At 56.8% G+C, this 56008-nt stretch carries 64 protein-coding genes and 2 pseudogenes (2 of these 66 only partly in view); 49 read left to right on the top strand and 17 right to left on the bottom strand.

Annotated features, from left to right (window positions below; all coding sequences use genetic code 11):
- The 21 genes and pseudogenes from KJS47_RS20015 to yunB all read left to right on the top strand — a co-directional run.
- Positions 1-1273: pseudogene (locus KJS47_RS20015) on the top strand (ATP-dependent helicase); it begins 1096 nt to the left of the window's first position.
- A gap of 209 nt (positions 1274-1482) precedes the next feature.
- A complete protein-coding gene (locus KJS47_RS20010; RefSeq protein ID WP_213527036.1) occupies positions 1483-3372 on the top strand; it encodes a beta-N-acetylhexosaminidase in 1890 nt (629 codons plus the stop codon).
- Positions 3373-3697: 325 nt separating this feature from the next.
- On the top strand, positions 3698-4009 hold the full coding sequence (locus KJS47_RS20005; RefSeq protein WP_213527034.1) for a rhodanese-like domain-containing protein: 312 nt from the start codon (positions 3698-3700) through the stop codon (positions 4007-4009).
- A 92-nt stretch (positions 4010-4101) separates the two neighbouring features.
- The gene (locus KJS47_RS20000) at positions 4102-4506 is read left to right on the top strand and encodes a DsrE/DsrF/DrsH-like family protein (RefSeq protein ID WP_213527032.1); all 405 of its coding nucleotides are present in this window, start codon (positions 4102-4104) and stop codon (positions 4504-4506) included.
- 121 nt (positions 4507-4627) lie between these two features.
- Positions 4628-4852, top strand: coding sequence for a sulfurtransferase TusA family protein (locus KJS47_RS19995; RefSeq protein ID WP_213527180.1), 225 nt, complete (start codon positions 4628-4630; stop codon positions 4850-4852).
- Positions 4853-5093: 241 nt separating this feature from the next.
- Positions 5094-5483, top strand: coding sequence for a rhodanese-like domain-containing protein (locus tag KJS47_RS19990; protein WP_213527030.1), 390 nt, complete (start codon positions 5094-5096; stop codon positions 5481-5483).
- A 57-nt stretch (positions 5484-5540) separates the two neighbouring features.
- Positions 5541-5846, top strand: coding sequence for a metal-sensitive transcriptional regulator (locus KJS47_RS19985; RefSeq protein ID WP_213527028.1), 306 nt, complete (start codon positions 5541-5543; stop codon positions 5844-5846).
- A 48-nt stretch (positions 5847-5894) separates the two neighbouring features.
- Complete coding sequence (locus tag KJS47_RS19980) at positions 5895-6272, top strand: rhodanese-like domain-containing protein (RefSeq protein ID WP_306433038.1); 378 nt, start codon at positions 5895-5897, stop codon at positions 6270-6272.
- Between the two features lie 286 nt (positions 6273-6558).
- Positions 6559-7251 (top strand): response regulator transcription factor, encoded by a 693-nt coding sequence (locus tag KJS47_RS19975; protein WP_213527024.1) that lies wholly within the window; start codon positions 6559-6561, stop codon positions 7249-7251.
- 194 nt (positions 7252-7445) lie between these two features.
- Complete coding sequence (locus KJS47_RS19970) at positions 7446-8129, top strand: hypothetical protein (protein WP_213527022.1); 684 nt, start codon at positions 7446-7448, stop codon at positions 8127-8129.
- Between the two features lie 50 nt (positions 8130-8179).
- The gene (locus tag KJS47_RS19965; protein ID WP_213527020.1) at positions 8180-8893 is read left to right on the top strand and encodes a cytochrome c biogenesis CcdA family protein; all 714 of its coding nucleotides are present in this window, start codon (positions 8180-8182) and stop codon (positions 8891-8893) included.
- A gap of 19 nt (positions 8894-8912) precedes the next feature.
- Positions 8913-9491: a redoxin domain-containing protein gene (locus KJS47_RS19960; RefSeq protein ID WP_249716575.1), complete on the top strand. Its 579-nt coding sequence runs from the start codon at positions 8913-8915 to the stop codon at positions 9489-9491.
- A gap of 175 nt (positions 9492-9666) precedes the next feature.
- Entirely contained in the window at positions 9667-10416 is a 750-nt protein-coding gene (locus KJS47_RS19955) for an SDR family NAD(P)-dependent oxidoreductase (protein WP_213527018.1), read from the top strand.
- 21 nt (positions 10417-10437) lie between these two features.
- A complete protein-coding gene (locus KJS47_RS19950) occupies positions 10438-11748 on the top strand; it encodes a M20/M25/M40 family metallo-hydrolase (protein WP_213527016.1) in 1311 nt (436 codons plus the stop codon).
- A gap of 4 nt (positions 11749-11752) precedes the next feature.
- Positions 11753-12691: a carbohydrate ABC transporter permease gene (locus KJS47_RS19945; RefSeq protein WP_249716573.1), complete on the top strand. Its 939-nt coding sequence runs from the start codon at positions 11753-11755 to the stop codon at positions 12689-12691.
- Between the two features lie 3 nt (positions 12692-12694).
- The gene (locus tag KJS47_RS19940; protein ID WP_213527014.1) at positions 12695-13528 is read left to right on the top strand and encodes a carbohydrate ABC transporter permease; all 834 of its coding nucleotides are present in this window, start codon (positions 12695-12697) and stop codon (positions 13526-13528) included.
- A gap of 82 nt (positions 13529-13610) precedes the next feature.
- A complete protein-coding gene (locus KJS47_RS19935) occupies positions 13611-14900 on the top strand; it encodes an extracellular solute-binding protein (RefSeq protein ID WP_213527012.1) in 1290 nt (429 codons plus the stop codon).
- A gap of 89 nt (positions 14901-14989) precedes the next feature.
- Positions 14990-16210 (top strand): ROK family transcriptional regulator, encoded by a 1221-nt coding sequence (locus KJS47_RS19930; protein ID WP_213527010.1) that lies wholly within the window; start codon positions 14990-14992, stop codon positions 16208-16210.
- 32 nt (positions 16211-16242) lie between these two features.
- Complete coding sequence (locus tag KJS47_RS19925; protein WP_249716571.1) at positions 16243-17265, top strand: zinc-dependent alcohol dehydrogenase; 1023 nt, start codon at positions 16243-16245, stop codon at positions 17263-17265.
- A 109-nt stretch (positions 17266-17374) separates the two neighbouring features.
- Complete coding sequence (locus KJS47_RS19920; protein WP_213527008.1) at positions 17375-17527, top strand: hypothetical protein; 153 nt, start codon at positions 17375-17377, stop codon at positions 17525-17527.
- A gap of 189 nt (positions 17528-17716) precedes the next feature.
- On the top strand, positions 17717-18541 hold the full coding sequence (gene yunB, locus KJS47_RS19915) for a sporulation protein YunB (protein ID WP_249716569.1): 825 nt from the start codon (positions 17717-17719) through the stop codon (positions 18539-18541).
- 196 nt (positions 18542-18737) lie between these two features.
- Here the strand turns inward: yunB and KJS47_RS19910 are convergent, their stop codons facing one another.
- From KJS47_RS19910 to KJS47_RS19895, 4 genes are all read right to left on the bottom strand, one after another.
- Positions 18738-19457 carry an anti-sigma factor gene (locus KJS47_RS19910; RefSeq protein ID WP_213527005.1) on the bottom strand — a complete coding sequence of 240 codons (720 nt, stop codon included), beginning with the start codon at positions 19455-19457 and terminating at the stop codon, positions 18738-18740.
- Between the two features lie 3 nt (positions 19458-19460).
- Complete coding sequence (locus tag KJS47_RS19905; RefSeq protein WP_213527004.1) at positions 19461-20027, bottom strand: sigma-70 family RNA polymerase sigma factor; 567 nt, start codon at positions 20025-20027, stop codon at positions 19461-19463.
- Between the two features lie 163 nt (positions 20028-20190).
- The gene (locus KJS47_RS19900) at positions 20191-22140 is read right to left on the bottom strand and encodes a plastocyanin/azurin family copper-binding protein (protein WP_213527002.1); all 1950 of its coding nucleotides are present in this window, start codon (positions 22138-22140) and stop codon (positions 20191-20193) included.
- A gap of 20 nt (positions 22141-22160) precedes the next feature.
- On the bottom strand, positions 22161-22754 hold the full coding sequence (locus KJS47_RS19895; protein WP_213526999.1) for a c-type cytochrome: 594 nt from the start codon (positions 22752-22754) through the stop codon (positions 22161-22163).
- Between the two features lie 264 nt (positions 22755-23018).
- Between KJS47_RS19895 and KJS47_RS24150 the strand changes: the two are divergent.
- A pseudogene (locus tag KJS47_RS24150) lies at positions 23019-23240 on the top strand (aminotransferase class I/II-fold pyridoxal phosphate-dependent enzyme); the annotation flags it as partial.
- A 39-nt stretch (positions 23241-23279) separates the two neighbouring features.
- Here the strand turns inward: KJS47_RS24150 and KJS47_RS19890 are convergent.
- Complete coding sequence (locus tag KJS47_RS19890) at positions 23280-24332, bottom strand: M23 family metallopeptidase (protein WP_283772098.1); 1053 nt, start codon at positions 24330-24332, stop codon at positions 23280-23282.
- Positions 24333-24566: 234 nt separating this feature from the next.
- Between KJS47_RS19890 and larC2 the strand changes: the two genes are divergently transcribed.
- Positions 24567-25091: a nickel pincer cofactor biosynthesis protein LarC2 gene (gene larC2 / locus KJS47_RS19885; protein WP_213526995.1), complete on the top strand. Its 525-nt coding sequence runs from the start codon at positions 24567-24569 to the stop codon at positions 25089-25091.
- Here larC2 and KJS47_RS24295 read toward each other — a convergent pair.
- From KJS47_RS24295 to larE, 4 genes are all read right to left on the bottom strand, one after another.
- Positions 25072-25194 (bottom strand): hypothetical protein, encoded by a 123-nt coding sequence (locus tag KJS47_RS24295; protein WP_283772097.1) that lies wholly within the window; start codon positions 25192-25194, stop codon positions 25072-25074. The genes larC2 and KJS47_RS24295 overlap by 20 nt on opposite strands.
- Positions 25195-25363: 169 nt before the next feature.
- Positions 25364-26443 carry a nickel pincer cofactor biosynthesis protein LarC gene (gene larC / locus KJS47_RS19880; RefSeq protein WP_213526993.1) on the bottom strand — a complete coding sequence of 360 codons (1080 nt, stop codon included), beginning with the start codon at positions 26441-26443 and terminating at the stop codon, positions 25364-25366.
- Entirely contained in the window at positions 26440-27219 is a 780-nt protein-coding gene (larB, locus tag KJS47_RS19875) for a nickel pincer cofactor biosynthesis protein LarB (RefSeq protein ID WP_213526991.1), read from the bottom strand. The genes larC and larB overlap by 4 nt, the downstream gene beginning before the upstream one ends.
- A complete protein-coding gene (gene larE / locus KJS47_RS19870; RefSeq protein WP_213526989.1) occupies positions 27216-28064 on the bottom strand; it encodes an ATP-dependent sacrificial sulfur transferase LarE in 849 nt (282 codons plus the stop codon). The genes larB and larE overlap by 4 nt, the downstream gene beginning before the upstream one ends.
- 244 nt (positions 28065-28308) lie before the next feature.
- Between larE and lipA the strand changes: the two genes are divergently transcribed.
- Positions 28309-29190 (top strand): lipoyl synthase, encoded by an 882-nt coding sequence (gene lipA / locus KJS47_RS19865; RefSeq protein ID WP_213526987.1) that lies wholly within the window; start codon positions 28309-28311, stop codon positions 29188-29190.
- 169 nt (positions 29191-29359) lie between these two features.
- Positions 29360-30256: a YutD family protein gene (locus tag KJS47_RS24290; RefSeq protein WP_283772096.1), complete on the top strand. Its 897-nt coding sequence runs from the start codon at positions 29360-29362 to the stop codon at positions 30254-30256.
- A gap of 112 nt (positions 30257-30368) precedes the next feature.
- Here the strand turns inward: KJS47_RS24290 and KJS47_RS19855 are convergent, their stop codons facing one another.
- Both KJS47_RS19855 and ylbJ read right to left on the bottom strand, forming a co-directional pair.
- On the bottom strand, positions 30369-31184 hold the full coding sequence (locus tag KJS47_RS19855) for an NAD kinase (RefSeq protein ID WP_213526985.1): 816 nt from the start codon (positions 31182-31184) through the stop codon (positions 30369-30371).
- A 248-nt stretch (positions 31185-31432) separates the two neighbouring features.
- A complete protein-coding gene (ylbJ, locus tag KJS47_RS19850) occupies positions 31433-32662 on the bottom strand; it encodes a sporulation integral membrane protein YlbJ (RefSeq protein WP_213526983.1) in 1230 nt (409 codons plus the stop codon).
- 454 nt (positions 32663-33116) lie between these two features.
- On the opposite strand from ylbJ, the gene KJS47_RS19845 reads away from it, so the two are divergent.
- Both KJS47_RS19845 and KJS47_RS19840 read left to right on the top strand, forming a co-directional pair.
- Positions 33117-33497 carry a globin domain-containing protein gene (locus KJS47_RS19845; protein ID WP_213526981.1) on the top strand — a complete coding sequence of 127 codons (381 nt, stop codon included), beginning with the start codon at positions 33117-33119 and terminating at the stop codon, positions 33495-33497.
- A 33-nt stretch (positions 33498-33530) separates the two neighbouring features.
- Positions 33531-34214 (top strand): DUF2225 domain-containing protein, encoded by a 684-nt coding sequence (locus KJS47_RS19840; RefSeq protein ID WP_213526979.1) that lies wholly within the window; start codon positions 33531-33533, stop codon positions 34212-34214.
- A gap of 156 nt (positions 34215-34370) precedes the next feature.
- Here the strand turns inward: KJS47_RS19840 and KJS47_RS19835 are convergent, their stop codons facing one another.
- The 3 genes from KJS47_RS19835 to KJS47_RS19825 form a co-directional block, all read right to left on the bottom strand.
- A complete protein-coding gene (locus tag KJS47_RS19835; RefSeq protein WP_213526977.1) occupies positions 34371-35489 on the bottom strand; it encodes a GGDEF domain-containing protein in 1119 nt (372 codons plus the stop codon).
- Between the two features lie 118 nt (positions 35490-35607).
- The gene (locus KJS47_RS19830) at positions 35608-35862 is read right to left on the bottom strand and encodes a hypothetical protein (RefSeq protein WP_213526975.1); all 255 of its coding nucleotides are present in this window, start codon (positions 35860-35862) and stop codon (positions 35608-35610) included.
- Positions 35859-36080, bottom strand: coding sequence for a YycC family protein (locus KJS47_RS19825; protein ID WP_213526973.1), 222 nt, complete (start codon positions 36078-36080; stop codon positions 35859-35861). Before KJS47_RS19825 ends, KJS47_RS19830 begins: the two co-directional genes overlap by 4 nt.
- Before the next feature lie 202 nt (positions 36081-36282).
- On the opposite strand from KJS47_RS19825, the gene KJS47_RS19820 reads away from it, so the two are divergent.
- The 3 genes from KJS47_RS19820 (at position 36283) to KJS47_RS19810 (ending at position 39092) form a co-directional block, all read left to right on the top strand.
- Positions 36283-38076 (top strand): M3 family oligoendopeptidase, encoded by a 1794-nt coding sequence (locus KJS47_RS19820; RefSeq protein ID WP_213526971.1) that lies wholly within the window; start codon positions 36283-36285, stop codon positions 38074-38076.
- Positions 38077-38192: 116 nt separating this feature from the next.
- Positions 38193-38585 carry a VOC family protein gene (locus KJS47_RS19815; RefSeq protein WP_213526969.1) on the top strand — a complete coding sequence of 131 codons (393 nt, stop codon included), beginning with the start codon at positions 38193-38195 and terminating at the stop codon, positions 38583-38585.
- 153 nt (positions 38586-38738) lie between these two features.
- Positions 38739-39092: an O-methyltransferase gene (locus tag KJS47_RS19810; RefSeq protein WP_213526967.1), complete on the top strand. Its 354-nt coding sequence runs from the start codon at positions 38739-38741 to the stop codon at positions 39090-39092.
- 74 nt (positions 39093-39166) lie between these two features.
- Here KJS47_RS19810 and KJS47_RS19805 read toward each other — a convergent pair whose 3' ends face one another.
- Positions 39167-40261: a site-specific integrase gene (locus tag KJS47_RS19805; RefSeq protein ID WP_213526965.1), complete on the bottom strand. Its 1095-nt coding sequence runs from the start codon at positions 40259-40261 to the stop codon at positions 39167-39169.
- Positions 40262-40658: 397 nt separating this feature from the next.
- Positions 40659-41408, bottom strand: a complete 750-nt coding sequence (locus KJS47_RS19800; RefSeq protein ID WP_213526963.1) for a helix-turn-helix domain-containing protein — start codon at positions 41406-41408, stop codon at positions 40659-40661.
- A gap of 185 nt (positions 41409-41593) precedes the next feature.
- Here KJS47_RS19800 and KJS47_RS24425 point away from each other — a divergent pair, with 185 nt between their 5' ends.
- From KJS47_RS24425 to KJS47_RS19730, 14 genes are all read left to right on the top strand, one after another.
- Complete coding sequence (locus tag KJS47_RS24425) at positions 41594-41785, top strand: helix-turn-helix transcriptional regulator (RefSeq protein WP_374707051.1); 192 nt, start codon at positions 41594-41596, stop codon at positions 41783-41785.
- A 21-nt stretch (positions 41786-41806) separates the two neighbouring features.
- Positions 41807-42061 (top strand): hypothetical protein, encoded by a 255-nt coding sequence (locus KJS47_RS19790; RefSeq protein ID WP_213526959.1) that lies wholly within the window; start codon positions 41807-41809, stop codon positions 42059-42061.
- Positions 42062-42125: 64 nt separating this feature from the next.
- Positions 42126-42434, top strand: coding sequence for a helix-turn-helix transcriptional regulator (locus KJS47_RS19785; RefSeq protein ID WP_249716566.1), 309 nt, complete (start codon positions 42126-42128; stop codon positions 42432-42434).
- Complete coding sequence (locus tag KJS47_RS19780) at positions 42431-42727, top strand: hypothetical protein (RefSeq protein ID WP_213526958.1); 297 nt, start codon at positions 42431-42433, stop codon at positions 42725-42727. The genes KJS47_RS19785 and KJS47_RS19780 overlap by 4 nt, the downstream gene beginning before the upstream one ends.
- Before the next feature lie 6 nt (positions 42728-42733).
- Positions 42734-43483, top strand: coding sequence for a hypothetical protein (locus KJS47_RS19775; RefSeq protein ID WP_213526956.1), 750 nt, complete (start codon positions 42734-42736; stop codon positions 43481-43483).
- Positions 43484-43507: 24 nt separating this feature from the next.
- Complete coding sequence (locus tag KJS47_RS19770; RefSeq protein WP_213526954.1) at positions 43508-43807, top strand: hypothetical protein; 300 nt, start codon at positions 43508-43510, stop codon at positions 43805-43807.
- Between the two features lie 5 nt (positions 43808-43812).
- Entirely contained in the window at positions 43813-44109 is a 297-nt protein-coding gene (locus KJS47_RS19765; RefSeq protein WP_213526952.1) for an ArpU family phage packaging/lysis transcriptional regulator, read from the top strand.
- 230 nt (positions 44110-44339) lie between these two features.
- Positions 44340-44522 (top strand): hypothetical protein, encoded by a 183-nt coding sequence (locus KJS47_RS19760; RefSeq protein ID WP_213526950.1) that lies wholly within the window; start codon positions 44340-44342, stop codon positions 44520-44522.
- Between the two features lie 124 nt (positions 44523-44646).
- Positions 44647-45225, top strand: a complete 579-nt coding sequence (locus tag KJS47_RS19755) for an HK97 family phage prohead protease (RefSeq protein WP_213526948.1) — start codon at positions 44647-44649, stop codon at positions 45223-45225.
- 45 nt (positions 45226-45270) lie between these two features.
- Positions 45271-45825, top strand: coding sequence for a hypothetical protein (locus KJS47_RS19750; protein ID WP_213526946.1), 555 nt, complete (start codon positions 45271-45273; stop codon positions 45823-45825).
- The gene (locus KJS47_RS19745) at positions 45822-46565 is read left to right on the top strand and encodes a head maturation protease, ClpP-related (protein WP_249716564.1); all 744 of its coding nucleotides are present in this window, start codon (positions 45822-45824) and stop codon (positions 46563-46565) included. Before KJS47_RS19750 ends, KJS47_RS19745 begins: the two co-directional genes overlap by 4 nt.
- Before the next feature lie 251 nt (positions 46566-46816).
- Entirely contained in the window at positions 46817-47329 is a 513-nt protein-coding gene (locus tag KJS47_RS19740) for a hypothetical protein (RefSeq protein WP_213526944.1), read from the top strand.
- Positions 47326-48015, top strand: a complete 690-nt coding sequence (locus KJS47_RS19735; protein WP_213526942.1) for a hypothetical protein — start codon at positions 47326-47328, stop codon at positions 48013-48015. The genes KJS47_RS19740 and KJS47_RS19735 overlap by 4 nt, the downstream gene beginning before the upstream one ends.
- 11 nt (positions 48016-48026) lie before the next feature.
- Positions 48027-49061 carry a hypothetical protein gene (locus KJS47_RS19730; RefSeq protein ID WP_213526940.1) on the top strand — a complete coding sequence of 345 codons (1035 nt, stop codon included), beginning with the start codon at positions 48027-48029 and terminating at the stop codon, positions 49059-49061.
- Between the two features lie 291 nt (positions 49062-49352).
- On the opposite strand, the gene KJS47_RS19725 is transcribed toward KJS47_RS19730, so the two are convergent.
- On the bottom strand, positions 49353-49583 hold the full coding sequence (locus KJS47_RS19725) for a transcriptional regulator (protein WP_213526938.1): 231 nt from the start codon (positions 49581-49583) through the stop codon (positions 49353-49355).
- A gap of 675 nt (positions 49584-50258) precedes the next feature.
- Between KJS47_RS19725 and KJS47_RS19720 the strand changes: the two genes are divergently transcribed.
- The 5 genes from KJS47_RS19720 to KJS47_RS19700 all read left to right on the top strand — a co-directional run.
- Positions 50259-51503: an FtsK/SpoIIIE domain-containing protein gene (locus tag KJS47_RS19720; RefSeq protein WP_213526936.1), complete on the top strand. Its 1245-nt coding sequence runs from the start codon at positions 50259-50261 to the stop codon at positions 51501-51503.
- Positions 51388-51963, top strand: a complete 576-nt coding sequence (locus KJS47_RS19715) for a replication-relaxation family protein (RefSeq protein ID WP_249716600.1) — start codon at positions 51388-51390, stop codon at positions 51961-51963. Before KJS47_RS19720 ends, KJS47_RS19715 begins: the two co-directional genes overlap by 116 nt.
- 317 nt (positions 51964-52280) lie before the next feature.
- The gene (locus KJS47_RS19710; RefSeq protein WP_213526932.1) at positions 52281-53504 is read left to right on the top strand and encodes a hypothetical protein; all 1224 of its coding nucleotides are present in this window, start codon (positions 52281-52283) and stop codon (positions 53502-53504) included.
- Positions 53505-53887: 383 nt separating this feature from the next.
- The gene (locus KJS47_RS19705; RefSeq protein WP_213526930.1) at positions 53888-55435 is read left to right on the top strand and encodes an RNA polymerase sigma factor; all 1548 of its coding nucleotides are present in this window, start codon (positions 53888-53890) and stop codon (positions 55433-55435) included.
- Positions 55436-55497: 62 nt separating this feature from the next.
- Positions 55498-56008, top strand: the 5' portion of a protein-coding gene (locus KJS47_RS19700; protein ID WP_213526928.1) for a VOC family protein. The gene runs 254 nt beyond the window's last position; the window shows 511 of its 765 coding nt (coding positions 1-511); it begins with the start codon at positions 55498-55500; its stop codon lies beyond the right edge, outside the window.

Raw genomic sequence — 56008 nt, 5'->3', positions numbered from 1 at the left:
GCAGGAGAATTTGCGGGAGATCGCGGTCCTGTACCGCAATAACGCCTCCTCGATCAGCCTGATGAACGAATTCGACCGCGCCGGCATCCCGTTCTACATGAAGGATGCGGACAACCGGTTTTTCAGCCATTGGGTGGTCGAGGACATTCTGAACTTCCTGCGCATGACGTTCACGGACAAGCGGCCAGAGCTGTTCATTAAAGTTTGCCGCAAAATGAACGGCTATCTGACAGGCCGGCAGGTGGAACGGCTGCTGGAGCTGGGCGGCGGCCAATCGGTCTTCGACACGCTGCTTACCCGTGTGCCGCTCAAGGATTACCAGATCAAGCCGCTGGAGTCGGCGCGGGAGACGTTCGGCCGGATGGCGGGCATGCCGCCGCTCGCGGCCATCCGGCTGATCCGCTCGCGGCTCGGCTATGAGAAGGCGATCGAGAAAATGTGCGAGCGGCTCGGCTTCCGCAAGGAATACCTGATCGGCATTCTGAACACGCTCGAGGAGATCGCCGATACGCTGGAGACGATGGAGGCGTTCGCGGCGCGTCTCAAGCATCTGGAGACCGCTCTGCGGACGTCCAAGTTCAACAAGAACACAAACGCGGTCACCTTCTCTACCCTCCACAGCGCCAAGGGGCTCGAGTTCGAGCAGGTGTATATGATCGATCTGATCGATGGCATTCTACCTTCCGCCGACGACCGCAAAAAGGACGCGGAAGGAGAACGCGGGCAGATGGAAGAGGCGGTCCGCCTGTTCTACGTCGGCATGACGAGGGCCAAATCCCGGCTGGAGCTGCTCCTCTATAAGGAACGGGACGGGGAGCTCGTGAAGGAATCCGACTTCGTCACGCATGTCCGGCATCTGCAGCGGCCGGCGAAGCCGGGAGCCGGGACCGGGCAGGCAGCGCGTGCAGCAGACTCCTCTGGGCTCCGGCGGGAGGGAGAGCCGCGCGCCGGCACCCGGCAGAGCGAGCACCGTGGCGGCCCGGCCGCCGTGCGTCAGCGCCCGGAGTTCCGCGGGACCGTCAGCCCGGAGGCGCTGCGGACGCGCGAGGAGCTGACGGCGGGACGAGCCGTGCGGCATACCGCGTTCGGAGCCGGGCAGATCGTGGAGGTGAAGGGCGAGCAGGTTCGCGTGCGGTTCGGCGAGACGGAGAAGGCGCTCCTGATCGCCGCCTGTCTCGAGAGGGGCCTGCTAGAGCGCCTGACCGGGGAGGATGGTCAGCCGCTTGACGAAGGCGGGGACGGAGCCCGGCGGATGCGGCTAACGTCCTCTTGACAGCAAAAGAACGCCTGTACTAGCATAGGTTCTATACCTATGCTATTTTATTTGCAAGTGAGGCAGAAGAAGGTGAGAACCAGCGGATTTTGCAAGCGCTTTCCTCGAAGACGCTGCAGAGTTCGTCGATTGGCACGCATGGTCCGCTTAGCGAACCACGAAGCGGGGCGGACTAGGAGGACCCACTGTACAGGAGAGGGGACGAGAGCATGCGGCTGCAGTTTGCCGGGGATTTGGAAGGTCTGGGGGAAGGGCTGCGCCTGCTGGAGCAAGAGCTCGGATTCGAGCAGGCGGCGGACGGACGCCGGGTGGAGGTGACCCGGCATGAGGAGAACCGGCTCACGGTAGAAGCCAAGGAAGACGGCACCTTGACGATCGCCTACCGGCAGAGGATTCACTTTTTCCGTGCGCTGGGTCTGCTGCTAGAGGGGCTTGGGAAGCATGGACAGGCGCCGTTCCGGCTGGAGGAGGAGCCGCAATTCGAGATGAACGGGCCGATGTTCGACGTCTCGCAGGGCGGAGCGGTCCTGCGGACCGGGACGGTCCGGGCGTTTCTGCGGAAGATGGCGGTCATGGGACTAGATATGCTGATGCTGTACACGGAGGACAGCTTCGATGTGAAGGAGCAGCCGTACTTCGGCTACATGCGGGGCCGCTACTCGCAGGAAGAGCTCCGCGAGCTGGACGACTATGCCGACCGGCTCGGCATCGAGATGATTCCGTGCATCCAGACGCTCAGCCATCTGGCGGACGTGCTGAAGTGGAACGCCTTCAAGGACATCCGCGACGACCATGAGACGATGCTGGTCGGGGAAGAGAGAACCTATGAGTTCGTCGAGCAGATGCTGGTGGCGGCGAGCGAGCCGCTGCGCACCAAGCGGATTCATATCGGCATGGACGAGGCATGGAAACTCGGCCTCGGCGAATATCTCGTCCGCAACGGCCTCAAGACAAAGGGCGAGATCATGAACGAGCATTTGCACAAGGTGCTGGCCATTACGCGCCGGCTTGGCCTTGAGCCGATGATGTGGAGCGATATGTATTTCCGCGGCGCTTCGCGGACGGGAGAGTACTATGACCGGGAGAGCGTGATCTCGGACGAGGTGATCGCCGGGATGCCGCAGGACGTCCAGTTCGTCTATTGGGATTATTATCACTTCGACGAAGAGTTCTATACCGAGTGGATCCGCCGGCATAAGCGGTTTGGCTCCATGCCGGTTTTTGCCGGGGGCATCTGGAACTGGAAAGGCTTCGTGCTCAATTACGGCGCCACCTTCGTCTCGACCAATGCGGCGCTGAGCGTCTGCAAGCGCGAGGGCGTCCGGGAGGTGATCGCGACGCTGTGGGGAGACGACGGTACGGAATGCGATTGGTACAGCGCGCTCTTGGGGCTGCAGCTGTTCGCCGAGCACGGGTATGCCAAGGAACTGGACGAGGACAAGCTCCGAGACCGGTTCCTCTTCTGTACGGGCGCGCGGATGGACGATTTTCTGGCTATTAAGTACATCGACGAGACGCCGGGCATCTCGCCGGACAATCTGGAGCTGTATAACCCCTCCCGGTATATGCTCTGGCAAAATCCGATGATGGGCCTGTTCGATGAGAATTTGCGGGGACTGCCGCTGAACAGCCACTATGCCGAGATGGAACGCCGCATGGAGCTGTACGCCGGCCGCAACGGCGAATACGGCTTCGTCTTCGAGCTGCTGCGCTGGCTGTGCCGGGTGCTGGCGCTCAAGGCCGAAGCCGGCGTGCGGCTGACGGACGCCTACCGAAGCGGCGACCGCGAGACGCTGAGCGAGATGGCGGAGGGCGTCCTGCCCGAAATTGCCGCGCGGGTGAAGGAACTGCGCAACTACCATCGCGAGCGGTGGCATGCCGTCAACAAGCCGTTCGGCTGGGACATCCTCGACCTGCGCTACGGCGGCCTGCTCATGGCGCTGGATACGGCCGTCAGCCGGCTCACCGCCTATCTGGAGGGCCGCGCCGAGCGGCTGGAGGAGCTGGAGGAGCCGCGCCTGCCGTTCCAGGGACAGGAAGGGCTCGTCGACTGTTACTTCTATAAGTGGATGCCGACACCGAGCCGGATCGCTCAGTAGGCGGGAGGGACCGCCTCCTCTCTCGGTCGTAAATCTGAGACGGCAGTCTCGACCCGAGCTTACCCGCCTGCTGCTATTTCTAATGCCGCTATGCAGGGCCTTTGGCCCCGCTTGGCGGCTTTTTGGCGGCTGAGGGAAACGGACAAGCGGGCCCAGCTCCCACTTGCATCCATCCTGGCAGCGTCCCGCCGGATTTGACAGAACGAATAAGAGGGTCTATAATGACTTTCAGATACCCATACGGGTATTAGTAATTATCATAATATTAAGCAAATCCGTTAGTGGTTAGCGGATGAACCGCTTATGAGAGGGAGAGAGTATAGCGATGGCGTTATCGAATCAGAAGGAGATCTCTCCGGACGAGCTGGCCGAGAGGCTGGCTAGCGGGGAAGCCCTGTTCATCGTGGACGTCAGAGAGCCCCAGGAGTGGGCGGCCGGACATCTCTCAGGCTCTCTGCACATCCCGCTTGGGCAGCTGCCGCAGCGGGCGGGTGAGCTGGATCGGGAACGGGAGATTATCCTGGTATGCCGCAGCGGCAATCGGAGCGGCCTCGCCTGCGAGCTGCTGGGCGAGCAGGGGTTCCGCACCGTCAACATGACGGGAGGCCTGCTTGCCTGGACAGGCGAGCTGGTCTGACAGGGGGATCGCGGGGACTGGCCCTTTGAGGCGGCCCAGACGCTTCTTTGCATCCTGACAACAACAACAACAAATAAAGGAGAGATGGTTTCATGACGACCAAGAACAAACGAGTAGCCATTATCGCTTCGAACGGAGGCCTCGAAACGGCCTACAAGGTACTCAACATCGCTACGGCCGCCGCGGCACTCGATGCCGAAGTCGCGATTTTCTTCACCTTTGAGGGGCTGTCCATCATTCACAAGGACTCCGAGCAGATGCTGCAGCTGAAGCCGGGGAACGAAGGCATGGCAGAGGGCTTCAAGAGAGCAAATGTTCCTTCTGTCAAGGAACTGATCGAGCTGGCCAAGGAAACCGGCGTGCGCATGATCGGCTGCCAAATGACCATTGATGTCATGGGGCTGGAGAAAGAGCATTTCATCGACGGCATCGAGCTTGGAGGAGCTGCGACGTTCCTCGATTATGCGTTTGACGCCGAGGTTACGCTCAATTTCTAACGGCAGGACCGGAGGGGAAAGGGACTGGGCATTGCGTCCACCCCCGGCCCCCGTATGGTCATTCATTAAATCTATCAGAAAAAAATAGAATAGATAAATGCATAAAAGGAGGTTATGAATGATGGCGGATCTCTCGATTGATGCCAAAGGACTCGCATGCCCGATGCCGATCGTCAAAGCGAAGAAAGGAATCGACTCCTTGCAGAGCGGCCAGACGATGGAGCTGGTTACGACGGATAAAGGCTCACGAAAGGATTTTCAGGCATGGGTCAAGCAAACCAACCACGAGCTGGTGGAAGTTAAGGAAGAGGACGGCGTGTTTACGTTTCTAGTCAAGAAAGGCTGAGTACGACAGCTAGAACGTTAAGCAATTAAAAAATCTTAAGTGGGCCAACGTCGCTGAGCGAAAAGAAGTGTAAGAGGGCCGACTGAGAAGCCTGCCGACGGTGCTGGCGAGAACCGCCCGAACGGGTGGCCATCGTGAATGCCCCGTGCGGCAGAAATTAGGAAGATGCCGAGTAGCGCTGCTGCGGCCGGACTCCGGTTCGTTTGGCGGCCCATCGGTGATGGAGGGAGGAGCGCTGCCCATGGAAGCTCTGCTGATCCTGCCGGCGGCCGCGGGGTTGTGGCTGCTGCGCCGCGCGCTTCCGGTCCCGGGACTTGCAAAACCCGATCCGGCCTGGCTCGGCGAAGCGGCCCGGCCGGCCGCCGTGAAACTGCTCGACGTCCGGGATGCGCTCGATTACGAAGCCGGGCACATTCCGGGCTCGATTAACATATCCGTAGGGCGTCTCGGCTACGTCTGGCAAAAGGGTCTGTCGCCGGACGAGCCTGTGCTCATTCTGGCGGACAGACGGTCCGCCTGCTACCGGGCGGCCCGGATCCTGAAGCGTGCCGGGTTCCGCACTCTGTACGTGCTGCATGACCGCCGTCTGGGGGCGGGACGAGCCGAGACGAATGCGGCTGCCTGTGCATAATCCGAAGCGGCGGCCAAACGAGTCTGGTGCTGTGGGAACCGCAATGGTACGGCATGGATGAGACAAGACCGGCGCCCTACGATAACGAAAGGAAGAGGGCAAGTGAACTACGATGACGATGTCAGAAAAAGGCTGAAGCGGATGGAAGGGCAGGTACGCGGTGTGCTTAAGATGATGGACGAAGGAAAGTCGTGCAAGGACGTCGTGGCCCAGCTGTCCGCCGTCCGAAGCGCGGCCGATAAGGCGCTTGCCTACATCGTCGCCGTCAACTTGGAGCAATGCCTGCTCGAGGAGAAGAACAAGGGGAACGATACCGGCCAGATTGTCCAGGAGGCCGTAGAGCTGCTCGTCAAGAGCCGCTGATTGCAGGCGTTGCTCCGAATAAACGATAAGGAGGGGAGAGGCGTGAGCATGTCGACGATCGTCAATGTGCTGCTGGTTGTCTTGGTGGTCTGGTTCCTCTACTCGCGGTTCGCGCCGGCCAAAGGCCTGCGCAACTTGAGCGGGGAACGATTCAAGACCGAGCTTGATGAATCCAAAGGGCTGCTGGTCGACGTCCGGGAGCCGCACGAATTCCAAGCCGGCCATATCCCGGGAGCGCGGAACGTCCCGCTGTCCCAGCTGAACGGGAGATTGTCCGATCTCCCGAAGGATAAGGAGCTGTTCCTGTACTGCCGCAGCGGCATGCGAAGCAAAAGCGCGGCGCGCGTTTTGCAAAAGAACGGCTACGGCAAGCTTGCCCATCTCCAGGGAGGCATCGGCGCCTGGCCGGGCAAGCTGGCCAAGTAAGCCGGGAAGCCGATGGGAAGCCGCAGAAAGAACATGGACCGGGCAAGTTGGCGGGAAGGCATGCGGCATGGCCTTACGCTGGAATCGATGGGGCCTGGCTGGAGCCACGGCCAGGCGGTCGGCAGAATTCCGGCCAGGCGAAAGCAGACCTTCGGGCGATGACGGCCCGAAGGTCTTTTTTGCGCAGCCGCTTACGGCCGGAAGCTTTTTTGCCAGGGACGTCCGTTCATACTATGATGGGGGGAGAGGGCCAGCCTGGCCGTGAACAACGAGCAGGGGGAGAGACATGGAGAAGAAGGGTAAGACCATCCTGATCATAGAAGACGACGCCAAAATCCGGAGGCTCGTTGCCCTCTACCTGGACAAGGAGGGCTACGAAGTGCTCGAGGCGGCAGACGGAGAGGAAGGCGCCCGTCTGTTCGAGCGGCATGATCCGTGCTTCGTCATCATGGACCTGATGCTGCCCAAGCTGTCCGGTGAGGAGCTCTGCCGGCGGATCCGAAGCGATCTGCGCAGCGACGTGCCGCTCATCATGCTGACCGCCAAGGGGAATGAGGAAGACCGGATCCGCGGCCTTGAGATGGGAGCGGACGATTACGTAACGAAGCCGTTCAGCCCGCAGGAGCTGGTGGTCCGCGTGGAGACCGTCCTGCGGCGCACGGCGCACCGGTGCGGCAAGATCAGCTACCGCGGCTTGACGGTCAAGCCGATGCGGGGCGAAGCGCGGTACAACGGCGAGACGGTGCCGCTGACGGTCCACGAGTTCCGGCTGCTGCATGTCTTGATGCGGCACCCGAACCAGATTTTGTCGAGAGAGCAGATTCTGGAGGCACTCTACCCGAACGACACAAAGCTCGTCGTGGACCGGACGATCGACGTGCACGTCAGCAAGCTGAGAGACAAGCTGGATAAGGTCCAGGCCGACGGCGATCTCATCGAGACGGTGCGGGGAATGGGGTATCGGTTTGCGGCCTACTAGCTCTCCTACATATCGTTGTGCTGTAAGATGGTTCTTGACGCAGCCGTCATTTCGGGTCCTCCTTGATCCCGGAATGCCGGGACTTTATCGTTCCTTAACACAGGCTTGGTACGCTGAAGAGAATCCGGGCTTCCGCCCGCGTTCCCGCCAAGCTTTCCAACTAACGACTACCTAACCGGCAAAGGAGGCCGCCCATGCAAGTCGTCGCGCTCGGCCCGTTCGTCGTCAACCTTTCGCTCCTTCTCGCGGCGGCGTCCGCTCTGGCCGGATACATAGCACTCGCCTGGCGGCTGCGGACAGCACAGAGCGAAGGACGCAAGGAGACGCTCGACCGGCTGCTGAATCTGTTCATCGTCGCCGTGCTGATCTGGAAGTTCAGCCCGCTCGTGCTGGACTTTCCTTCGGTCGTCCGGCATCCGGTATCGCTGCTGTACTTTACCGGCGGCACCAAGGGGCTGCTGCTCGCCGGCGTCTACGCGCTCGGCGCCCTGCTCTACGGAGCCCGAAAGCGGGGCCTCCCGCTGCTGCACGACGCCGACGCAGCGCTGACCTGGCTGCTGGCCGGCCTCGGCGTCCACCGGCTGCTGGCCTACTCAGCTCCGCTGGAGCCTGCGCCCGGCGTCTGGCTGCTCGGCGAGACGCTGCTGGCCGCCGTGCTGGTCGGCCTTCAGCTGCGCGCCAAGCGGCCGCTGGGGGAGGCTTACCCGCTGACGGTCACCGTCATGTGGTACGGTATCGGCCGGTTCGCTCTGACGCTGCCCGGCCGCGTGCCGGGGGAGCTTCCGCTCGGCTTTACTGGAGGGCAGCTGGCGCTCCTTGTTGCAGCCTGCCTATCCTTCGTTATTAAGATCCTTTTGGAACGAAGAAACGAGCTTTAACGAATCTAAACAATTCCCTGTTACGCTAACGGGAGAAGGGGGAAAGTGGAGTGGAACAGATCACCGTCTTAGTGGCATTCGCCGCAGGCCTGCTGTCGTTTTTGTCGCCCTGCGTGTTCCCTCTCGTGCCGGCCTATGTGTCGCACATTACGGGAGCGATCGTGGAAGGGGGGCGCGTCGCGGCGGGGCGCCGTCTGCTGCTCGTCCGCTCGGCAGGATTCATCCTCGGCTTCAGCCTCATCTTTGTGGCGATGGGCGCGTCGGCCAGCGTGCTCGGGCAATTCTTTGCCATGCAGCGGGATCTCATCGAGAAGCTCGGCGGCCTGCTCATCATCGTCTTCGGCCTGCAGATGGCGGGTGTGCTCCGGCTGAAGTGGCTGATGGGCACCAAAAGCTGGGGGGAGACGAAGCGGGGGGGAGGCTGGTGGAGTTCGGTGCTGCTTGGCCTTGCGTTCGGGACCGGCTGGACGCCGTGCGTCGGGCTGGCGCTCTCGTCCATTCTAATCCTGGCCGGTTCCTCGGAATCGCTCTACCAGGGGATGGGGCTTTTGTCCGTCTTCTCGCTCGGCCTCGGCATCCCGTTCCTGCTCATCTCCGTGGCCATCACCTATTCGCTGTCGCTGGTGAAGCGGATCAACCGGTTCCTGCCGGTGCTCGGCGTCGTCAACGGATGGCTGATGGTGGCGCTGGGCCTGCTTCTGTACACGGGCCAGATGCAGAAGATGAGCGCGTGGCTGGCCCGTTATTCGCTCTTTAACTTTTGAGCCAGGAAGGGGTTCGCATGTGAAGCTGCGCAATGTGTTCATAGCCGTTCTTTTGCTTGGACTGGTGGCCTGGGGTGTCTACGACACGGCCCAGAAGAAGAAAGCCCCGCTATCCCAGCCGCCGCAGGCCGCGGCGCCGCAGGGAGAGGGGGCGTCCGAGGCTGCTCCCGGCGTGGCCGTCGGGAATACCGCGGTCGATTTTATGCTGACGTCGCTGGACGGCAAGCCGGTCAAGCTGTCGGATTACCGGGGCAAGCGGGTCATGCTGAACTTTTGGGCGACGTGGTGTCCGCCATGCCAGGCCGAGATGCCGCACATGGAGAAATTCTACAAGAAATACGCGGACGAGGGCGTCGTCATGCTGGCGGTCAATCTGACGCACACGGAGAAGGCGGCAGGCGACGTGCCGAAGTTCGTGGAGGAGTACGGCTTGTCCTTCCCGATCGTATTGGACGAGAAGGGAGAGGTCAGCAGCCGCTACCAGGTCGTCGCTTACCCAACGTCGTTCATTCTCGACTCGCAGGGCGTCATCCAACGCAAGTTCCAGGGTGCCATCAACTATGACACGATGAAGGAAACGTTCGCCAAGGTGAAATGAGGAAGAAGGGGCTGCCCAGAGGGCGCCCTTTTTTGTGTCTCAGAACGCAAACACGCAACAGATTTTCGAATAGTGACAATTTTGTGAATATTCTATTGCATTCCCGTCAGGGATCTTTTACCATATAGTTAGAAAAGAAACTTTACTAACTAACATCGTAAAAGGGAGGGAAACCATGAGGCTTCAAGGAAAATCCGCTGTCGTCACGGGAGCGGCCCGCGGGATCGGCCAGGCGATCGCCCGCAAATTCCTCGAGGAAGGCGCCCGCGTCGTCATCTGCGATCTCGACGAGGAGAAGGTGGAGGCGAGCGTCCGGGAGCTGAGACCATACGGCGCTGTCGAGGGAATCCGGTGCGACGTCACCCGCCGGGAGGAAGTCGAGCGGCTGGCGGCGTTCGCCCAGGAGAAGCACGGGACGATCGACGTGCTGGCGAACAACGCGGGCATCGCCCGCTTCGAGCCGTTCCTCGCCATCACCGACCGGAACTGGCAGGATACGCTGGATGTCAATCTGACCGGGTCGTTCCTATGCTCGCAAGTCGTCGCGCGGGTGATGAAGGAGCAGCGGAGCGGCGCCATCGTTAACATGGCGTCGACCAACGGCATTCTCGGCGAGCCGGGACTCGCGCATTACAATGCGACCAAGGCCGCCATCATCCTGCTCGGCAAGTCGATGGCCATCGAGCTCGCGCCCTACAACATCCGCGTCAATTCGGTCTGTCCGGGGTTCATCCTGACCCAGCTGGCGCTGGAGGGAGGCATGTCTGAGGAAGAAGTGAAGAGCTACACGGCCAAGATACCGCTCAATCGGTACGGCCGGACGGAAGATGTTGCAAACGCTTTCAGCTTCCTGGCTTCCGACGAGGCCGCGTTCATTACTGGCACCGAGCTCGTCGTGGACGGAGGCCAGATCTGCCAGGAGTAGATGCCGAGAGGAGGTAACCGCATGCGTGAAGCGATTGAACGCTGGGTGGACGATCACCGCGACTATATCCTCGCGTTCACCAAGGCGCTGGTCTCGATTCCGAGCGAGAACCGCTATCCGTCCGGCGACGAGAAGCAGGTACAGATGTTTCTGTTCCGCTACCTGGGCGCGCTGGACTGCGAGACCGACCTCTTCCTGCCGACCGATGTGCCGGGCCTGACGGAGCATGAGGGCTACCTCGGAGGCCGCGACTACCGGGACCGCCCGAATGTCGTGGGGAGAAGGAAGGGAGCCGGGGGAGGACGCTCGCTCCTGTTTTCGGGCCACGTCGATACCGTGCCGAGGGGAGACGATCCGTGGACGGTCGATCCGTTCGGCGGCATCGTCAAGGACGGCAGGCAATATGGACTCGGGCTGTTCGATATGAAAGGGGGGATGGCGGCCGCGATTCTCGCGCTCGAGCTGCTGCGGGAGCTGAACGTCACCCTGCTCGGCGACGTGTTGGTCGAGACGGTCGTCGACGAGGAATACGGCGGCGCCAACGGCACGCTCGCCTGCCGGCTCCGGGGCTACGAGGCGGACCTCGCGATCGTGCCGGAGCCGTCCAATCTGGCCATCTGCCCGGCCCATCAGGGCGGCAGCATGTTCCGGATCGTGTTCGAGGGCAGGGCAGGGCGGGCCTTCAGCGGCGAGACGCTGGTCAACCCGGTGTTCGCGGCCGCACGCTTCCTGGACATCTTCCGGGAATACGAGCGCTACCATGCGGCGAAGCGGTCCTCTTCTCCTTGGTTCGCCGCCGATCCCGGCCCGCCCGCCTATGTGCAGGGGGTCCGAGCCGGCCCGGCTCACCTGCCGCTGACCGACCGGGTGCCGAGCAGCTGCTCGATCGACGTCTGGATCCAATGCTACCCGGGGACGACCGAGGAGGAGCTGCGGTGCGACTTTGAAGCCTTCTGCCTGGAACGGGCGGCCGGCGACGAGCTGCTGCGGAGCATGCCGCCCATCATCCAGAAGCTCATCCGCTTCCTGCCGGGGACGGAGATTCCGTCGGGCCATCCGGCGCTCGACGTGCTTGCGGAAACGGCGCGCGAGCTGCATCCGGGCGGCCTCCCCGTCCAGGGGGCGCCGTTCGCCTGCGATGCCTTCGTTTTCCACCGGTACAGCCGGACGCCCTGCATCATCTGGGGGCCGAAGGGCGGCAACGCCCACGCGGCGGACGAATACATCGACGTGGAGGCGTTCTTCCTGCTCGTCAAGCTGTATGCGCTTACGATCGTGCAATGGTGCGGAGTCGCAGCCATCGGGCGGCCTCGCAGAACCGACCGGGGGTGAGTCCATGAACATGCACAACGGCGCGGCCGCCGCGGAGCCCAAACCCGCCGGCGGCCGCAGGACGCGGCGCAGGCTGCGCCTCGCCGGCGGGCTCGCGCCCTACCTGTGGCTGGCGCCGAGTCTTCTGCTCATCATTCTTGTCACCATCTTTCCGATCTTCGAGCTGTTCTCCACCGCCCTGTCCAAGGTCAGCCTGTCCGGGGTGAAAAAGGGCTACGTCGGGCTTCAGAACTTCTCGAACGTTCTCCGCGACCCGGTCTTCTGGGGCGTGCTCAAGAACACGCTCATCTGGACAGTCGGGGTCGTGGGCATCAGCACCGTCCTGTCGCTCGGCATCGCCCAGCTGCTCAACCAGGAGTTTCCGGGCCGCCGGCTCGTCCGTTCGGCGCTCATCGTCCCATGGGCGGTTTCGCTTATCATCACCTCGGTGATCTGGCGCTGGATTCTCGACTACCATTACGGGGCGCTTAACCTGATTCTCCAGAAGCTCCACCTGATCGACCAGAACATCTATTGGCTGGCTTCGCCCGCCACCTCCTTCCCGGCGATGATCGGGGTCGGCATCTTCGTCACGATTCCGTTCACAAGCTTCCTGTTCCTGGCGGGACTGCAGGCGATCCCCGGCGAGCTCTATGAATCGGCCGGTGTCGACGGGGCGAACGGCTGGTCCAAGTTCGTTCATGTTACCCTGCCGATGCTGCGGCAGCCGCTCATGATCAGCACCGTCCTGAACACCATCTATGTCTTCAACTCGTTCCCGATCATCTGGTCGATGACCAAGGGCGAGCCGGTGAACCAGACGGACACGATCATCACCTACCTGTATAAGCTCGCCTTCGTCGCCCACAAGATGGGGGACGCCGCCGCCGTGTCGGTTATCAGCTTCCTCCTGCTCCTCCTGTTCTCCGTCGCCTATATCGGCCTTGTTATGAGGAGGGAATAGCCCATGCAGAGAACGCTCAGGCGCAACAAAGCGCTAGTGACGGCAGCCGCCTACGCGCTGCTCGCGGTCCTGGTCTTTCCGTATCTCGTCATGCTGCTCGTCGCCTTCAAAAGCAAGGCGGAGGTCTACTCCATCCCGCCCACATTTCTCCCCATCAATTGGACGCTCTCCAACTTCGTCGATATCTGGAGCAAGGTGCCCCTCGCCGATTATCTGCTCAATACGCTCACCATATCGGGCGGCGCCACTGTGCTGACGCTCCTGTGCGCCATTCCGGCCGGCTATGTGCTGGCGAGAATGCGGTTCGCCGGCAAACGGTTCTACCTCTACCTCATCGTCGTCACCCAGATGTTCTCGCCGATCGTTTTGCTCGTCGGGCTGTTCCGCGAGATCCAGTGGTTCGGTCTCATGGATTCGGTCTGGGGTCTCGTGCTGACGAACGCGGCGTTCAATCAGGCATTCGCCGTCTGGATTCTGAGCGGCTACTTCGCGACCATCCCCTACGAGCTCGAGCAGGCCGCCTGGCTCGACGGCTGCACCAAGTGGCAGGCGCTGCGGCGTGTGACGCTGCCCCTGGCTCTTCCCGGCATCATCACGACCGTCATCTTCGTCTTCATCGCTGCCTGGAACGAATTCGCCGTGGCGCTCACCTTCATCACCACCGAAACGAACAAGCCGCTCACCGTCGGCATCTATGCGTTCTTCGGCATGTACGACGTGCAGTGGCAGTATGTATTCGCCACCTCTCTGGTGGCCATTGTGCCGGTCGTCATCCTGTTCCTGTGCATAGAGAAGTATCTGATCAGCGGCTTGACGGCGGGCGGCGTCAAGCATTAAGCCGGCGGTGCAGACCGCTTGCAGCGGCGCTTCGGCCGGACGCCCGGATTCCCTATTAAGCGACCTATAGGAGGAATGCGGAATGAAGAATTGGAGAACGGTTCATCGGGTCATGACGACGGCGGTGCTGACTGCCATGATGTCCACGGCGCTGCTCGCCTGCTCCAAGAGCGGTGGAGAGGACCAGGCCGGAGCTTCCGGCTCGGGTGCAGGCGATTCTGGCGGTAAGAAAGAAATTACGTTCGTCGCCGCGCAGTACAGCAACCAGACCGAGCCCTTCCTGAAGAAGATGGTGGCGGAGTTCGAGCAGGCGAATCCGGACATCAAGGTCAAGCTGCAGGTTGTCGGCTGGGACGTGCTGGAGCAGAGCGTCAACACGATGGTCAGCACGAAGCAGACACCCGACATTCTGAACATGAACACGTATGCCGCCTTTGCCGACGACGACCTGCTGGTGCCGCTCGATGAGGTGCTGACCCCCGAGCTGAAGGGCAAGTTCTACGAGTCGTTCTTCAAGGCCGGAGAGATGAACGGCAAGGCGTACGGCCTCCCGCTGCTCGCTTCCGTCCGCGGTCTTTATTACAACAAGGAGCTGTTCGAGAAGGCGGGCATCAAAGAGCCTCCGAAAACGTGGGAGGAGCTGCGCCAGACGGCCAAGACGATCAAGGAGAAGACCGGCGTCGACGGCTTCGGGCTGCCGATGACGGCGTTCGAGGGGCAGGCGGACTTTTCCTACTACATCTGGGGCAACGGCGGGGATTGGAAGAAGGGCGACAAGTGGGTGCTGAACTCGCCGGAGAACGTCGAGGGGCTCCAGTTCATGACCGATCTCGTCCGCAAGGACAAGGTGACGAACCCCGAGCCGACGGCCATCAACCGCGACGAGCTGCAAAAGGTGTTCGGAGCGGGCAAGGTCGGCATGATGATTACCGCCAACTTCCTGCCGACGATCCTGAAGGCCGACGCGCCGAACCTCAAGTACGGCGTCGCGCCGATCCCGGTCAACGAGGGCAAGCAGCCGTTCAACCTCGGCGTGCAGGACTTCCTCATGGTGTTCAAGTCGACCAAAAACAAGGACGCGGTCGGCAAGTTCCTCTCGTTCCTCTACGAGGACAAACGGTACGAGGAATTCATGAAGAACGAGGGCATGCTGCCCGCCACCAAGCCGGTTGGCGAGAGCATGGCCAAGCAGGATGAGCTGACCGGGCAGTTCATCAGCCAGCTGCCGATCGCCAAGTTCTATCCGCTAACTGACCCGCGCTTTACCGAGATTCGCCTCGAGACGGTCAAGGCAGTGCAGCAGGCGCTGCTCGGGCAGAAGTCGCCCAAGGATGCGCTGGATGCGCTGCAGAAGGTCGCGGAGCAAAAATAGCTTATTGGGACAGGGCGAGGCTGGCGGGCTCCCGGCGGATGTGGTTTCATAGAGACAGAATCAGGAATCGGATAGGAGCTGCAGGACTATTGCTGACGATTGCCAGACAACCGGACATTAAACAAGCGAACAAGGTCAGAATTTTACATGCCATCCGGGAAACCGGAGAGACGACCCAGCCGGAGCTCGGAAGGAAGCTCGGCCTCTCCCGGCCGACGGTGTCGGCGCTCGTCGAGGAGCTGGTCGCAGAAGGCTACATCCAGTTCAGCGGAGTGGGGGTTTCGACCGACCAGGGCGGCAAGCGGCCCAAGCTGGTCGCGTTCCATGCGCGGGGCGGCGGCATCGTCGCCCTTCATTTCAACCAGTACGCGATCCGCGGAGCGCTGCTTGATCTGTCGGCGGGCGTGCTGGAGGAGCTGCGGACCGAGGTGCTGGAGGAAGACAGCCGGGATGCGATCATGATCAAGCTGCGGGAGGCGGCCGGCGAGCTGCTGCGCAAGGCGAAGCGGCTGGGCTTGCCAGTCAAAGGAATCGGAGCGGGCTGCCCCGGGCTCGTCGAGACCGGCACGGGCACCGCACGCACCGCCATGAACGTGCAGGCGATCCACGACATCCGAGTCGGGGAGGTGCTGCGCGAGGCATTCGGGCTGCCGGTCTGGGTCGATAACGAATGCCGCAATCTCGTGCTCGCCGAGAAGATGTTCGGCGAGGGCAGAGACGCGGGGACGTTCATCAGCTTGATGACCGATTACGGCATCGGTGCGGGTATCATGATCGACGACCGGCTGATGCGAGGCAAGGACGACAGCTTCGGGGAGATCGGGCACACGACCGTCCAGATGGACGGGCTGCCCTGCACTTGCGGCAACCGCGGCTGCTGGGAGCGGTACGCCTCCTCGAACGCGCTCATCGAGCGCGTCCGCAGCCGTCTGCCCGCTGCCCGCCTCCGCGAGCTGGAGCGGGACGGGGAGCTGACGATCGGCCGCATCGGCGAGGCCGTCCGGCAGGGCGATCCGCTCATCCGCGAGCTCGCTGTCGAAGAGCTCGGCGGCTATCTGGCCGTCGGCATAGCGAATCTGGTTAATGCGATCAATCCCGAGCGGGTCATCCTGCACGGGGAGCTGCTGAATTTGGGGGACGAGCTGACCGATGTCGTCAACCGGGAGGTACAGAGGAGAGCGCTGCCGATTCCGCGAGAGCGGGTGCGGGTGCTGCGCTCCGGACTGGGCCCCAAAGCGAATCTGATCGGCTCCGGCGCGCTTGTGCTGAAGGAGTTGTTCGAGTGCCCGGAGCTTCTGTTCTCTGTCTGAAGCTGTTAGCGAGAGAGGGAGGGGTTGGAAGCATGAACATATCTGCGGGGCGCCCAATGAAGGCGCTCGTGTACGAAGGTCCGCGCGTGCTCACGCTGCGGGAGGCGGAGGTGCCGGTACCGGCCGAGGACGAGGTGCTCATCCGCGTGGAGCGGGCGGGCATCTGCGGCTCCGAGCTGAGCGGCTACCTCGGCCACAATTCGCTGCGTAAACCGCCGCTCGTCATGGGGCACGAGTTCGCCGGCACGGTGGAGGCAGCAGGCGCACGGGCCGGGCGGTTCCGGTCCGGGGACCGGGTCACCGCCAATCCGCTCGTGTCGTGCGGCCGCTGCCGCGCCTGCCTGGCCGGGGACGGCCAGCTGTGCCCCCAGCGCGTGCTGGTGGGGGCAGGGCGGCCCGGCGCCTACGCCGAATACGTCGCGGTGCCCGAGCGGAACGTCTACCGACTACCGGACGGGATGGGGATGGCGGAGGGCGCTCTGGTGGAGCCGCTCGCCTGTGCCGTCCATATCGGAAGACTGGCGTCACTGGCCCCGTGGGACCGGCTGTTCATCGCCGGTGCGGGACCGATCGGGCTCCTCGTGCTGGCGGCGGCCCGGCGGTTCGGTCTGACGGATATCGTCGTCATGGACATAAACCGATCCCGGCTCGACATCGTGCGGGAGCTGGGCGGGCAGGCTGCGGCGAATCCCGAGGAACTGCGGCGGCTGGTGCCGGACGGCGGATTCGACGCCGCCGTGGATGCGGTCGGGCTCGAGGCGACGAGGCGCGCCTGCATGGAGGCGGTTCGTCCCGGAGGCCGTATCGTGCTCTCCGGCCTGCACGCCGCGGACAGCTCGCTGCCGGTCAACCTGGCGATCCGCAGCGAGCTGACGCTGCTCGGCGCATTCGCGTACCGGCCGCTGGACTTCGAGCTGGCGCTCGACTGGCTGGCCCAGGGGCTCGTCGATCTGTCCCCCTGGACGGAGACGGCCCCGCTCGAGGAGGGCCAGGCTTGCTTCGAGAAGCTGCTGTCCGACCCGGGCCGGACGGCGAAGATTTTGCTGTCCGTCTAGCGGCTGCGGTCTCCTTAGAGGAAAACGGCTCTCCGGTACCGGTGCGAAGGGCGGAACGAATGGAGAAGCGTTTCTTGGCCGACCCTATAGCCACGAGGAGGTGATAGGGGTGACAGGAAGGAACAGCAAGCCAGACCAGGACGGGAAGGTGAGCAGCCCGGGCCGGCTCGACCAATTCGGGCAGGAGCTCGCAGAGGACTTCGATGAGTTGGATGCTGCCGCGGCGCCGGAAGCCTGCAGGGAATCGGAAACCGCCGAGTAAGCGTCCGTTTTCTTTTGAGAGTTGGCGTTTCTACATCGCAGCCGTTCGTTTCGCATGCCGCGAAGCGGGCGGCTTTTTGCTGTGCAGAGGGATCCGTAACGGCCTAGCGGGTAACGGTGATGAGAGCGGACGGGGACGCATAGGCTGGTGTATAGGAGGGGCATGCCCCGGGGGGAGGGAGGCCGAGCCGTGTACCAGCAGAATCGGTGGAAAAGCCGAACGCCGCGCAAAAAAAGCAGACGGCGCATCATCTTCGTCGTCCTGCTCCTGATCATGCTGTTTTCCATGCAGTCCTTCATCTATCTCGATAAAAATCTGAAGCGCCCTCTCATGAATCTGGCGCAGATCCGGGTCAAGCAGATCGCCACCCAGGCGATCAACTCGGCTATCACGGACCGGATCAACGAGGGGACCAACTTCGACAAACTCATCGAATGGAAATACGACAACCAGGGGAAGATTACCGGGTTCATGCTGAATTACGCCGAGCATATGCGAATCACGTCCCAGACGATCGGCAAGGTGCAGGGCGTGCTGGCCGACCTGCAGCAGATGCCGGAGCACATCCCGCTCGGGCAGGCGCTCGACAGCCCCATCCTCGCTTCGTTCGGACCAGACATTCCCGTACGGCTCGTGCCCGCGGGAGCCGTCAAGGTCGAGCTCGATACCCGTCCGCAAAATATCGGAATCAACATGATCCTGGTGGAAGTTTACATCCGGATTTTGGCAGAGGTCACGATCATCATTCCGTTCGATTCCAAGCCGGAGCTGGTGGAGACGAACGTGCCGATCTCCTACCTCCTCGTCGTGGGTGATACGCCGATGTATTACATGGACAACAAAGGCAATCCCGTCGGCCAGTCCGGGCCGCTGCCTCCCGGCGTCACGCTGCCGAATCTGCCGGCGAACATATCCGGCGCGGGCAAGACCGGCGGAGCGGATGCGGCCAAGGCGGGAGCCGAGCCGGCCTCGAGCGGTGCACCGCCTCAAGGGGAAGCCGCCACCCCTCATTGAAGCAAGGGGCCGAGGCCCGTTCGCTGCATTCGCATCCAGGGCCGAACGTGATTTGGCTCTTCTCGGCGCCCGGCCGCCGCACCCGACTGCACCGATCGTGGAGCAAGCGCCGAAAAGCTGCCTGTCGATCAGGCAGCTTTTTGCAGATGCGGCTACGCTTGGCGGCGTTCGGCTTTCGCCTTTCCCTCTTTGACGGCTACGAACCGAGCACCTTCTTTCCCCGGGGCTGCGTCCCCTTAGAGTCCGGCTCAAGCGTCACGCCGACCGCCTCGAAGGCAGCTTCTTTCTTGATAGGGTAGGTTAATACCCCGGTGCCTTGGCCATCGACCAGAAGGGTGCCGCAGTTGTAACGCTCTCCGTTATGGATAAGCCAAACCTGGTACGCCTCGTCCCCGCTAGTCATAGGGAGTCCCTGCAGATGAACGACGACCTGGTTGTTCTCTTTTCCCTCAAGGAGCCATACGGTTCCGGCAGCAGGCACCGCACGGTCGACCGCATTCAGCTTATACGTCTGGAGAACCTGCATGGGCGTCTGAACCGTGTTCGCATCGAAAGCGTATTCGTCCTTTCCGGAACCCGCCGACCACAGCGCATAACCGGAAGCGAGAAGGAGGACAACCGCGGCGGCAACAATGCTAAACAAGCCAGTGCGTCGCTTGGGAGGAATCAGAACAGGTCCGTCCGCCTCTCTTCCGAAGATGCCGCTCATGACGTCTGATTTCATATCGTCCGGGACGTCCGTTTGGTCGGCCAACAACGGCATCGCCTCCCAGACTTCTCTAAGATTCGCAAGCTCCGCCCTACAAGCAGGACAGGTAGAGAGGTGACGTTCGAATTCGATGCGGTCGGCTTGTGTTCCCTCTCCTGCCGCATAGAGAAGCAGATCATCGCAAATCGTTTCTTCGTGGTTGCGCACGTGTCATCCCTCCCTATGTGCCTGCATGTTTGTGCGCAGCAGCTTCAATGATTGATGCAGCCGGCTCTTGATCGTTCCGAGCGGCTCTTGCTCCAGGTCGGCCACCTCACTGAGCGTGTGGCCCTCCCAATACACATACTCGATCAGCCTGATTTGACTATCCGACAGGAATTTATAGGCTTTCCGTATTTCCTCTCGGGTTATTTTACGGGTGACCTGCGCCTCGGGACCTTTCTCGGGGGCATCGGTAAGAAGCTCCCATTGCTCCCATTCGAGAGATGCGGCAGGTCGCTGTCTTCTTTCTTTGCGAAGATGATCGACGGTCAAATTTCTAGTAATAGTGAGCAGCCAATTCACGAAAAGTCCCTTGTCCGGATCGTATCCCTTGGTTGTCGTCCATAGCCGGAGAAACACCAGCTGGACGATCTCCCTGGACAGCTGTTCGTTACGGGTCGCTTTGATCGCGAACGAATAGACAAGCTTAACATGACGATCATACAGTTCTTCCAATGCCGGACGATGTTTGCTCATCACCAGCTCCATCAATTCATAATCCGTCTGGACGCGCATGCGTGGTCCCCTTGCTTCGAGATCAAGGACGATCTCTCCATGGAATCGATCCACAAGTTTTACATATGATTCCATCATCTCTTATCCTTTCTGATTTGGCAAGATGGGCGATAAAAGCTAAAAACCCGGTCCCTATAAAGGAGTCCGGGAAGGGCGAGGGTGCTTATTCTTTCACGATGATGGTAGCTTTCATGAACGATTTGTGAGGTTCGCACACATATTCGTAAACGCCAGGTTTGGCGAACAGAACCGTCTCGGATTCTCCGTTTGCGAGCAGCTTGGTGCGGAAGGAGCCGTCCACAGCCGCGGCGTTGTGCTTGACACTATCATGATTGGTAAAGGTAACCGTGGAACCCGCTTCGATCGTCAGCTCGGGAATGCTGAATTGGAAGTCGGCGATTTCAATTGCGTACTCTTTTGTCTGCGCTCTTTCCTTCGTTTTGAGCGGATCGAGTACGTACCAGACGTTGTTCACGTCTTGGCCAAGCGTCTGGCCAGGAAGGACATCTTTTATGAAGTAGTACAAAGGCCAGCCTTTGTAGGTCGTCTGCATCGTACCGTCGGCGCGCGTGATCGTCCCGAAGTCGTCCCTATTCAGGTCCGCAGACACCGTCAGCCCATCGCTATGGAAGATCGGCCAATTCACCAAACAGTTGCCTTGGCAGGCAGACAGATCGGCTTCGTCTTTCGTAAACAGATACAACGTTTTGCCGCGGGAATCCACCAAATAGGATCCGAGCTCGCTCGAAACCGCTGTTTTCACGCTTGGATTCTCGGCTGTTGTATCCTTGAATTTGGAAACATCGACGACAAACCAGACCTTGTTCACATCCTGTCCATTCGTATCGCCCCGCTTAAGGTCATGGACGAAGTAATATAGCGGATAGCCTTTGAATGTGGTCTGCTTCGTACCGTCCGAACGGACGAGAACACCGAAGTCTTCCTGCTTCGTTCCGGTTGGCGCCTGAATGCCTTCCGCATAGAATACCGGCCAATTCTCCAGGCACTTGCCGCTGCAGACGCTAATACCCGGCGTATCTTTATCGAAATAGTACAGAGTCCGTCCATTCGCATCAGTCAAATGATTGCCGAGCCCGGTTTTGTTTCCGATGGCGGCAAAAGACGGCGCTTCCACTACGTACCAAACGTTATTGACGGCCTCCCCGTTCGTGTCTCCTCCTTGTTTGTCGCCGGCGAAATAATAGAGCGGCCATCCTTTGTACGTCGTCTGCTTAGTCCCGTCGGCTCTCGTTATGACTCCAAAATCGGCGGCATCAAGCTCGGCAGGCACTTTCAGCTTATCGGAATAGAACACCGGCCAATTCTCCAAACACTTGCCCTGACAGGCATTGAGATCCGCCGAGTCTTTGCTGAAGTAGTATAGCGTCCTTCCGCTTCCGTCAACTAGGTACGTTCCGAGTTGTGCCTTGGCGGCGAACTCCAGCTTGGCATAGCTGAGCGGTCTTAGCTTGTCGGCATTCAGCTTCGCCGTTTCAACGAGGACTTCCGCAAGCGTCTTGCTTTGGCCTTTGATCTTAGCGGCCAATGCTTCTACGGTTGCCGTGGCGATGTGAAGATTCGTGAATGGCTTGGCGGTTCCCGCTTTTCCCAATCCGACGGTACCGGCCAAGGCCATCACATTTTTAAACTCGAAGTCCGAATCCTGCTTATAGCCGAGCACCTCAAGCAAAACTTTGTAATACTGCTCGGCGGTGATGACGGAAAGCGGATCGAATTGGTTGCCGCCCACTCCGACCCATCCCAGGGACGGATTCGCCCTCAGATAGGCGAGTATGGATTGGCCGCCGCTCCACACTTCAGAGGCATCCGAGAAATTGTCAGTGCCCTTGTAGGCCAGCGCCTCCTGCTCGAGGCCCTTCAGGCGGAGGAACAAGATGCCTGCCTGAATGCGGGTAGTCGGCTTATTCAAGTAAGCCGCACCAACCCCGCTTTCGTCTCCTTGCAGAATGCCAAGCTCGGTGACGAGCTGTGCATCCGATACGATGGACGCAGTAGTGGGCGGTTCTGCAGCCGTTGCCGCCGATGCAAACAAGGTGCCGCAGGCAAGCAGAAGAGTTTGACAGGCGCACGCGATTCTTTTGAATACCTTCATTGCAATCCCTCCTTAGTGATCTATTTCTTTCCCGCCAGCCAGGAGGAAAGAGCTTCAATCTCTTCTTGAGAGAGCCGGCTTCCAAAGGCTGGCATATCACTACCTCCGCCCGTCACTTGCTTGGCGATCTGGTCCCTATTCAATCGCCCGCCAACTTTCTGCAAGTTAGGGCCGAGCTTGCCCTGCAGCTGATCGCCATGGCAGGCCATGCAGCTGCCCTTATACACTGCCTCTGCCTGCGCGGCGACGGCTGCCGACGACTCCGCCTTCGGCGTTGGTTCCGCCTTCGGCGACGGCTCCGCCTTCGGCGACGGCTCCGCCTTCGGCGACGGCTCGGTCTTCGGCGTTGGCTCCGCCTTCGGCGTTGGTTCCGCCTTCGGCGACGGCTCCGCCTTCGGCGACGGCTCTGCTTTCGGCGACGGCTCTGCTTTCGGCGACGGCTCTGCCTTCGGCGTTGGCTCCGCCTTCGGCGACGACTCCGCCTTAGGCGTTGGGTCCGGCTTCGGCGTCGCGTCAACCTGCGTTACGGACTGCGCTACAGGGGCGGTTTTGCCGCATCCGGCCAGCAGTATAGTTGCCAGTACAAGACACACGAGCGTTCCCGCGTTCTTCAATAGGCTCTCCCTCTCTTCCAATTCACTGTTGTATTTTAAGGAAACGTTATCCAAGCGAAATCGGTTTGGGGGTTGGCGGATTTTTTTTGTTGAAGGACGGCGGCACAACCGGAGGTTAGATATGCTTAAGTTTCTGGCAACAACAAAAAATCCACCTTGCACCAAGGTGGATCTCACTCCATATTTTTATGCTTAAGAAAATCCCGTAACACCACAGCATGATACAGGTTTTCTCTCATTATAATTTTCACGATTGCTTATTTCAAACAGCTTGTCATGCTGAACTTCCCGAACAACCCGACCGGCTAAACGCCGAGCCGGCCGCCGTATTGTCGAAGCGATCCAAGCGGGGACGGAAGCCGGCGTGAACGTGGTCGCCGTCACCGACGGCGCCTGCTTCGGCCAGTTTTCGAGGACTCGCTGCACAAGTCGCTGTTCGGCAAGCTATGCGGACTGCATCCGGGCATCCTCGCCGTCAAAGTGGACCCTAGTCAGGCCAAGCCGCAGTCCCGGCAGGACCAAGTGTTACTTGGCCCTGCCGCGTTCCTCCCGTTCCCATTTGCGCAGATGGGGGTACGGATCGAACGGCCAGTCCGCCATGCCGTAATCCCGGTACATGCCAAAATGCAGGTGAGGCGGGAACTTGCCCGAGGTGCCAGGCTTGCCGTAGCCGGAGCTGCCGACCCAGCCGAGCGTCTGGCCCGGCTTGACGACGTCTCCGACTTTCTGCCGCTTGTCGAAGCCCGACAGGTGGGCGTAATAATAATAAATCCCATTCAGGTCGCGGATGCCGATCCGCCAGCCGCCGTATGGATTCCAGCCCTTCTCCTCGATGACCCCGTATACGGTGCTGCGGGCCGGCACCCCGTAGCCCGCGAACAGATCGGTGCCTTCGTGAATCCGGTGGCCGCCCCAGCCCCGGCTAGCGCCCCACGTTCCTTTATACGAATAGGTTGATTTGAGAGGGAGCGGGAACGCATGCATTCCCAGATCCAGCTTCCCGAACGTTTCGTACAGCTTGGCGAACTGCTCGATCCGCTCGACGCTGCGCGAGTTCTGGTAATATTCCCAGACGCCGATATTCCAGTCCTCATCGGCCGTTCCGTATCGCAGCAGAAACTGAGCGGTCGCCATCAGCACATCCAGGTCGTTCGTCCGGTCGGCCAGTCCGTCTCCGCTTCCGTCTCTGCCCTTGCCCTGAAAGACGGCAATCGAGCGCAGATTCCGGTCGTTCGGGTCGGGGTTGAGCGGGCCTGCCCATTCGGCCTCGGTATAGTGGATCGAGGTTAGCGAGCCGGGCCGGGGCTTGCGCTTCTGGGCGACGCCGAGCACCCTCTCATACTGATCGACCGCCGCCAGCCGGTACCAGGGGATGCCGGTGAGCATCTCCACCTTCAGGAACAAATCCTTGCGTTCGGCGTACTGCTTGGTTTGAACGGCGGCGGCCTCCTCCTCCTGAATGACAGGAAGCGAATCGGGTTCGGCTAACGCCGGGACGGCCAACAGAAGGGAGCCGCCCAGCAAGCATACAGCCAAACTGCCGCTTATGCGGCGTATTCGGGATAGTCGAGAGCCCACTTGTACCCCTCCTTCGGTTCTTCGGTTGGCGGCGGCATCCGCAGCCGTTTGTTCTATAGGATGAATCGCCGGTCCGGGTTTTATGCCGGGAAAATAGGAAGACAGAACGCGATAGGGATGTGGACCTTTCGATTGCGCCGTCGGACAATGCCGGACTATAATGGGACGCAAACGGAAGGCAATGGGGACGGACCGGGAAGGGCTCGTTCCTGCGGCCCGGTAGGAGGAAGGATTATGCCATTTATGCATCGCGAGGAGCATGTCGACGAGGGCATGCTGATCATCCAAGCAAATCTCGACGATATGAACCCCGAGCACTGCCCCTACGTGACGGATCGGCTGCTTGAGGCGGGGGCGAACGACGTCTATTGGATCCCGATTCTAATGAAAAAAGGGCGGCCCGGCCTCATGCTCAACGTGCTGACGGATGAAGCGAAGCTGGGGGACCTCGAGTCCATTATCTTTACCGAGACCTCCACGCTCGGACTCCGGTATGTCCGTGCGGCCTGCCATCGCCTCGCCCGGTCGTTCGAGCCGGTTGAGACGCCATGGGGAACGGTTTCCGTCAAGGTCGGCCGCTATAAGGGGGACCTGGTTCAATTCGCACCGGAAAACAGGGATTGCGAACGACTGGCGAGAGAGCATAACGTTCCGCTCAAAGCCGTCTACGAGGAGGCGAGGAGAGGGTTCCTCGCTTCTCGGGACGGGAAGGTGGACGGCGCGGACGAGAGCGGAGGAACTAACCGTTCGGGGCGTTGACCGCCCGCAGCATGAGCAGGAAGAGGCCCAGCAGGCCGAGCGGGATGAGGCAGACCAGAGCGAGCAGCACGACGAAGGACTTGGACCGGCGTCCGGGTTGCATCGCGTAGCCTCCTTTCGATTAGGAAGTTGGGAAAATGAGCGGAATGGCATAAGGATCGGACAGGCGGAACGCCGAGCTGGGTTCAGCTGCGTCTGCTTGGCTGCAAGAAGCTAGAGGGGGGACGAAAAGAGGCGGAAGCTCGAGCTTCCGCCTCTTGTCTTGTGGTTGATTAGTGCTTGGGGCCGGGCGGGGCGGATTGCTCCCTGTCGGCCTCCATACCGTGAGGAAGGGATGCCTCCTTCTCGTCGGAACGGTGCCCGTGCTCCTGGCTGCGATGATGCTCATGCTCATGCTCGTGCTCGTGTTCATGGCCGTGATGATGTCCATGCTCATGGTCGTGATCGTGGCCGTGATGATGTCCATGCTCATGGTCATGGTCGTGGCTGTGATGATGTCCGTGCTCGTGCTCATGATCATGTCCATGATGGTGGTGATGAGGGTGGTCATGATCGTGACTGTGCTCATGCACATGCTCGTGAATGGGCAGCAGCTGGCGGACATGGTCGGCCGGGAAACTGGGGTCGGCCCGGCCGATGACGACGCGCAGCACGTTGGGCTGGTCCGGCAGATCGCGGGTGCCCGCCCCGTAGCCGACCGCCTCGACGGTCATGTTCGGCAGACCGGGCAGGAACTTGTCCACCACGGCCGAAACGATGCCCGCTCCCGTAGGCGTAGTCAGCTCCTTGCGGTAGGGGGAAGCTGCGACCGGCAAGCCGATCATCATCTCGAGCGTGGCGGGAGCCGGCACCGGATAATGGCCGTGGTCGATATGAATCATGCCGTTGCCGAGCGCGACGGGGGAGCAGTAGATCCGCTCCAGCTCAAGCGAATCGAGCGCCAAGGCGACGCCGATGACATCGGCGATGGAGTCGATTGCGCCCACCTCGTGGAAGTGGACTTTTTCGAGCGGGATGCCGTGGATCTTGCCCTCCGCTATGCCGATCTTTTCGAAAATGGCGAGGCTGAGCTCGGTCGTCCGCTTGCTGAAGCCGGCGGACCGGATCATCTTGACGATATCCGCGTAATGCCGGTGATGATGGGGCTTGTCGTGCTCGTCCTGCAGGACGTCCATCTTGAGCGAGGAGATGCCCCGCTTGTTCACCCGTTTCCAGGAAAGGGAGAACGGCTCGAACGGGATCCGCGCGAGCTCCTCCTCTATGTAATGCCGGTCGGCTCCTGCGTCCACGAGAGCGGCGAGCGCCATGTCCCCGCTAATGCCCGAGAAGCAGTCAAAATACGCGATCTTCATGTCGGATTCACAACCTTCGCCAAGTTTTGGTTAATTAGCCCTGCGTTGTAGCCAGCTCCGAAGCCGTTGTCGATATTGACGACCGAGATGCCGGGGGCGCAGGCATTCAGCATGGAGAGGAGGGCGGCGAGGCCCTGGAAGCTGGCGCCGTAGCCGATGCTCGTCGGCACCGCGATGACGGGGACGCTGACGAGGCCTCCGACCACGCTGGCGAGCGCGCCCTCCATGCCGGCGGCCACCACGACGGCGTTGGCGCCGCGGATGACGTCCAGCCTGCGGAACAGCCGGTGGATGCCGGCGACGCCGACGTCGTACACCCGCTCGACGTGACTGCCCATGCATTCGGCGGTGAGGGCGGCCTCCTCTGCGACAGGCAAGTCCGAGGTGCCGGCGCAGACGACCGCGACATAGCCGGGATGCACCCGGAGACGCGTCTGCTTGAACCAGGTCACCGCGCGGGCCTCCGGATGGTAGACGGCGCCGGCCAGCTGCGGTACGATCCACTCGGCCTTGTCCGCATCCACCCGGGTCGCGAGTACCCGGTCGGCGTGAAGGACGAGGCGCTGCAGGATGGCGAGGATCTGCTCCCGCGTCTTGCCTTCGCCGAACACGACCTCGGGGAAGCCGACTCTCTGCTCCCGCTCGAGGTCGAGCTGCGCGAACCCGAGGTCGTCCACCCGCCGGTCCTGCCACAGCGCCTCCAGCCTAGTCTTCGCCACGGGGAGATCCAGCTCGCCCGCCTGCACTTGCTTCAGCAGATCGTCCAGGCCGCTCATACCGACGCTTCCTTCGCCTTGGCCTTATCGGATGAGCTGAGCACCTCGTTCATGCTGCCCGTCCGGTAGCCCATCAGATCGAGCGTGACGTATTGGAAGCCGAGCGAGGTCAGCTTTGCGTAGATGGCATCCCGGTGCTCCAGCACCTTGGGCAGCTCGGCAGGCATGACCTCGATCCGGGCGATCTTGTCATGATGCCGGACACGGACCTGGTAGAAGCCGAGCTGGTTCAAAAAATGCTCCGACTCGTCCAGCTGGTCGATCTTGTGCTTCTCGATTCGCGTCCCGTAAGGAATGCGGGAGGAGAGACAGGCGAACGACGGCTTGTTCCAGGTCGGCAGCCCGAGCTCCTTGGAGAGCGTACGGATCTCGTCCTTGGTCAGTCCGGCTTCCTGCAGCACGCTGCGGACGCCCTGCTCGTTCTTCGCTTTCAGCCCTGGCCGGTAATCGCCGAGATCGTCGACATTCGAGCCGTCGAGCAGATAAGGATAGCCCATCTCCCGGGCAAGATTCTGCAGATGAATATAGAGCCCCGTCTTGCAGTGATAGCAGCGGTCGGGGTTATTCGCGACGAAATCGGCGTTCTCGAGCTCCTTGACCTCCGTTTTGGTCAGGCGGACGCCCATCTCCTCGGCCAGGCCCACGGCCGCGTCGAATTCACGGGACGGGAAGGTCTCGGAGGCGGCCGTGACGGCCAGCACCTGGTCGCCAAGCTCCTGCTGGGCGCGCTTCAGTACGAAGGTGCTGTCGACGCCTCCGGAGAAGGCGATCATGACGCGGCCCATGCCGCGGAGCAGCTCGCCGAGCTTTTCGTTTTTCTGTTGGATGGTAAGCGCTGTTTCCATAGTTGACACCCCTCCGTATGTGTTGGCACCATTTTATCATATGTGGCTGTGTTAGCGGCACAACCCCTCCGAAATTCGGGAGGAAAAGACGGGGCGCCTCCGGGAGAGGCGGGAGGAAGGAGATCGCACGCGAAAGCGTGGCATGGACGGGCAATCGTGTTATAATACCACCATACAACCGAAGGATATACCCGGAACGCTCGTGGACCACCATAGAAGCTCGGGATAGAAAAGAGGGAGATCCATGTCTGTGGAATTGAAGCGCAAGCCGGAATGGCTCAAGACGAAGCTGGCCACCGGAGACAACTACCAAGAGATCAAGCAAATGATGCGTTCCAAGACGCTCCATACGGTCTGTGAAGAGGCCAAGTGCCCCAATATATACGAATGCTGGGCGGCCAGAACCGCCACCTTCATGATTCTAGGCGACATCTGCACGCGGGCTTGCCGGTTCTGCGCCGTCAATTCCGGCCGTCCGACGGAGCTTGACCTGCAGGAGCCGGAGCGCGTAGCCGAGGCGGCGGAACGCATGGGCCTCAAACACTGCGTCATCACCTCCGTCGCGCGGGACGATCTGCTCGACGGCGGGGCTCAGATCTTCGCTGAATCGATCCGCGCGGTGCGCAAACGGCTGCCGCTCTGTACCGTGGAGGTGCTGATCCCCGATTTCATGGGGAACGAGCAGTCGCTTCGGACGGTGCTAGAAGCGAAGCCGGACGTGCTGAACCACAATGTCGAGACGGTAGAGCGGCTGTCCGACCGCGTCCGCTCCAAGGCGAAGTATTCGCGGACGCTGGCGCTCTTGAAGCGCTCGCGTGAGATCGCGCCGAACATTCCGACCAAATCGAGCATTATGGTGGGGGTCGGAGAGACGTGGGACGATCTGCTCGCGACGATGGACGACCTGCGGGAAGCGGGCGTGGCGATCCTGACCATCGGCCAGTATCTGCAGCCGACCAAATCGCATATGAAGGTGGCGGCCTACTATACGCCCGAGCAGTTCGCGGCGCTCAAGGAAGAGGGCATGAAGCGCGGCTTCAGCCACGTCGAGTCCGGCCCGCTCGTCCGCAGCTCCTACCATGCCGGAGAGCAGGCCAAGGCGGCCAGTGCTGCGTTGAACAACTAACAGACGGAGCCACTAGCATAGCAAGGGCCGGACCATGAGGTTCGGCCGACCGGCATACCCGATGAGAAAGGACGCCCGGGCGGGAACGATTTCGCAGCCCGGAGAGCGGACGAGCACCTTGAGAAAGGCCGGAGAAGAATCGGCGGGAGGAGAAGGAGGAAGCAACCAGGTGTATCATGTCGGCGGCAATACGTATGAGCTCGTGAAGGAAAACAAAAACGGCTGGAATTTGGAAGCGTTTCGGGACCGGTACAGCGAAGTGCTGGAACGGTATGATTATATCGTCGGCGACTGGGGCTACAGCCAGCTGCGCCTGCGCGGATTTTTCAAGGAAGCCCATCCCAAGGCGACCAAGGATTCTTCGATCGTCTTGCTGGAGGACTACCTGCAGGAGTACTGCAACTTCGGCTGTGCGTATTTCATTCTGCACAAGCTGAATGCCAAGCCGCAGCGGCCCGATCCGTCCGCGCCGGAGGAACCGGTCAACGAAGCGAGGGAGATTCGGCATGGGCTGCGGCCCGCACCTCCCAAGGAGGAGTCGGCCGGCGACCAGCAGGCGGAGGGACGGCCGCGCCGGGATCGCGACGGGTCGGACCGCTCGGCCTCCGACCAGCACGGCGGGCGTGCCGGTCGATCGTCTGGCGCGCCGGGCAAGGGCAAGCCGTCCGGCGCGTCCCGGCAGCGGGCGCAGACGCACGGCACCGGCACCCGGCCGACTGGCGGCAAGCCGGGCCGGCAGGGCGGGCGCCAGCAGGAGCAGGGCGGTAAGCCGAAGCAGGCGGCCCCTCAAGCGCAGCCGAAGCCGTCCAAGCCGCAGCAGGGTAGCAGCGGCAAGTCGCCCGAGGCCGGCCAGACGCCGCGGGAGCCTCGCCAGCAGGCGTCGGAGCCCCGCCAGCACGCGCAGGAGCCCCGCCAGCAGGCGTCGGAGCCTCGCCAGCAGGCGTCGGAGCCTCGCCAGCAGGCGCAGGAGAGTCGCCAGCAGGCGTCGGAGCCTCGCCAGCAGGCGTCGGAGCCTCGCCAGCAGGCGCAGGAGCCCCGCCAGCAGGCGCCGCGCAGAGACGAATAGAGCGTGCAAGGGGGAAGCGGCTTCCCCGCTAATCCCCGCGTAACAAAGCGAGCCCCCGGTCATTTTGACCGGGGGCTCGCTGCTGTCTGACGGCGGCTCGCTTGGGAGAGTTTTATTTATTAAAGTCGTCGCCGATGAACGCCCGCTGGACCCGCGACCAGAACGGGTAGGGCCGGAACCGGGCAAAATGGACCTTGCGGTCCGAAACCCGGCAGCGAATGGACACGACATCGCTGCGCTGGGCATGCAGATGATCGATCGACAGCAGGAACCGCCGCTTGGCGTGCGGGTAGATATCGCAATGATGGTGCTTGGGCAGGATCATGGACGAACCGAGCGTCCGGAAGACCCTGTTGTTGATGGAAGCGATCTCGGCGATCTGGATCGCTTCGATGGACGGATGGATCAGTCCGCCGTTCAACGCCTTGTTGTAGGCGGTGCTGCCGGACGGGGTCGAGATGCAGATGCCGTCCCCCCGGAACATCTCGAACGTAACATCGTTAATGTTCAGCTGTGCGACCAGCGTCTCCTCGATGCCTCGGAGCGTGAATTCATTCAGCGCTACATGGGTCTCCGTTTCTCCGTTCTTGGTGGTGATCGCTATTTCGACCAGCGGATAGCGGACGATGCGCAGATGATCCGCCTCCGCGGGAGAGTTCATCACTCTCGCGAGCTCCTCAATCTCGTCCGGGGTCCAGTCGGCATAGAAGCCGAGACGGCCCGTGTGAATCCCGACGAAGGCTATGTCGTTCAGCCGGTTGATGAACCGGTGGAACGCATGCAGCATCGTGCCGTCTCCGCCGATGGACACGACATAATCGGGGCTTTCGTCGGACAGAATCATGCCGTACGAAGCGGCCAGCTGATGGAACTGCTCCGTCAGCTTCAAGGAAATCTCGTCGCCACGGTCTACTACGAAGTACTTCAAAGGAAGAGCCTCCTCCATTTAGTGCTGCTACTCCCATCATGATAGCTAATCCGGGGTCAGAACACAATGGCGGAAGGGCGAATGGCGCTTTTTGTCGGTAGAGGCGGTGAGAAGGAAACACGTAAGGTGGAACAAGCGGCCGAGCGATATAAAGGAACGCGGGCGGGGTACGACCGGCCAGGCGGCGCAAAGGAAATGCGAACGGGGCACAAGCGGCGCGGAGAATGAGGATGGAACAGCCAGCGGCTTTACCGCCCGGAAGGCGTGCGTCGGCTCAGAAAGCAGAGCAGGACGCTGAGCAGCATCAGAACAGCCAGTACGAGCAGCAAAGCCGTGGCCGAGCCCGCGAGCGTACGTCCCCAATCGGGCACGTACCCTACGGAGAGGTCGCCAGCCGTTCCGCTCCACACCGCCATGACCGGCTGCAGAGGCGTCCAAACGATCGGTACGAGCACAGCCGCCAGTACAGCGTGGAGGAACCGGGCGACGAGAAACGGCACATAGCGAAGGTTCGTCTGATGCAGCAGGCTCGCGATCTGGGCATGGACAGATAATCCGCCCCACGACAGGACGAAGGCCGCGAGCATGGCTTTATACAGGAGGGGGGAGGCTGCAGCTTGGCCTGCCGCCTTGGCGCCGAGCGTCACCTCGAAGAACCCGTTCACCACGGCGTCGGCGAGTGCACCGGGCACCGCCAGCCATTGGAAGACCGTCTGAAGGGAGGCGTAGACGGGAGCCAGCGCCCCGCTCAGCCGCAACGCCTCCATCACGACCGAGAAAAAGACAACAAGCCCCCCGACGACATACATAAGGCGAAGCGAAGACGAGACCGCTTCCTGCAGCATCAGACCGAGTGGACGCCCGTCTTTCAGCCGGGCTTCGTGCATGGAGGCAAAGGCGCGTTTCAGGAGCGGACCGGCCTCTTGGTCCAGGGAGGACGAGCGTTCGGTAGCCGGGGCCCGCGATCCATGAAACCGCATCAGGAGCCCGAGCAGAACCGCTCCGCCGTAATGGGCAGCGGCCAGGACGACGGCCAGCTCCGCATTTTGAAAAAAACCGACGGATACCGCGCCGATCAAAAAGATCGGATCCGCGCTCGTCGTCATGGCGACGAGCCGTTCGCCCTCCTCCCGGTTGACCAGCCTCTGGCTCCATAGCTGAGCCGTCAGGCGGGCGCCGACCGGATAGCCCGCCGCAAAGCCCATTGCCATGACGAAGCCGCCGATGCCGGGAATCCGGAACAGGGGGCGCATGAGGGGATCGAACAGCGCGCCGAAAAAATGCACGAGCCCGAAGCCGAGCATCAGCTCGGAGATGAGGAAAAACGGAAACAGAGCGGGAAACAGCACATCCCACCAGATCGAAACGCCGCGCAGCGCCGCTTCGAGGGACGGAAACGGGTAGAAGAACAGAAGACCGGTCAGGAACAGGGCGGCAGCCGCCGTCCATCCGACCGGGTGTATAAGCTTGCGCAGCATGGGCTTGGCCTCCTCCTCCAGCTGCCCGGAGCCGTCCGGCGGATTCGGATCCACGGGGAACGGGCTTCGGGCTTATCCGCCGAACCCGCTCGATAGCGGAACAGCGGATGCAGCTGCCCGGATCCCGAAAGAGGGGAAACCGGGCTAATCCCACTATATGAGCAGACGGCGGCGGACATGCCGGGCAACCAGAATCGGTGGATGGGCAGAACGGGCTTGTCCGGCCAAAGGCCTATTTTTTTGGTGAAAAACGAAACAAATCTGCAATGTTCCGTTGAACAGTGCCCGATTATGGTAAAATGGAACCAAACGTCGAATCCAATGAAGGAGGAAGAACCGAATGGGTGCTATCCTTATCGCTCTTCTGGTCTGCGGATTTGTTTTTGTCATTAAGGAAAATTTGATGGATTCCGCGGAAGACGACGCGGATTCTAGATAGAGAAGGAGATTGCGCATGAATACCGATCACAGCGTGACGATCTACGAAGCGCTCGGCGGGGAGGAGGGAGTATGGAGGCTCGTCGAAGCTTTCTACCCGAAGGTGCAGGCGGACCCGCTGCTCGGGCCGATCTTCCCTGAAGACATTACCCCGGTCATGGAGAAGCAGCTGCTGTTTTTGAGCCAGTTTTTTGGAGGTCCGCCTCTGTATACGGAGCGCTACGGCCACCCGATGATGCGTGCGCGGCATCTGCCTTTTCCGGTAACACTTGAGCGGGCGAACGCCTGGCTCGCTTGTATGAAGAGAGCGTTGGACGAGACGGTAAGCGATCCCGCGCTCCGCGAAGCGGTTCTGGAGCGGCTCAAAGCCCCCGCCTACCACTTCATCAATCAATAAGGCCACCACTAACTAACGTCGGGGATGAACAGCATGGAACCATTGTATATCGTCAACCAGACCTGTCCCGCCTGCGGGACCGGGTATTCCACTTCGCGGGTCCGGCCGAGCTTCAAGCGCTCCCACCACGTGGACACCGATTTTTGCCGCTCCTACCGGCAGATCAATCCGGACTATTACGCTGTGCGCGTCTGCCCGGCTTGCGGATACGCATTCAGTGAGCATTTTGCGGAACCGACTGATGCACAGCGTGAGCAGATCCGCGCGCAGATCAGCGCCGGCTGGCAGCGGAGGGATTACGGGGGCGAGCGTTCCTGGCAGGAAGCGCTGGACGCGTACAAGCTGGCGCTCCTGTGCGCCCAGCTGAAGGACGAGCCGCCGCGGGTCGTCGCCAATCTGCTGCACCATATCGCCTGGCTGTATCGCGAGCAGAGAGACGAGGCCCAGGAGAAGCGGTTTCTCGCCCACGCACTCGAGGCGTACCTGTCCGTGTTCGAGACGGAGCGGGTCGTCACTGACAGCGCCCGGCTGCTCTATCTGCTGGGCGAGCTGAACCGGCGGCTGGGCCGTTTCGCGGAAGCGGTCCGCTGGTTCTCGCGGGTCGTGAACGATCAATCCATCGTTGACGCGACGATGATCCGGGCAAGCCGCGAGCAGTGGGCGGCCGTCCGGGAGGAGATGAGGGCGGCCGGAGTAGAAGAAGCGGCGGAAAAGTGACCGGTCCTCTCTACGCGGCTTGCTGACAGCCGCTTCCACCGCTTCCGCTTCCTCACCGCTCGCCGGCGGCCAGCGACTTCCATCGCTCCCGCCACAAGCCTTCTCTATACCGTCGTTTCTTAGGTTCAACCACGAATAAACGGCCTAAAACCGCCCTCACGCAGAGTATGTCTGCGCGGGGGCGGTTTTGGTATGGAACGTATGCCGGTTTTTACCCGAATGCTTGGACGCATACAGCGCCTCGTCGGCTTGCTCGATCAGTGCAAGAAGGCTGGCGCCGGGCTGCTCCGCGATGGAGATGCCGATCGAGATCGAGACATCCGGCCCCGTATTCGCGTCCATGGGAGCGCCCGTCGCAGGCTGACTCGGGGAGAGCCGGACGACCTCGGCGCACAGCTCCTCGGCGAGACAGCCCAGACGGCCCGGCTCCGGCCCGTGGCTGAGGAGGATGAACTCCTCGCCTCCGTAGCGGGCAATGTAATCCTGCTCGGGAATGAGCGCCTGCAGACGGCGGCCGACCTGCCGGAGAAGCTGGTCTCCCTGGACATGCCCCCACCGGTCGTTGAACTGCTTGAAGTTGTCGATGTCGACCATGAGGATGGCGATCCGCTCCTTGGCGAGCGAGCGGGTGGCGATGTCCAGGAAGCTGCGCAAATTCGGAAGCCCCGTCAGGGTGTCCTGGTTCGCCTTCATCTCCAGTCTCCGCTGCTCGACCCAGCTGCGGTTCTCCTCGTTGTGCAGCAGGATCAGAACCGTCAGGGAGACGGCCGAGACGGCAAAAAGCAGCAAGGCGGCTCCCGCTTCCTCCAACCCCCCGCCTCGCGGCAAAATCAGCTGCAGCAGGAGAGCGGCTCCCGTACTCAAAGCGGCCGCCCGCCAGCCTGCCCGCACCGGAATGCCGGTGCAGCCGTCCCGGCAGGCCCGGCGATGGAGGAGCGAGGCGAGCACGGAGGGGAGCAGGAGGCCGTCAAAGCTGTGCCATGCCCAGCCGGTCTCCTGAACGAGCAGAGAGAACGAGAAGGGCAGCAGCGTCGACAAAAGAGATAGGGATGGGCCGTACCGGAGCGCAGTGAGAACAACGGGCAGGAAGCGCAGGTCGGGCACCGGCCCGATGCCCGGCAGAGGCTGCAGCATCAGCAGAATGGCGGCCAGGCCGCTCAAAAGGGGAACCAGCACCCACTCCCGGCCCTCGACAAAGGAGCGGCACTTGCCGGCCAGGTAGCTCAGCGAAAGCAGAGTGCTGGCATTAATCAGGAACAGTAACGTTTCGGCCATTCGAATCACTCGTCCATATTCGTGAAATAAGAGTTACCTCAGGTTCTCTGTATACTCCTATTCCCTGCATTATGGAAAAATCCTCCCGCATCTGGGAGGAAAGTCCTAATTTTTCTAGCTAGCGTCTCCGTTTGGTCTGCTGGTCGCGTAAAGGCTTGTCCGCGAGCATATAATCGGAATCAAAGTCGACGAGCGTCGCCTTGCCGAAGCAGCAGGGGAAGACGAGCAGCTTCTTGGCCCCGGCATGGATCAGCTCCCGGTCCTGCGGCTTCAGCGGAAGCAGCACCCGTTCCGCCCCGCAGAACGGGCATTCCTGCACGTACAGATCGGAGCGGATCTGCTCGTAGGGCCAGGTGTGAGAGAACGGAATCATTCTCCGTCCTCCGCGGATTCGCCGGTTCCGGACTTCCGTTCCGCCGGTTCACCGGACTCGTCGGCGCTGGCAGTAGGCGCCGCGCCCTCTTCCTTGGCGAGCTCGGCCAGCTTGGCCAGCAGGATGTGCTGGGGCATATGCATCAGCTGCTCAATCGGAATGCGCAGCTTCTCGGCCAGCTTGACGGCCGTGTCGGCGGATATTTGCAGCGGTCTCATGTCTAGCGTCACCTCTTTATCCCGGCGAATGCGCACATACGTCGGGTGGATATCCCCTATTTAACCACACTCCGTTCGGCCGCGGCAACCGACCGGCCGGGGAGGGAATCCGAGCGGGGGCGGGCTATTTCGGTTTTTCGGAGGTTTGTGTTTTAATGAGGAAAGGAAAGCCAATTCATCTGCGCGAAAGGAAGGATTCAGTATGCAGCATCCATTGCGGCAAACTTGGGATTTGGACAGCTTATTCCCGGGAGGAAGCGAGTCTCCGCAGTTCGCCCGGTTCCTCGATGACATCAGCGCTCGTCTGGAGACATTCCGGCAGGAGCTGGCAGGGGCCGGCAAGCCGGTGACGGCCGAGGAGGCGGAATCCCTCTCCGGCCTGGTCGAAACTCTGCAGCACCTCATGGGCGACCTGATGCAGGCCGATTCGTTCACCGCCTGTCTCGCCGCCGAGAACCAGGACGACAAGCGGGCGGTTCAGCTCGGAGGCAAGGTCAAATCGCTCAACGCCGAATTCCACTCCGCGCTGACACGCTTTGACAGCCTGCTCCTCGCCATTCCGGACCGGGTGTGGGAGGGACTGCTACATCAGGAGCGCTGGCGCCCCGTCGCCTTTGCCCTGAACGAGCGGCGGATGGACGGCAAGGAGAAGCTGCCTCCGGAGCAGGAAGCGCTCGTCAGCGCGCTCGCCGTGGACGGGTACCACGGATGGGGGGAGCTGTACGATACGACGGTCAGCCAGGTGAGAATTCCCCACGAAACCAAGGACGGCGTCGTCCTGCTGTCCGCGGGCCAGGCTTCCAACAAGCTGCATTCGCCGGACCGCGCCGAGCGCTCCGCTCTGTTCGACAGCTGGGAAGCTTCCTGGGAGAATTACGAAGACTTCTGCGCCGACGCGCTTAATCATCTCGGCGGCTTCCGTCTGCAGCTCTACAAGCAGCGGGGCTGGGATTCGGTGCTCAAGGAGCCGCTATCCATCAACCGGATGTCCGCCAAGACGCTGAACGTCATGTGGGAGGTTATCGACCGCAACAAGGACGTGTTCGTCCGCTACATGAACCGGAAGGCCGAGCTGCTGGGCGTGGAGCGCCTCGCCTGGCATGACGTCGAAGCACCGATCGGATCGGCCGATCTCACCTTCACCTATGACGAAGGGGCGAAGATTATCGTCCAGCAGTTCCGGCGCTTCAGTCCCAAGATGGCGGACTTCGCGGAGATGGCGTTCGAGAAGGGCTGGATCGAGGCCGAGGACAGACCCGGCAAACGGCCCGGCGGCTTCTGTACGTCGTTCCCGGTCAGCGAGGAGACGCGCATCTTCATGACGTACGGCGGAACGGCGGACAACGTCTCGACGCTGGCGCACGAGCTCGGACACGGCTTCCACCAGCACGTCATGACCGATCTGCCAGTTCTGTCGCAAAACTATGCGATGAACGTAGCGGAGACGGCCTCGACCTTCGCGGAGATGGTCGTCAGCGATGCGGCCGTGCGGCAGGCGGAGGATGCCAGCCAGAAGCTGGCTCTGCTCGACGACAAGATCCAGCGGTCGATCGCCTTCTTCATGAACATTCACGCCCGGTTCCTGTTCGAGACGCGCTTCTACGAGGAGCGGAAGAAGGGAATCGTCGGTGCCGACCAGCTGAGCGAGCTGATGGTTGAGGCGCAGCGGGAAGCGTACCGGGATGCGCTGAGCGAATACCATCCGCATTTTTGGGCGTCCAAGCTGCATTTTTACATTACGGACGTGCCGTTCTACAACTTCCCGTATACGTTCGGCTATCTGTTCAGCGCGGGCATCTATGCGTTCGCAGAGAAGGAAGGCAGCGGGTTCGAGGACCGGTATATCGCACTTCTGCGCGACACTGGCCGGATGACTGTCGAGGAGCTGGCGCTCAAGCATCTTGGCGTCAATCTCGAGCAGCCGGAGTTCTGGCAGCAGGCGGTCGACCTGGCCGTGCGGGACGTCGAGCAGTTTATCGAGATGACAAACGGCTAAGCGGCCGAGGAGGGTCAGGCGGCTCACGGAGGCCGTCCTGCCCTGGATGAGGCCCGGACTTGTTCCGGGCTTTCTTTCTCTATAGGGCCACCATTCGATATAGGAGGAGGGACTTCATGCTGACCTATACGGGAATTCATCATGTCAGTCTGAACGTGCGGGAGCTGGAGCCGGCACGGGCGTTCTACCGGGAGGTGCTGGGCCTGCAGGAGATAGCACGGCCGCCGTTCGACTTTGCGGGAGCGTGGTTCGCCGTGGGGGACACCGGGCAGCAGCTGCATCTGATTGTGTACGACGGCGAGACGCTGAGGGAGGGCGGAGCGGACTCGCAGGACGGGCATTTTGCGCTGCGCGTGGCGAACTACCGGGAGGCGCTTAAGCATCTGGAGCGGCTCGGAGTCGTCCATGAGGCGAGGCCGCATGCGCGGGCCGGATTCCCCCAGATCTATCTGACGGACCCCGACCGGAACGTCATTGAGCTGAATGCCGAACGGCTTGATAGCGAGTGATTCCAGAGACTCATGCGGAGGAAAGGGCGTATAGGTCCTTAGTATAGGATAATTCTGTAAATAATTGTTGAATTATGACAATGGCCCCCGTATAATAGGTCATGAGATTTACATACTTTATCTTATCTTGTTGAACAGACTGGGGGGTCATTAGTGTCCGTAGACCAACTGCCGCTAAACCGGCAAATCGAACTCGTTTTTCATGAAATAAACGAGGAGCTTCGCCAACTCGATTCTGGAACCGTTTTCATTCAGATTCGCAACAATGCCATCGGGAAATTCGGCGTCCGCCATTTTCCGCTGGAGAGCAAGGCCGGCAGCTTCCAGGCTTGCTGCCGCGGCTTGACGGAGAGCCAGGTCAAGGTCTTCCGCGAGATGGCGGTCGAATCGCTAAGGCACAAGAAGCATTGGACTCACGGAGAGATTTTCTTCGAATTCGCTCTCCGGCAAGGGGCGCTTTGCGCGAGCGTGCAGTTCGAGTCGAATTACAAATTAGCATATATTTAGTGCAAAAACCCTTGTAGATTAAGGGTTTTTGTTTTGTCGACATTCTGCTTGACCACATTTTGACCACATTGGACTCAAAAAGAAAAAGCAGAGTCGAGTTTCTCGGCGGCTGACTTCTGCATATTAGGCAGGACATGAGAATACGTGTTTAGCGTGACATTGATGCTCGCATGGCCTAAACGCTCCTGGACTACTTTAGGGTTCTCGCCGAGCTGCAGCAGAGTGGTAGCGTGGGTGTGCCGCATATCGTGAAATCTGATGCGCGGGACATCTGCTAAAGCTATATCGTGATCGTAATGCTTGTCCAGCGCTGAAGGATACAAAAGTTCCATCTTCGAGCCAGTGACCACAAGGTTCAATGAGTTTGGTACCTGCTTCATTTTGTATGACCGCAAATACTTAACCACTTGTTCCGGGATGCTGATCGTTCTTTTGGAGCCTTCAGTCTTTGGAGGCTTCAGATATAGTTGATTGCCCGCATACACAATCGTTTGCTGAACATGGATGTTTCGGTTCTTAAAGTCGATGTGATCCCACTGAAGCCCCAGGATCTCTCCCTTACGCATACCGGTGGACAGAGCGAGCATGTAAACGACATGGTAGCGGCATTCCTTGGTTGCATCGAGAAAGCGCTGAGCCTCTTCCATTGTCCATACCTTCATCTTCGGCTGCTTGTAGGAAGGCTTCTTTGCCACGGCAGCTACGTCTTTCGACATATACCCCCACTCAACAGCGGTTCGGATCGTTTTGGTGACCAGGTTACCTATGTTCTGGATGTGGCCGGCTGAAAAACCTTGGTCCGTTAAGGCCTTGTACATTTTTTGAATATCCATTGGGGTCAGCTTGTTCAGTTTGATATGCCCAATGTGAGGGATGATATGGTTTTTGGCATAAGCCAACTGCCCCTCATAGGTATTCTGAGCTACGTTCTGCTGAACGGTGTTCTCCAAGAAGTTAAGCATGAATTCCCCTACCGTATCCTTCGCCATAACGGCAGTTCCATTTCCGCGTTCGATCTCCGTGATCAACTCCGCACATGCTTTCTGCGCTTCCTTTTTCGTTGCAAATCCACTTGCTGTCTTCTGCTTGCGCTTGTTCGTGATTGGGTCACGACCTATGTCCAGCGTGAATGACCACTTGTCGCCACGCTTACGAAAATAACCTTTCATGTTCTTGTCCTCCTTTGGTGAGACTTCGAAAATAGGGGAATGAAGGCGCCTAACCTTTCAGACGGTGAGTTTATCCTACTTGGATCTTTAGAAGGGTTTCCCGGCCTGTATAAGGCTTGTACGCCCTCCCTTGCCCCAATGTGTTATGTGCTGGGTGAAATGGACCCCTTATGAAGGTGGTTTATGTATGCAATAACTACACTTGAACCAGGGGTTTCTGCATGCAATAACTCACCAAAATGCAACTCGGTGAGGGGTTAATGCCAGCAAAAACTCCCGGTTTCCGCCGCTCCAAGATCAATGACTGTCACCTAGGAAGGTGACAGTACATACCGCTAATTAGGTGACAGTTACACTTTTGACTATCCACACTAATTAGAGGACATTCAAATGGGGACTAACGTTCGGGGAAAAGAATTTCTAAAACGCTTATTATACGATCCCTATCCGATCTGCTTAGAACTTGACCAGAGTAAGTAAGCTGAGGATCTTCTAATATCTCGATCAGATCTTTTGATTTATTTGAAGTATCTTTTTTGGGGACGGCAATATATTTCGTCTCAGCAATACTCTTAAGCTGGCTTAATATTTTTTCTTTTGATTCGTCACTTATATACTCGATAAGTTGATACGAAAGGTTTCTCATGTTATAAAGCCGATCAAATTGTTCATAAAAATCTTCTTCATCATCCGCATTGATATTTTCTGGATCTTCATCTTTTTCTATAAGCATTGCTTCAAACCTATCGTTAAATTCATAAAAATCAGGACCCATAACGTGATCTTTAAAAGCATTAAATACGTCCCTACGTAACTCTGGCTTGAAGTAGCCGACACCATCAGTGAACGCGGCTAAGGTAGTCAACAAAGCACTTTTTAGTTCAATTTCTATTTCTTCGTAATTTGTAATTAGATCCAGCATCTTCGAATCAATATGCCCCGCTTTAAACATCATTTCTGAGTAGGAAATATTCAATGGAGAATGCAGCTTTTTGATTATTTCAGGTGAGGGAACTCCTCTTTGACCACTTTCCAGTTGAGAAATATAGGGCTGAGACACCTTCGCTGCCCTAGATAGTTGCCCCATTGAAAGTCCTGCGTTTTCCCTTAAGTTCTTAAGATACTCTCCGAACTCTACAGCGTCCATTACTACCCCTCCTTAAAGCTTATATTAAACCCCAAACCATAGCTACTGCAATCAAAATTTAATATAACCCCTTGCATTAGTTATCGAGTTCGAATATACTCATAACAATAGCAATCAATAACAAAAGTTATAGGTGGTGAGAAGGATTGAAAATTAAACTCAAAGACTCCGAGAGTTTCAACATTGTGCTTTTGAAGAATGGATATTCTAAGGCCGATTTTGCTAAAAAAATTGACCTTTCGAAGGCGATGACTATTCAGATTACAAATGGAGATCGGTGTCCTAGTCCTAAGATTGCTAAACGTATAGCTGAAGTCTTAAACGTGGAATGGGATGACATCTTCGTAATTGAGAAGCCAAATAACACAGCGAGTTAAAAAGGGGGAGGATTGTTTGTAATGAAAATTCAAATCGAGGACAAGCTCTTCATCGAATCAGATCCGTACCAGTTCATCATCAAGGAATATACCGGTAGCTTCGACAAGAAGGGTTATGAGAAATACGTAACTCATGGTTATTTCACAAAGTTGGAAACGGCGATCAAGCACCTTGCCAAGATGAAGGTTAAGGAATCGACCGCGAAGACGCTGGGAGAGCTCCTGCAAGACTTGAAACGCATAGAAGAATACATTTGCTCTAAGGTGACTCTCTAGCCCTCATTTTCGGGCCTGCACGAGTTTGTATCGCATCAATAACAATCTTGAAAGGGTGAAACCAATGAACGGTTTCCAATCGGCGAACACTCAGCCGGCTCCTATGCGGTTTATTCTACAGCCGGATACCAGCTATATTCAGCCGGAGGCGGCAGAACAGCAGCACATGATTCAGAAAGCAGATTACCCGCTTGTGTTGAACGCTAAGCATATTATCGAGATTCTCGGGGTTTCAAAGTCCACGGTTTATGAACTCTTCAAAGACCCTACATTCCCGCTTTTACAAGTTCAGGGCCGGAAGATGGTTTACCGGGATCAGTTCTTCCTCTGGCTGGATAGGCAGCAACGAGACGGAACGGGGGCGGTAAGATGAGTCACCGGAACTGGCGGATCACGTTCTCGCTACGGCAGCTGCTCAAGGCTCTGGAAGAGAAGAACCAGGAGTTGAAGGCCGGCGGCGTGACCGTGCTGGCGCTTGAAGACATGCAGGCGGCGATCTTGAACTGCATTCTGGACGTGAATGGGGTGCCCCGGGATGATGATTCGGCGGACTGGTTAGTAAGCCCGGCCCTGCAGATGATGTGGAATGAACTTGGGATAGACGAATGCCTGCGGCTAATGCAGGAGCGACAGGGGGAGCTAAGGCGGCCCGTCAAGAGTGGGTGATCATGAATGCAACAAGGATGGATCAAACTTCACCGGAAGGTAATAGAAAGCGAAATATGGGAAAAGCCGCCGCTCTATATCAAGGTCTGGATATTCTTACTGGTGTCGGCCCAGCATTCAACGTACAAGGGTTTGAGGCCTGGGCAAGTCAGAACGTCGATTCCCGACATCATAGAAGCCTGTAAATGGCGTGTCGGGGCAAGGATTGAACGACCATCCAAGGATCAGATCTATCAAATAATCGAGTGGCTACGAAAACCCAACGAAGGGGGACACGAAAGCAACGCAAATTCAACCATGATCACGACTACGAAGGCAACGCACGGGATGCTGATAAACATAAGTAACTACGGGGTTTATCAGTCTTTGGACGAGTACGAAAGCAATGACGAAAGCAACGAGGAAATCCATGCGAACCAGCTGCGAAAGCAACGGGAACCCAACAATATAAACAAGAATGTAGAGAATTACAAGAATGATAGAGATAAAACATACATCATTCTGCCGAATGACGGTCACAGGTTTCTAAATATCTATGGGTTTCACTTCAAAAAAAAGTTCAACAAAGAGCATATGAAGATTACGGAAGAGCAGTTGTCAACAATTCTTCAACAGCTCGAAGGCCTGGAGGATAACGGAGTATCGGATTATGAGTTTGAAGATGCTGTCATCGAGCATTTTGATGAATTGCCTGAGAGCAATAACGGAAGCATTATCGCCTTTATGCATACGACCAAAAGGCGTCTCGGCTTTTAAAAACAATGAAAGGAGAAGTAACGGGTGGACAAGGCGCTTCAAAAAAAGATTGCGGAGATCCTGACAAAGGCCGGCATGGTAAAGACGTTCGAGCTCCCGATTGAAGGCTTTGATCAAGTGCTGATAGCGGTCAAGCTCCTGGATCCGGAAGAAAAGACACTGATCGAAGAGCGTTACCTGAAGCATGGGGATTATGTTAAGAACTATGAGGTTTGTGATCTGATGGGCATTTCCAACCCTAAGTATCAAGCGATCAGATACCGTGCTTTTAGAAAGATCGCATACCAGATCGGGCTCTACAAGCCGGAAGGGGAAAGGAGGTGAGATCTATGCAAAGAACGGGTGCAAATAGCACACAACGGCCGATTGTGAATGTGCTGGATGAAATTCGCCTTATGGACTTGGTTGGGAAGACCAGTGCAACGGCAGAGAAAGTAAAGACCGCTCTGGACCAATTGCCGGACAAGGAAAAACGAATCATTTACGAGCAGTTTCTAAGGGAAGGGCGCAAGAATAAAAGGACTTGCTGCAAGGCGCTTGGGATGTCTGAAAGAGCATTCTTGACGCTCCGAAAGCAAGCGCTGGATCGGCTGACTGAGGCATTGAAAATGGAGCCACTAGGATAATTAGACAGTCCATTAGATCACGAGAGAGGACGGGAGAGCATGGGTGTTGATATACACCAATTAACGCGTATCACTGCCCTGAAGGCTGCGCTATTGGAGATCGCGTGCGCACTTGATGAAGACGAGCTATTCACTCGGCAGGATGCGGTGCAGAGGATTGCTGATGTGGTGGAAAGCATGCGGTACATGGAGGATGAATGCTACATAAGCACTTTGAGGAGGTGTTCAATGTGATTGATCTTCTGAAAGCAGTAGCTCAGGCGGGGAGCAATGGAAGAGCGCTGATAAGCCTCGAAGTCCTTAACGAAGCCTTGAAGTCGGCCGGCTATGACACAAGCAGCCTGGAGGGGATGATGGACCGAATCCGCCAAGAAAGAAAAAATGCTCTCACCGTTGCACCGGCGAAAGCATAAAACGAAAAACTCACTGATCGTTATTCTAACATACGGTAAGTCAGTTGGAAAGTTCCAAATTCTAGGGCACTTATAAAATGCTTCAGACACAGCCATGCACCCCTGCCAGGAGGGAGGTGATTTATTGGAAAAAGCAATATACGGCATGGCAATGCCACTTAATGACTCCTACTACGACTTTGATCCGGCCAGTAACACTTTCACTATAGATAAGACAAATCCCGATGCTGTAATCATAGACGGATATGTCGGAGCCACCATGAACCATGATTTTTCCCGCACTCTGGGGCTGACCGGGGAGAACTTGATTTTACAAAAAAATGAACGTGGGGTCTTCTTCAAACTCATTCCCGATTCGCCTTCAGGGCTTAGCGCATACAAAAAGGTCAAGAGAGGAGCCCTTCGGCACTGCAGCTGCTGTTACTTTGTAAGGAAGGCACCACGTAATGTCCAGGCCGAACAAATGGCCGCAGCAAGCGCCAGTGCCGTGGGGATCAAAGAAAATATCATCGTTAGAGAGTACCGCAAAATTATTCTGTATGAAGTCTGCCTCACCAACAATCCAGCAAACAAGGCGACCTTCTGCACCATAGATAAGGACCACCCTCTATTGCAAGGACTGAAATGGGACGAGCATCCGGCCGGAGGAAAGGACTTATCACCAGTTGGCCGGTCAGAAAGAACAAATGGAGGAACTAGCTGACATTGAAAGAGGACTTATCCATATAGCCGAAAGGATTGAACAAATATGACGTATGAGACACGAATTCAAGAAGAGTACCAGAAGTGTGCTGGACGTATTGCTGAGCTGAAGAAAGAATGCGAGAAGGACGATGAGCTTCTGCAGGATCTGAAGGAGCGTTATCTGGATGCAGCCAGCAATCAAGATGTGGCTGCCCTCGATCAGGTAAACGCTGAGATCCGGGATACCTCAGAACAGATCCAGAGGCGTAAAGATATGATAGACAGCCTCACAACTAATAACCCGGAGGTTCAGCGTCTGGCCCGTGAGGTCATCGACAAACAGATCAAGACCCGCGCTGTACTTGAAGAGAAGGCAGCTGCTCTCCATGCTAAGCTGCTGCCACATTACAAAGTTCTAACCGAGGGACTGGCGGAGTTAAATGAACTTCATCAAAAGGCCGTATCCGCTGACCAAACCGTAGAGTACTACAAGAGGTACTTGAACAAGAAGAACCTCTCTCAATATGGATTCAATCCACTACTAGTCGTATCGGGGTTGAACTTGAATGTCCAATATATCAGACCGCTGCTTGTTGAAGGAAGGCAGGTGTACAGATGATGAGCAATCTTACTGCAATCAAGAAAAACCCCGTCTTCTGGCAGATGAAAAGAGCGGCTAACCATACCGGTGAGCTCTATATTTACGGAGAGATCGCAGCGTACCAATGGGAGGACAGCGACACTACCGCGCAGAGCTTTAAGAAAGAACTGGACGACCTTGGAGATATCAAGACTCTGAATGTCTACATCAATTCTCCAGGCGGTTCTGTATTTCAAGGGCAGGCCATTCACACAATTCTGAAGCGTCACAAGGCCCGGGTAGTAGTGCATATCGACGGGGTAGCTGCTTCCATAGCCTCTGTGGTAGCCATGGCAGGAGACAAAGTAAGTATGCCGGCCAACGCCATGATGATGATTCATAACCCATGGACCATCGCAATGGGGAATGCCCAGGAGCTACGGAAACAGGCAGAATCCCTAGACAAGATCAGAGAGAGCATCATCGAAGCGTATCTTAGCAAAGCCGGACAGAGCCTAAGCCGAGACAAATTGACTGAACTACTCGATGCGGAGACCTGGCTGACTGCAAAAGAATGCTATGACTATGGGCTCTGCAATGAGATCGGTCAAGCTCAGGAGATAGCAGCCAGCATTGACATGGAAACCCTGGGTCGCTATAAGAATGTGCCAAAGGAACTCATTAAGAGTGCAGGAGTAAGTGCGGCTGACCGGCAACGGATGATTACTGAGGCGCGAGAGAATGTTGATCGGGTGAACCGGGTCTTACGAAGTCTTTGATGACGAGCAGAGAGGCTGTGACGAACACAGCCCCCCTGCCTTCGAAAGATTGGGCGAAACTCGCCGGGGACCGGCGGGGGCCCTTCGTTTTCACCAAGGACAAATTTTACATGGGGAGGGGGGGGATCTAACAAGGGTAAGACTAATCTAATCTTAGAATCTGTGTAGCGGATGGGCCTATTTGTGTATCAATTCTTGGTGGATTTGTGTAAAATACAAATGAGCCAAAAAACGGAGGGGGGAACGGGAACATGCAAACGTACGTAGTGTACCTATACCAAATGATAGGTAAGTACACTAACCCACACATCGAAGAGAATTATTTTGTTCTGGACTCTTTTCCAATCGCGGGTTTATTGAACCCGCGCACCTCCATGCAAACGGGCTTAAAGCTGAGACCTTTTGAAATACAACAAGATAACTTACACTTACTCGTTAAAAACGCTGATAAATTGGCAATCAAAATACTACGAATAGAATTTGATGACGACATAGACCCTGATCTTGAAGATGATCTCAAGATTGCATTGAACGAAATAGATCAAGTAAGGGTAGCAGGCTGCTTAGAACTAATTCGTTCACAGAATATCGAAATAAAATCAGTAACCTTCTTATACAAGGCTAGACAGTACCGTGTTACAAAATATGCGGTTGCTGAGATTAGTGCCCTTTGGGAGGAAGTTCCTATGCTAACCGTGAGCAGCCCTTTAGCAATGGTGACAGGTATGAAGCCGTTTCCTGTTGAAAGGCTAGGGGAATTGTGAACCAATACCTAAAGATGATTATCACCCAGACAGTTCAATTTTTTCTTATCTTATTTATATACCATAATTCGACAGATCAGCCGTGGTTTCAGAATAAATCAAGAGATACAATTGTTCTGATTCTAAGCTATCTTATCTTTATGCTCGTGCCGTTATTTTCTTGGCTGTTCAGACCCCTAGTTATTAAAGTGACTCAGGAAAGTAAGCTGGGGAAAGGTGTTAATGTAACCCCAATTCTTATTGAAGATAATACACTCAAAACTCCGCAAACTCTTCGGACGATCTCCCTTTCTGTGGAAGTCAAGCGAAGGGGGAGTTTATGGTGGAGACCGCTTTACTGGATTCTACTTAAGAATCGTGTTACGCTTACAATATATTCCACGCCCGATAATTTACTGTTACAGGCAGTAGATACTTTACAGTTAAAAGAAGTCGAGGTCACTGAAACAGGGTTTATAATAGAATTAAATGATTTATTAAAAGATGTTAGTGGAGGATATGGAAGCTTTTCTATATCTAAATCATATCCATACTTTATTGCAGACCATCCTGAAATACATATAACGCATAATTTAAATGCTATTATTCAGCCAAGAATTTATGTAAAAGACAAGCCCTCATGGTTATTGCGATTGTTTATTAAATATGAAACAAATATGCATCAAGTTGGATTTTATCGAAGATAGGAGTGGAGAAGTTGGCCGATAATTATGATACGAGATTAGTAATATGGGCAATGGATAGCGATCTATCATTAGCCCGTATAATTGAATTGATGCAGTTGGATTACAATATACCGATTGAATATCTGGGTAGAGAAGTTAAGGAGTATGATAGAACCCTTCAAATAGAATGGCATCCGGCTAGTGGAAATAAGTTTAAAATTGAGAAATTAATAATTGGTGAACAAGAAATAAGCTTTATTTCTGCAATTGGTAAATATGAAGATATGCTTGGACAAGCACGGGCAATTATTAACGGGACCCTTTTACCTAGGGAATATAGAGTGTTTAATAAAACAGTCGATGTTTTATTTTTTGAGCAAAGTGGCCGTGTCTATTGCGTTTTGGAAGTGAATCCGAGTCAGGAAGGTCGCATAAAGTCTGTCCTTTTTGGCCAAGGATATAAACATAGAAGAGAAGAATGGGGAAAATTGCAATCTAAGGACCTCCCTCAGTATCAATTGGATAGCAGATTTTTCTATTGGTTATTTAGTAAGAGGGGACAAAAAATCAATATCAAGCCGAATGGTACTGCCCCCTACTCAATAAATTTAATAGATGTTCACGCTGTTTCTCAACTCTCGGAGAGACAAGCCCATGATAATCGTAGTGAAGGGGCAGGCGTACTAGGGTCTATTTCAGCTCTTTCAGGGCTTGGGAGTAATCAGAGTGTTTATGAGGGAGGGTTTCACTTCCTTTTGCCTGATTTGCAACTGCTAACAAGAATTGCAAGTAATTGCACCTGCTTTCTTGACAGTAGTCGGTCAATTTTTACTGGAGAAGAGGATAGTTCGAAGTCTATAATGGATGATTTCCCGAAAACAGCAATTATTATTTATACTGTGCTCTTTCCCGGGCTTCTAGCCCGTTATCATGCTGAAGTTCAAACTGGTAATTGGTCCGCCTCTAGAGAAGAAGAGCAACGAAAAGCATGGGCTCTGCAAGTAATCAAAGAACTGGCGGAAGATAACAAAATTAGCTTGGTAGACTTGGAAACGATTCTCAGCTAACAACCAGAATGTATTAGAGGTTCAAAATCGATCGGCCCTAACGGAGGTATCGTCCTCCTGAAGGGCTTTTATTATTGTACCGGCACTTTCTGGGAGGCTGCTGCCTTTTGCTGCTTGATTTTTTCCTGTTTCAAAGCGAACTCTGCCATGGCTTTACATATTCTTTCCAATGCATCAGTGGATCATCTTGAAATATAAGTCCGATATTCGTCCCGTTCCTACTCGTAAAGTACACACTTACTTGGTCACGGATGTCTTTATTCCCCTCTTTATTCATAGGCATTCAACTCCCTACATCCAAAAATCGTCTGTCCTTACATTCTTGCCAGTGAGTTTCTTTACAGCAGTCATGAGTAACTTCATTGTCTTCCCGGAAGGAATATAATCCGCGTTATTACAAATCTTAGCTATCGTTTCCCGGCTAATCTTGGATACTTCCCTGACTCGCTCTTGTCCTCCATATCCAAGTTCCTGATCAATAAATTTGCCGAACCTGCTGCGCCTTTTACCTAACCCGAACATTTAGACTCGCCTCCTATTCCCAATGATGGACGAGTCTATTTCTATTTATTCAGCTCTTTTGAATTTTTCTTGGCAAGTTGGACAATCGGGAGCACATATTCCTTTAACATGTCGAGTGGAAGATGCTCTGGTAAATTCCACGAAGGGAGTCGAAAGTGCATGGGGACTGTGATTACGATTGCTGGCGTTGTTCTCGGATCGGTTCTATTAGAGAACCGGTTAAAGGAAGGAGGAAATACGGCAGCGGCCAGAACCTCAAAAACGTTTGTGCGGTTCTTTTTGATCGGCGCAGGGGGGTCCGCAGCATGGCGATTTCTTACGGCAGCGGAGCTACTTTTCACCTTCTGATCAAGAGAGGGGGCTATCTCTTCCTTTCCTACCAGATCCCCTCCGTAACCCAGATTGCTTCGTCACCTTAAACGGCCGGGCCGTCGCCAGTCCGGGTGGGTGCCGGACACGTCGAATGTTCTTCGATCTATTCCGCGCTTTGTACCGCTATCTCTTCCACGGCCATCTCAAAGTAGGGAGGAATGAAGCTGTCCGCCTCCCTTCCACAATCCATTCCAGGACTGAACAGAGCGTCATGCTCTCCGAATTCGCACCAGCTCCAGGCTCTTTCTTGTCCCACACCATTCCAATCGACCGGAAGAATACCTATGGTTTGGAGGAAAACACATGCTTCTTGAATGTCTGGGAATCGGTCTGTTAGTGGGTTCAGTGGGTTCTTCCTTTACTCTTTTCCGATCTTCTTCTTTAAACCTACCCCAGACGCTCGCAGCTGCCTTCAGAACGCTGGGCCTAGGCGTGCCGGACGGCGATACGCTCACGTTGCCACGGATCAATAAAACAATACCGTACGCCTGGGGAACTCGGCTTCTTATTAGCCTGCCGGCTGGCCTCTCCTCAAAGAAGGTCATCGATCAAGCCCGAGCGCTCTCTGAGGCATTACGAAGTGACCTGGAGGTTTATTGGAAGAGCGGGTTGATCATCGACATTTATAACGGGGAGATGGCCGGAAACGTCCCATACAGCTCCGTAGACCGCCATGATTGGAAAGTACCTATTGGCGTCAATCGGCGCGGGGAAACGGTCTTCTATGACTTCTCAGGCAGCTTCCCGCACCTGCTGATCGGTGGTATATCGGGGGGAGGGAAGAGCGTCCTTCTCAGGGGCCTGCTCACCTCGCTCGCTATCGGCCCGAAGCCGGATCTTTATCTTTGCGATCTCAAGAGCGGGGTAGAGCTGAACCTGTTCCGCGATTTGGCGATCACCAAGGGATTCGCTTCAAACCTCCAGAGCGTACTCAATCTCATAGAAAAAACGGAGGCAGAGATGCACCGAAGGTATTCCATCCTTGAGCGTAGCGGGGCTCAGAAATGGCAAGGAAACCTTTGCATTCTGGTAATGGATGAACTGGCCGACCTGAAGACCCGAGCAGGAGATCCAGAAGGGGCGACTAAGAATCGTATCAAGGTCGGACTGACCAGGATAAGCGCCAAAGGAAGGGCGGCAGGGGTAATCCTCGTTCTATGTACGCAGCGGCCCTCAGCGGACGTTGTAGACGGCCTTATCAAGACGAACATTGCTACCTCCATATCGTTCCGTACCCGTGACGGCATCCAGTCTCGAGTGATCCTCGACCATGACGGTGCCGCGGCATTGCCGGATGTGCCTGGACGCTGTATCTTCCAGCAGGCACATGATACTGTGCTGCAGACGTTCAACCTGTCTTACGAGCGGGCGAAGGAACTGCTTGCTTCATGCGAAAGGAGAGCGGTAACCGATGAATCCCATACAGGCAAAAGTGAACCGGTGGACAACAATCTTGACGAGCTTGAACGACCACGGGTATCTAACCACCTCACAAATTCAGCGGCTGCACGACCTCGGCGGCAGAAGAAACGCATGCAGAATTCTTAATGACATGAGCGACTATTTATCTTCATTTCGTCTCGAGGAGACCGTCTATTACTTGAACGCCCGCGGCCGCAAAGAAGTGGGCAGCTCGGTAGCTAGGCGGCGCACCATTCATGTGCCGCACACGCTCATGCGGAACGAGGTATTTATCCGGTACCGGCCGGATTACTGGCGGCCAGAGTTCCCGATCAAGTGGGCTGATAAATGCGTGATTCCTGATGCTGTCTTTCGGATGAACGGGAACTATGTCTTCCTGGAATGTGACCACACGCAGTCAATGGCACAGAATGAGCGGAAGATCGCGTCTTACCGGGAGCTGCGGGATACGGGCATCTTTCAGCGAAAATATGGGGCGTTTCCGCTTATAATGTACGTGACGGTAAGTGAGTATCGGCTGAAGTTGCTGCGGGCTCTTCTTGATGGGCTGCACGCAGAAGTGCTTCGAATAAACGATCTTCGATAAATGAACCTGTGATAAGAAGCAGTCACCCATTATAGGTGACTGCTTCACGCAATCAGCCTAATATTAGCAAGGACTTTCAATATTGTATGGAAGTTTTTCCGGTACTTTTAGAACAGAATCCGGCTTATTCTTAATCGAACGAAATCGACACTATCTTTGAATTTCTTGTTGAAGAATAGAAATTAATGAAGAAAATTTTGTGTTAAGAAGGAATTCCCTTGAATGAGGAAGAATAATACATTGTCAATAAAATGCTGAAATGAAGAAACTACACTCTTAACACAATTATTCTACCTTGCTGAGAGGAAAAATACTTAATGGACCATATAAGTGTTATTGAAAAACATACTATACACGATCAGATTAAAGGCACCTTACATGTAATGTCTGAACTGATTTTAAATGATGGTTTGGACCCAGAGCATAGAATACAGATTGATAGAATTAACCATGTTATATTCATTCTACAAACAGTTCTTGAGAAATCAGACCCATTAATGATAAGTACTGGGGTACTCGATACCCTTAATAGTAACTTAAATAATATAAATAATTATATGTCGCATTACCAATCTAACCCCAATTCATCATACCTTAATAACGCGTTAACACATGTAGATCAGGTATGTGTAAGTATCAATAATTTATACGTTCCTGTAGATGTTGGTGATATTGAAACAATTCGGGAATCAGCGGTTTCTTTCCGACATTCTCTAGGACAACACCTTAGACATTCTGTTAGAGAAGCGGAAGAAAACAACACATTGATTCAAAAACTTCGAGAAGAGATATCCACTCTCAAGAGGGAGATTGACTTGGAAAAATCACGTGCAGATAACGTGATAAGTGATTTTCAGAGACAATTTAGTGAAGCAGAAGCAACTCGCCAAAGAGAATACAGTGCTAGTTTAGAGGAGCGTTATAATAAGTTTTCTGAAGAAATTAATAAAATCAAAGGAGATTCCACTGAATTTCACTCGTTTATTGAAGAGGAACATCAGAACCAACTAAGGGATGCATCACTTGTCTTTGAAGATATAAGAAGACTTCAAACGAAAGCCAAAGGAATATTGGGTACAATGTCAGTTGATGGACATGCAGCCGGTTATAAAAAAGAAGCCGACGACGCAAAAATATCTAAGCAAAGATGGCAAAAAGTTACGGTTGGATTATTTTTAGGGCTTATTGCTAGCGCGATTTTTAACACATTACATAGTGGAGAATTTTCATGGGCAATAATCGCCTCAAAATGGTCAGTTACATTGGCTATCGGTGCTGCTGTTACATATTGTGCAACACAAGCCACGAAGTTAGATCGAGTGGAACGCGAAAATAGAAATATGGAATTGCAGATGGCAACTATAGATCCTTATCTCGAAATATTTAACGAAGAAGAGCGCAAAGAAGTAAAGAAGCTACTGGTAGATCGAATATTCACCGGTGTTAAAGTAGTTAAAGAAGATGAGAAAATAACACCAGCGATACCTACTTCAGATCTTCTGAAATTAGTTGAGACAGTGGTTCGTGCAATTAAAAAGTAAGAATGCTTCTAGAAGGGCTTTTATTGTTGAATAGCAGACCGACCCTTTGACCACATGTTTGACCACATTTATGACCACGTTCTCAAAATTAATGACTCGGACATATCGGAGCGGTTGTCCTTAACCCCTTGATATTGCTGGATTTCCCGGATTGACGCGGAATAGGAAAACCGTCCAAATAGTTCGAGTCGAATTACAACATGGCGAGCCTATCCGTACGGAGAGGGGCAAGGATCTAGCAAGGCAGTAAGAGGGAGAGTCGCTTGATGAGCGGCTCTTCTTTTATTAGGGGGCGGACGTCACATAGGAATTAACGGCAGGATAACCTAGCCATTGTCTTGAATACAAACAGATAGCATGGTTGGATTGAGCGAGGGGAAAGTATGGAACCTAAACAGCTGCCGGACCTCGTCGTCGGCGTCCAAAAGGGCGACTTGCCGGCTTTTCACGAACTGGTAACCATCTATCGGGAACAGGCCATCCGTTGGGCGCTTCGGGTTGTTCGGGATCCCCATTTGGCAGAAGACGTCGTTCAAGAAGCATTTATCCAGATGAAAGGGAAAATCGGCACCCTGCGCGAGCCGGGCAACTTCCACTCCTGGTTCCGGCAGGTCGTACGGCGGACTGCAATCAATCAGATCCGGGGAGCCTCAAGCGGGACAACGCCCGCTGGACATGCCGTAGAACTGCTTGGGCAAACGGAGGACCTTTCGGAGTGGTATGATCCGCTCCACTCGCTGCTCAGCCGCGAGCGGCAGACCGACTTGTTGACCGGTTCGCTCGGCGGCCTGCCGGAGCAATCCCGTTCCTTGCTGACCTCCTATGCCCTGGAGGAGGCTACGCCGGATGAGTTGGCGGTCCGTTTCGGGATGAAGAAGAGCAACGTCTACAATGTGCTCTCCCGGTCGCGGACGAAAGCGAACGAGGAGCGGTTCCGGAAGGAAGTTGACCGTCATCTTGCGGAGCGGAGGCAGAGCGGCTTGCCTCGGAGCGGAGAGCTTCCGGTCCCTGAGTATGAGCGGCCGTACGCCCTCATATCCATCCTTATAGCGGAAGTGCTTCGAACGGCCGGCGAGCCGGACTGGTCACTTACCGAACTGATGGGGATTTCGGGCGACGCCTTCCGGTTGAATGTTACGGCCCGCTGCGAATGGCAGGGCATAGCGACGTTTGATTGGAGCTACTCGGCGTATCAGGCGTTGGAGCGGCTGGGACTTAGCGGCACATGTCTCGGCCGGCCAGGACCTTCTCCCTTGTCGCCCGAACGGCAGATCTCTTTGCTTTCCGTTATCCAGGAAACGATAGACCGCGGCCTGCCGGCTATCGTATGGAATTTGGCGATCAACGAATTTGGCTTGCTCTATGCCTACAACGATGATGACCGAACGATCCGTTACGCGGGATACAACCGGAGGACAAGCCTATTCTCGTATGAGCAGCTGGGACGGGCGCATTCGGAGTCTGCCTTGTTTCTCCTTGCCATCGGACGGCGTACCGGCAGGCCGGTCTCGGGTGATGCGATCTTGCCTTCCGTTATGCGGCATATTCGGGGCCAAGAACCGCCGGTACCCGGATTTGCGTTCGGCCTTCCCGGCTATCGGCTGTGGATGGAGGCCGCCCAGGACGAGAGGCTGGATCTTCAGGGACATGCTTATCAGGTTGCGATTTTATGCGAAGCTCGGCAGCAGGGACATCTGTTTTTGCAAGGATTGTCCGAAAAGGCGAAGAGCACGGATCGCCGGATTGGACTGGCACGAGCATCGGCCTGCTTTTTGCGGGCAAGCGAGGCGTTTGCCGGCATGTACCCTTCCTTTCCGTTTGGTTACGGGGGAAGCCATGCGAACCGTCTGTCGCACATTCGCGAAGGCCTGCTGGCTGCATGGGAAGCGGAGAAAGAAGCGCTAGCCCATCTGGAAACGTACAAAGCTTGATAGAAATTGTGGGCTCGCTGTGTCTATAAGAGGAATCCAATTATTCAGGAGGTTGTTGTCCTATGTCATCACCCATTTCGCGTTACATGCCGGCCGTCTTTTTCCCGGTCAGCAATCTTAAACGGTCCATTGAGTGGTATGCCGATTTGTTGGAGATGCCCATTCAGCCGAAACAGGAGGGCGGTGCGATCTATTACTTCGATTTCGATGGAACGGATCTCATTCTGGACAGCAATGCCTGGGGATTTCCGCCCACCATCATGTTCGATACGCAGCAGATTGATGAGGCTCGTTCGTTTGCAGAGACGCTTCCGCATGGCTTTATGAGCGAGGTTCAGCGGTTTCCCGACGTCTCCTTCTTTAATATCAATTCCAATATGGTATGCCAAGCCAGCCGTACGCCTCAGCAAGACAACAAGTCCAAGCCGGCGCATCGTCTCCTGAACCGGGTTAGCCACGTCATCGCGCATGCGGAGGATCTGCAGGAAACTGTGCAATGGTATGAGACTTTTTTGCAGAGCAAGACGGAAATCGATCCGCAGCATGCAGAGCTGCCGTATATTCGAATGGATA

The organism is Paenibacillus sp. J31TS4, assembly GCF_018403265.1.
GTDB lineage: Bacteria > Bacillota > Bacilli > Paenibacillales > NBRC-103111 > J31TS4.
The sequence above is the reverse complement of the archived record's forward strand: the minus strand, read 5'-3'. Positions and strand labels throughout refer to the sequence as shown.

Coding starts and splice junctions, on each gene's coding strand:
- lipA (WP_213526987.1), top strand. CDS start 28,309: ATGTCTGTGGAATTGAAGCGCAAGCCGGAATGGCTCAAGACGAAGCTG.
- KJS47_RS19705 (WP_213526930.1), top strand. CDS start 53,888: ATGGAACCTAAACAGCTGCCGGACCTCGTCGTCGGCGTCCAAAAGGGC.
- KJS47_RS24295 (WP_283772097.1), bottom strand. CDS start 25,194: ATGCAACCCGGACGCCGGTCCAAGTCCTTCGTCGTGCTGCTCGCTCTG.
- KJS47_RS19805 (WP_213526965.1), bottom strand. CDS start 40,261: ATGAAAGGTTATTTTCGTAAGCGTGGCGACAAGTGGTCATTCACGCTG.
- KJS47_RS19740 (WP_213526944.1), top strand. CDS start 46,817: ATGCAAACGTACGTAGTGTACCTATACCAAATGATAGGTAAGTACACT.
- KJS47_RS19900 (WP_213527002.1), bottom strand. CDS start 22,140: ATGAAGGTATTCAAAAGAATCGCGTGCGCCTGTCAAACTCTTCTGCTT.
- KJS47_RS19815 (WP_213526969.1), top strand. CDS start 38,193: ATGCTGACCTATACGGGAATTCATCATGTCAGTCTGAACGTGCGGGAG.
- ylbJ (WP_213526983.1), bottom strand. CDS start 32,662: ATGCTGCGCAAGCTTATACACCCGGTCGGATGGACGGCGGCTGCCGCC.
- KJS47_RS19750 (WP_213526946.1), top strand. CDS start 45,271: ATGACGTATGAGACACGAATTCAAGAAGAGTACCAGAAGTGTGCTGGA.
- KJS47_RS19905 (WP_213527004.1), bottom strand. CDS start 20,027: ATGCGCGTCCAGACGGATTATGAATTGATGGAGCTGGTGATGAGCAAA.
- KJS47_RS19710 (WP_213526932.1), top strand. CDS start 52,281: ATGGACCATATAAGTGTTATTGAAAAACATACTATACACGATCAGATT.
- KJS47_RS19725 (WP_213526938.1), bottom strand. CDS start 49,583: ATGTTCGGGTTAGGTAAAAGGCGCAGCAGGTTCGGCAAATTTATTGAT.
- KJS47_RS19845 (WP_213526981.1), top strand. CDS start 33,117: ATGAATACCGATCACAGCGTGACGATCTACGAAGCGCTCGGCGGGGAG.
- KJS47_RS19990 (WP_213527030.1), top strand. CDS start 5,094: ATGGAAGCTCTGCTGATCCTGCCGGCGGCCGCGGGGTTGTGGCTGCTG.
- KJS47_RS19925 (WP_249716571.1), top strand. CDS start 16,243: ATGAACATATCTGCGGGGCGCCCAATGAAGGCGCTCGTGTACGAAGGT.
- KJS47_RS19775 (WP_213526956.1), top strand. CDS start 42,734: ATGCAACAAGGATGGATCAAACTTCACCGGAAGGTAATAGAAAGCGAA.
- KJS47_RS19975 (WP_213527024.1), top strand. CDS start 6,559: ATGGAGAAGAAGGGTAAGACCATCCTGATCATAGAAGACGACGCCAAA.
- KJS47_RS19950 (WP_213527016.1), top strand. CDS start 10,438: ATGCGTGAAGCGATTGAACGCTGGGTGGACGATCACCGCGACTATATC.
- KJS47_RS19835 (WP_213526977.1), bottom strand. CDS start 35,489: ATGGCCGAAACGTTACTGTTCCTGATTAATGCCAGCACTCTGCTTTCG.
- KJS47_RS19955 (WP_213527018.1), top strand. CDS start 9,667: ATGAGGCTTCAAGGAAAATCCGCTGTCGTCACGGGAGCGGCCCGCGGG.
- KJS47_RS19790 (WP_213526959.1), top strand. CDS start 41,807: ATGAAAATTCAAATCGAGGACAAGCTCTTCATCGAATCAGATCCGTAC.
- KJS47_RS19995 (WP_213527180.1), top strand. CDS start 4,628: ATGGCGGATCTCTCGATTGATGCCAAAGGACTCGCATGCCCGATGCCG.
- KJS47_RS19980 (WP_306433038.1), top strand. CDS start 5,895: ATGTCGACGATCGTCAATGTGCTGCTGGTTGTCTTGGTGGTCTGGTTC.
- KJS47_RS20000 (WP_213527032.1), top strand. CDS start 4,102: ATGACGACCAAGAACAAACGAGTAGCCATTATCGCTTCGAACGGAGGC.
- KJS47_RS20010 (WP_213527036.1), top strand. CDS start 1,483: ATGCGGCTGCAGTTTGCCGGGGATTTGGAAGGTCTGGGGGAAGGGCTG.
- KJS47_RS19940 (WP_213527014.1), top strand. CDS start 12,695: ATGCAGAGAACGCTCAGGCGCAACAAAGCGCTAGTGACGGCAGCCGCC.
- KJS47_RS20005 (WP_213527034.1), top strand. CDS start 3,698: ATGGCGTTATCGAATCAGAAGGAGATCTCTCCGGACGAGCTGGCCGAG.
- KJS47_RS19800 (WP_213526963.1), bottom strand. CDS start 41,408: ATGGACGCTGTAGAGTTCGGAGAGTATCTTAAGAACTTAAGGGAAAAC.
- KJS47_RS19780 (WP_213526958.1), top strand. CDS start 42,431: ATGAGTCACCGGAACTGGCGGATCACGTTCTCGCTACGGCAGCTGCTC.
- larC2 (WP_213526995.1), top strand. CDS start 24,567: ATGCCATTTATGCATCGCGAGGAGCATGTCGACGAGGGCATGCTGATC.
- KJS47_RS19840 (WP_213526979.1), top strand. CDS start 33,531: ATGGAACCATTGTATATCGTCAACCAGACCTGTCCCGCCTGCGGGACC.
- KJS47_RS19945 (WP_249716573.1), top strand. CDS start 11,753: ATGAACATGCACAACGGCGCGGCCGCCGCGGAGCCCAAACCCGCCGGC.
- KJS47_RS19935 (WP_213527012.1), top strand. CDS start 13,611: ATGAAGAATTGGAGAACGGTTCATCGGGTCATGACGACGGCGGTGCTG.
- KJS47_RS19830 (WP_213526975.1), bottom strand. CDS start 35,862: ATGATTCCGTTCTCTCACACCTGGCCCTACGAGCAGATCCGCTCCGAT.
- larB (WP_213526991.1), bottom strand. CDS start 27,219: ATGAGCGGCCTGGACGATCTGCTGAAGCAAGTGCAGGCGGGCGAGCTG.
- KJS47_RS19820 (WP_213526971.1), top strand. CDS start 36,283: ATGCAGCATCCATTGCGGCAAACTTGGGATTTGGACAGCTTATTCCCG.
- larC (WP_213526993.1), bottom strand. CDS start 26,443: ATGAAGATCGCGTATTTTGACTGCTTCTCGGGCATTAGCGGGGACATG.
- KJS47_RS19970 (WP_213527022.1), top strand. CDS start 7,446: ATGCAAGTCGTCGCGCTCGGCCCGTTCGTCGTCAACCTTTCGCTCCTT.
- larE (WP_213526989.1), bottom strand. CDS start 28,064: ATGGAAACAGCGCTTACCATCCAACAGAAAAACGAAAAGCTCGGCGAG.
- KJS47_RS19985 (WP_213527028.1), top strand. CDS start 5,541: ATGAGACAAGACCGGCGCCCTACGATAACGAAAGGAAGAGGGCAAGTG.
- KJS47_RS19765 (WP_213526952.1), top strand. CDS start 43,813: ATGCAAAGAACGGGTGCAAATAGCACACAACGGCCGATTGTGAATGTG.
- KJS47_RS19785 (WP_249716566.1), top strand. CDS start 42,126: ATGAACGGTTTCCAATCGGCGAACACTCAGCCGGCTCCTATGCGGTTT.
- KJS47_RS19825 (WP_213526973.1), bottom strand. CDS start 36,080: ATGAGACCGCTGCAAATATCCGCCGACACGGCCGTCAAGCTGGCCGAG.
- KJS47_RS19745 (WP_249716564.1), top strand. CDS start 45,822: ATGATGAGCAATCTTACTGCAATCAAGAAAAACCCCGTCTTCTGGCAG.
- KJS47_RS19720 (WP_213526936.1), top strand. CDS start 50,259: ATGCTTCTTGAATGTCTGGGAATCGGTCTGTTAGTGGGTTCAGTGGGT.